The sequence below is a fragment of the uncultured Haliea sp. genome (assembly GCF_963973825.1).
GTDB lineage: Bacteria > Pseudomonadota > Gammaproteobacteria > Pseudomonadales > Halieaceae > Haliea.
Genome location: NZ_CAXBAE010000003.1, coordinates 1 through 56,935 on the forward strand (window position 1 = coordinate 1; position 56,935 = coordinate 56,935).

General features: G+C 63.5%; 52 protein-coding genes and 1 pseudogene (1 of these 53 cut by a window edge). 21 read left to right on the forward strand and 32 right to left on the reverse strand.

Going from position 1 to position 56,935, the window contains the following annotated elements:
• Nucleotides 1–78: 78 nt before the first annotated feature.
• From AACZ17_RS04725 to AACZ17_RS04740, 4 genes are read right to left on the reverse strand one after another with little or no spacing between them, the layout of a single operon-like run.
• Nucleotides 79–861, reverse strand: a complete 783-nt coding sequence (locus AACZ17_RS04725) for an acetoacetate decarboxylase family protein (RefSeq protein WP_290740278.1) — start codon at nucleotides 859–861, stop codon at nucleotides 79–81.
• 43 nt (nucleotides 862–904) lie between these two features.
• Nucleotides 905–1,786 (reverse strand): SDR family NAD(P)-dependent oxidoreductase, encoded by an 882-nt coding sequence (locus tag AACZ17_RS04730; protein ID WP_290740281.1) that lies wholly within the window; start codon nucleotides 1,784–1,786, stop codon nucleotides 905–907.
• Nucleotide 1,787: 1 nt separating this feature from the next.
• Nucleotides 1,788–2,753: a Rieske 2Fe-2S domain-containing protein gene (locus AACZ17_RS04735; protein ID WP_290740284.1), complete on the reverse strand. Its 966-nt coding sequence runs from the start codon at nucleotides 2,751–2,753 to the stop codon at nucleotides 1,788–1,790.
• On the reverse strand, nucleotides 2,750–3,982 hold the full coding sequence (locus tag AACZ17_RS04740; protein ID WP_290740287.1) for an amidohydrolase family protein: 1,233 nt from the start codon (nucleotides 3,980–3,982) through the stop codon (nucleotides 2,750–2,752). Before AACZ17_RS04740 ends, AACZ17_RS04735 begins: the two co-directional genes overlap by 4 nt.
• A 232-nt stretch (nucleotides 3,983–4,214) precedes the next feature.
• On the opposite strand from AACZ17_RS04740, the gene AACZ17_RS04745 reads away from it, so the two are divergent.
• On the forward strand, nucleotides 4,215–7,076 hold the full coding sequence (locus AACZ17_RS04745; RefSeq protein WP_290740289.1) for a S8 family serine peptidase: 2,862 nt from the start codon (nucleotides 4,215–4,217) through the stop codon (nucleotides 7,074–7,076).
• Between the two features lie 93 nt (nucleotides 7,077–7,169).
• Nucleotides 7,170–8,588 (forward strand): oxygen-independent coproporphyrinogen III oxidase, encoded by a 1,419-nt coding sequence (gene hemN, locus AACZ17_RS04750; RefSeq protein WP_290740292.1) that lies wholly within the window; start codon nucleotides 7,170–7,172, stop codon nucleotides 8,586–8,588.
• 25 nt (nucleotides 8,589–8,613) lie between these two features.
• On the opposite strand, the gene AACZ17_RS04755 is transcribed toward hemN, so the two are convergent.
• Nucleotides 8,614–9,057 (reverse strand): hypothetical protein, encoded by a 444-nt coding sequence (locus tag AACZ17_RS04755; protein ID WP_290740295.1) that lies wholly within the window; start codon nucleotides 9,055–9,057, stop codon nucleotides 8,614–8,616.
• 63 nt (nucleotides 9,058–9,120) lie between these two features.
• Between AACZ17_RS04755 and AACZ17_RS04760 the strand changes: the two genes are divergently transcribed.
• Nucleotides 9,121–10,284, forward strand: coding sequence for a PQQ-dependent sugar dehydrogenase (locus AACZ17_RS04760; protein ID WP_290740298.1), 1,164 nt, complete (start codon nucleotides 9,121–9,123; stop codon nucleotides 10,282–10,284).
• Nucleotides 10,285–10,338: 54 nt separating this feature from the next.
• On the opposite strand, the gene AACZ17_RS04765 is transcribed toward AACZ17_RS04760, so the two are convergent.
• Nucleotides 10,339–10,947, reverse strand: coding sequence for a hypothetical protein (locus tag AACZ17_RS04765; protein ID WP_290740301.1), 609 nt, complete (start codon nucleotides 10,945–10,947; stop codon nucleotides 10,339–10,341).
• 140 nt (nucleotides 10,948–11,087) lie between these two features.
• Nucleotides 11,088–11,717 (reverse strand): c-type cytochrome, encoded by a 630-nt coding sequence (locus AACZ17_RS04770; protein WP_290740303.1) that lies wholly within the window; start codon nucleotides 11,715–11,717, stop codon nucleotides 11,088–11,090.
• 205 nt (nucleotides 11,718–11,922) lie between these two features.
• Here AACZ17_RS04770 and AACZ17_RS04775 point away from each other — a divergent pair, with 205 nt between their 5' ends.
• From AACZ17_RS04775 to AACZ17_RS04785, 3 genes and pseudogenes are all read left to right on the forward strand, one after another.
• On the forward strand, nucleotides 11,923–12,318 hold the full coding sequence (locus AACZ17_RS04775; RefSeq protein WP_290740306.1) for a zf-TFIIB domain-containing protein: 396 nt from the start codon (nucleotides 11,923–11,925) through the stop codon (nucleotides 12,316–12,318).
• Nucleotides 12,319–12,343: 25 nt separating this feature from the next.
• A pseudogene (locus AACZ17_RS04780) lies at nucleotides 12,344–13,780 on the forward strand (MFS transporter).
• 73 nt (nucleotides 13,781–13,853) lie between these two features.
• Entirely contained in the window at nucleotides 13,854–14,924 is a 1,071-nt protein-coding gene (locus tag AACZ17_RS04785) for a 3-deoxy-7-phosphoheptulonate synthase (RefSeq protein WP_290740308.1), read from the forward strand.
• Nucleotides 14,925–14,931: 7 nt separating this feature from the next.
• On the opposite strand, the gene AACZ17_RS04790 is transcribed toward AACZ17_RS04785, so the two are convergent.
• A complete protein-coding gene (locus AACZ17_RS04790; RefSeq protein ID WP_290740311.1) occupies nucleotides 14,932–15,972 on the reverse strand; it encodes a DUF481 domain-containing protein in 1,041 nt (346 codons plus the stop codon).
• Between the two features lie 111 nt (nucleotides 15,973–16,083).
• On the opposite strand from AACZ17_RS04790, the gene gor reads away from it, so the two are divergent.
• Genes gor through AACZ17_RS04815 form a run of 5 tightly spaced genes read left to right on the forward strand, consistent with a single transcriptional unit; the run spans nucleotide 16,084 to nucleotide 22,989 of the window.
• Complete coding sequence (gene gor, locus AACZ17_RS04795) at nucleotides 16,084–17,442, forward strand: glutathione-disulfide reductase (RefSeq protein ID WP_290740314.1); 1,359 nt, start codon at nucleotides 16,084–16,086, stop codon at nucleotides 17,440–17,442.
• An 18-nt stretch (nucleotides 17,443–17,460) separates the two neighbouring features.
• Nucleotides 17,461–18,399: an ATP-binding cassette domain-containing protein gene (locus AACZ17_RS04800; RefSeq protein WP_290740317.1), complete on the forward strand. Its 939-nt coding sequence runs from the start codon at nucleotides 17,461–17,463 to the stop codon at nucleotides 18,397–18,399.
• Nucleotides 18,396–21,230 carry a Gldg family protein gene (locus tag AACZ17_RS04805; protein ID WP_290740320.1) on the forward strand — a complete coding sequence of 945 codons (2,835 nt, stop codon included), beginning with the start codon at nucleotides 18,396–18,398 and terminating at the stop codon, nucleotides 21,228–21,230. The genes AACZ17_RS04800 and AACZ17_RS04805 overlap by 4 nt, the downstream gene beginning before the upstream one ends.
• Nucleotides 21,227–22,111 carry a DUF4340 domain-containing protein gene (locus AACZ17_RS04810; RefSeq protein WP_290740323.1) on the forward strand — a complete coding sequence of 295 codons (885 nt, stop codon included), beginning with the start codon at nucleotides 21,227–21,229 and terminating at the stop codon, nucleotides 22,109–22,111. Before AACZ17_RS04805 ends, AACZ17_RS04810 begins: the two co-directional genes overlap by 4 nt.
• Entirely contained in the window at nucleotides 22,108–22,989 is an 882-nt protein-coding gene (locus tag AACZ17_RS04815; protein WP_290740326.1) for an AraC family transcriptional regulator, read from the forward strand. Before AACZ17_RS04810 ends, AACZ17_RS04815 begins: the two co-directional genes overlap by 4 nt.
• A gap of 1 nt (nucleotide 22,990) precedes the next feature.
• Here the strand turns inward: AACZ17_RS04815 and AACZ17_RS04820 are convergent, their stop codons facing one another.
• On the reverse strand, nucleotides 22,991–23,953 hold the full coding sequence (locus tag AACZ17_RS04820) for a D-glycerate dehydrogenase (protein WP_290740329.1): 963 nt from the start codon (nucleotides 23,951–23,953) through the stop codon (nucleotides 22,991–22,993).
• Nucleotides 23,954–24,172: 219 nt separating this feature from the next.
• Between AACZ17_RS04820 and AACZ17_RS04825 the strand changes: the two genes are divergently transcribed.
• Nucleotides 24,173–24,865: a cupin domain-containing protein gene (locus tag AACZ17_RS04825; RefSeq protein WP_290740332.1), complete on the forward strand. Its 693-nt coding sequence runs from the start codon at nucleotides 24,173–24,175 to the stop codon at nucleotides 24,863–24,865.
• A gap of 64 nt (nucleotides 24,866–24,929) precedes the next feature.
• Here the strand turns inward: AACZ17_RS04825 and AACZ17_RS04830 are convergent, their stop codons facing one another.
• From AACZ17_RS04830 to AACZ17_RS04840, 3 genes are read right to left on the reverse strand one after another with little or no spacing between them, the layout of a single operon-like run.
• The gene (locus tag AACZ17_RS04830) at nucleotides 24,930–25,694 is read right to left on the reverse strand and encodes an SDR family oxidoreductase (RefSeq protein ID WP_290740336.1); all 765 of its coding nucleotides are present in this window, start codon (nucleotides 25,692–25,694) and stop codon (nucleotides 24,930–24,932) included.
• Nucleotides 25,675–26,889, reverse strand: coding sequence for an MFS transporter (locus AACZ17_RS04835; RefSeq protein ID WP_290740339.1), 1,215 nt, complete (start codon nucleotides 26,887–26,889; stop codon nucleotides 25,675–25,677). The genes AACZ17_RS04830 and AACZ17_RS04835 overlap by 20 nt, the downstream gene beginning before the upstream one ends.
• Nucleotides 26,890–26,932: 43 nt before the next feature.
• The gene (locus AACZ17_RS04840; protein WP_290740341.1) at nucleotides 26,933–27,496 is read right to left on the reverse strand and encodes a UbiX family flavin prenyltransferase; all 564 of its coding nucleotides are present in this window, start codon (nucleotides 27,494–27,496) and stop codon (nucleotides 26,933–26,935) included.
• A gap of 127 nt (nucleotides 27,497–27,623) precedes the next feature.
• On the opposite strand from AACZ17_RS04840, the gene AACZ17_RS04845 reads away from it, so the two are divergent.
• Nucleotides 27,624–28,130: a GNAT family N-acetyltransferase gene (locus AACZ17_RS04845; protein WP_290740344.1), complete on the forward strand. Its 507-nt coding sequence runs from the start codon at nucleotides 27,624–27,626 to the stop codon at nucleotides 28,128–28,130.
• Here the strand turns inward: AACZ17_RS04845 and AACZ17_RS04850 are convergent.
• From AACZ17_RS04850 to AACZ17_RS04885, 8 genes are all read right to left on the reverse strand, one after another.
• On the reverse strand, nucleotides 28,127–30,250 hold the full coding sequence (locus AACZ17_RS04850; protein ID WP_290740347.1) for a TonB-dependent receptor: 2,124 nt from the start codon (nucleotides 30,248–30,250) through the stop codon (nucleotides 28,127–28,129). The genes AACZ17_RS04845 and AACZ17_RS04850 overlap by 4 nt on opposite strands.
• Nucleotides 30,251–30,285: 35 nt before the next feature.
• A complete protein-coding gene (locus tag AACZ17_RS04855) occupies nucleotides 30,286–30,585 on the reverse strand; it encodes a hypothetical protein (protein WP_290740350.1) in 300 nt (99 codons plus the stop codon).
• 63 nt (nucleotides 30,586–30,648) lie between these two features.
• A complete protein-coding gene (locus AACZ17_RS04860) occupies nucleotides 30,649–31,470 on the reverse strand; it encodes a YbaY family lipoprotein (protein WP_290740352.1) in 822 nt (273 codons plus the stop codon).
• On the reverse strand, nucleotides 31,467–31,850 hold the full coding sequence (locus tag AACZ17_RS04865; RefSeq protein WP_290740354.1) for a nuclear transport factor 2 family protein: 384 nt from the start codon (nucleotides 31,848–31,850) through the stop codon (nucleotides 31,467–31,469). Before AACZ17_RS04865 ends, AACZ17_RS04860 begins: the two co-directional genes overlap by 4 nt.
• A gap of 69 nt (nucleotides 31,851–31,919) precedes the next feature.
• Nucleotides 31,920–32,786 (reverse strand): alpha/beta hydrolase, encoded by an 867-nt coding sequence (locus tag AACZ17_RS04870; protein ID WP_290740356.1) that lies wholly within the window; start codon nucleotides 32,784–32,786, stop codon nucleotides 31,920–31,922.
• Between the two features lie 4 nt (nucleotides 32,787–32,790).
• The gene (locus AACZ17_RS04875; RefSeq protein WP_290740358.1) at nucleotides 32,791–34,344 is read right to left on the reverse strand and encodes an AMP-binding protein; all 1,554 of its coding nucleotides are present in this window, start codon (nucleotides 34,342–34,344) and stop codon (nucleotides 32,791–32,793) included.
• Between the two features lie 61 nt (nucleotides 34,345–34,405).
• Complete coding sequence (locus tag AACZ17_RS04880; protein WP_290740361.1) at nucleotides 34,406–36,655, reverse strand: TonB-dependent receptor; 2,250 nt, start codon at nucleotides 36,653–36,655, stop codon at nucleotides 34,406–34,408.
• Between the two features lie 121 nt (nucleotides 36,656–36,776).
• Nucleotides 36,777–38,225: a sodium:solute symporter family protein gene (locus AACZ17_RS04885; protein ID WP_290740364.1), complete on the reverse strand. Its 1,449-nt coding sequence runs from the start codon at nucleotides 38,223–38,225 to the stop codon at nucleotides 36,777–36,779.
• Between the two features lie 125 nt (nucleotides 38,226–38,350).
• Between AACZ17_RS04885 and AACZ17_RS04890 the strand changes: the two genes are divergently transcribed.
• Together AACZ17_RS04890 and AACZ17_RS04895 are read left to right on the forward strand one after the other, a co-directional pair.
• The gene (locus tag AACZ17_RS04890; RefSeq protein WP_290740367.1) at nucleotides 38,351–39,007 is read left to right on the forward strand and encodes a TetR/AcrR family transcriptional regulator; all 657 of its coding nucleotides are present in this window, start codon (nucleotides 38,351–38,353) and stop codon (nucleotides 39,005–39,007) included.
• Between the two features lie 55 nt (nucleotides 39,008–39,062).
• Entirely contained in the window at nucleotides 39,063–40,124 is a 1,062-nt protein-coding gene (locus AACZ17_RS04895; RefSeq protein WP_290740369.1) for a mechanosensitive ion channel domain-containing protein, read from the forward strand.
• A gap of 9 nt (nucleotides 40,125–40,133) precedes the next feature.
• On the opposite strand, the gene AACZ17_RS04900 is transcribed toward AACZ17_RS04895, so the two are convergent.
• The gene (locus tag AACZ17_RS04900) at nucleotides 40,134–40,472 is read right to left on the reverse strand and encodes a hypothetical protein (RefSeq protein WP_290740372.1); all 339 of its coding nucleotides are present in this window, start codon (nucleotides 40,470–40,472) and stop codon (nucleotides 40,134–40,136) included.
• A gap of 176 nt (nucleotides 40,473–40,648) precedes the next feature.
• Between AACZ17_RS04900 and AACZ17_RS04905 the strand changes: the two genes are divergently transcribed.
• The 5 genes from AACZ17_RS04905 to AACZ17_RS04925 all read left to right on the forward strand — a co-directional run bounded on the left by AACZ17_RS04905 (nucleotide 40,649) and on the right by AACZ17_RS04925 (nucleotide 46,002).
• A complete protein-coding gene (locus AACZ17_RS04905; RefSeq protein WP_290740375.1) occupies nucleotides 40,649–42,109 on the forward strand; it encodes a coniferyl aldehyde dehydrogenase in 1,461 nt (486 codons plus the stop codon).
• Between the two features lie 13 nt (nucleotides 42,110–42,122).
• Nucleotides 42,123–43,169: a glycerophosphodiester phosphodiesterase gene (gene glpQ / locus AACZ17_RS04910; RefSeq protein WP_290740378.1), complete on the forward strand. Its 1,047-nt coding sequence runs from the start codon at nucleotides 42,123–42,125 to the stop codon at nucleotides 43,167–43,169.
• Nucleotides 43,166–44,614, forward strand: a complete 1,449-nt coding sequence (pyk, locus tag AACZ17_RS04915; protein WP_290740381.1) for a pyruvate kinase — start codon at nucleotides 43,166–43,168, stop codon at nucleotides 44,612–44,614. Before glpQ ends, pyk begins: the two co-directional genes overlap by 4 nt.
• On the forward strand, nucleotides 44,611–45,585 hold the full coding sequence (locus AACZ17_RS04920) for a glucokinase (protein WP_290740384.1): 975 nt from the start codon (nucleotides 44,611–44,613) through the stop codon (nucleotides 45,583–45,585). The genes pyk and AACZ17_RS04920 overlap by 4 nt, the downstream gene beginning before the upstream one ends.
• 210 nt (nucleotides 45,586–45,795) lie before the next feature.
• On the forward strand, nucleotides 45,796–46,002 hold the full coding sequence (locus AACZ17_RS04925; protein ID WP_290740386.1) for a cold-shock protein: 207 nt from the start codon (nucleotides 45,796–45,798) through the stop codon (nucleotides 46,000–46,002).
• 68 nt (nucleotides 46,003–46,070) lie between these two features.
• Here the strand turns inward: AACZ17_RS04925 and AACZ17_RS04930 are convergent, their stop codons facing one another.
• From AACZ17_RS04930 to lgt, 10 genes are all read right to left on the reverse strand, one after another.
• Complete coding sequence (locus tag AACZ17_RS04930) at nucleotides 46,071–47,408, reverse strand: tetratricopeptide repeat protein (RefSeq protein ID WP_290740389.1); 1,338 nt, start codon at nucleotides 47,406–47,408, stop codon at nucleotides 46,071–46,073.
• A 5-nt stretch (nucleotides 47,409–47,413) separates the two neighbouring features.
• Nucleotides 47,414–48,019, reverse strand: coding sequence for an energy transducer TonB (locus tag AACZ17_RS04935; RefSeq protein WP_290740391.1), 606 nt, complete (start codon nucleotides 48,017–48,019; stop codon nucleotides 47,414–47,416).
• Between the two features lie 5 nt (nucleotides 48,020–48,024).
• A complete protein-coding gene (locus AACZ17_RS04940; RefSeq protein WP_290740393.1) occupies nucleotides 48,025–48,441 on the reverse strand; it encodes a biopolymer transporter ExbD in 417 nt (138 codons plus the stop codon).
• 5 nt (nucleotides 48,442–48,446) lie between these two features.
• Nucleotides 48,447–48,851, reverse strand: coding sequence for a biopolymer transporter ExbD (locus tag AACZ17_RS04945; protein WP_290740396.1), 405 nt, complete (start codon nucleotides 48,849–48,851; stop codon nucleotides 48,447–48,449).
• A gap of 25 nt (nucleotides 48,852–48,876) precedes the next feature.
• Nucleotides 48,877–49,398: a MotA/TolQ/ExbB proton channel family protein gene (locus AACZ17_RS04950; RefSeq protein ID WP_290740398.1), complete on the reverse strand. Its 522-nt coding sequence runs from the start codon at nucleotides 49,396–49,398 to the stop codon at nucleotides 48,877–48,879.
• A 14-nt stretch (nucleotides 49,399–49,412) separates the two neighbouring features.
• On the reverse strand, nucleotides 49,413–50,804 hold the full coding sequence (locus AACZ17_RS04955) for a MotA/TolQ/ExbB proton channel family protein (RefSeq protein ID WP_290740401.1): 1,392 nt from the start codon (nucleotides 50,802–50,804) through the stop codon (nucleotides 49,413–49,415).
• A complete protein-coding gene (locus AACZ17_RS04960) occupies nucleotides 50,804–51,589 on the reverse strand; it encodes a DUF3450 domain-containing protein (protein ID WP_290740404.1) in 786 nt (261 codons plus the stop codon). Before AACZ17_RS04960 ends, AACZ17_RS04955 begins: the two co-directional genes overlap by 1 nt.
• A gap of 249 nt (nucleotides 51,590–51,838) precedes the next feature.
• Nucleotides 51,839–52,345, reverse strand: a complete 507-nt coding sequence (locus tag AACZ17_RS04965; RefSeq protein ID WP_290741469.1) for a dihydrofolate reductase — start codon at nucleotides 52,343–52,345, stop codon at nucleotides 51,839–51,841.
• Between the two features lie 23 nt (nucleotides 52,346–52,368).
• Complete coding sequence (locus tag AACZ17_RS04970) at nucleotides 52,369–53,202, reverse strand: thymidylate synthase (RefSeq protein WP_290740407.1); 834 nt, start codon at nucleotides 53,200–53,202, stop codon at nucleotides 52,369–52,371.
• Nucleotides 53,199–54,011, reverse strand: a complete 813-nt coding sequence (gene lgt / locus AACZ17_RS04975) for a prolipoprotein diacylglyceryl transferase (protein ID WP_290740410.1) — start codon at nucleotides 54,009–54,011, stop codon at nucleotides 53,199–53,201. Before lgt ends, AACZ17_RS04970 begins: the two co-directional genes overlap by 4 nt.
• Nucleotides 54,012–54,165: 154 nt before the next feature.
• On the opposite strand from lgt, the gene AACZ17_RS04980 reads away from it, so the two are divergent.
• Nucleotides 54,166–54,972 carry an NRDE family protein gene (locus AACZ17_RS04980; protein WP_290740413.1) on the forward strand — a complete coding sequence of 269 codons (807 nt, stop codon included), beginning with the start codon at nucleotides 54,166–54,168 and terminating at the stop codon, nucleotides 54,970–54,972.
• Here the strand turns inward: AACZ17_RS04980 and ptsP are convergent.
• Nucleotides 54,950–56,935, reverse strand: the 3' portion of a protein-coding gene (ptsP, locus tag AACZ17_RS04985; RefSeq protein WP_290741471.1) for a phosphoenolpyruvate--protein phosphotransferase. It continues 285 nt past the right edge of the window; only the last 1,986 of its 2,271 coding nucleotides appear in the window; the start codon falls outside the window, past its right edge; the stop codon is at nucleotides 54,950–54,952. The two genes, AACZ17_RS04980 and ptsP, sit on opposite strands and share 23 nt — an antisense overlap.

The following is a 56,935-nucleotide window of genomic DNA, read 5'->3' on the forward strand; positions in this document are numbered from 1 at the left end:
TTACTTCTTCCTGAAGATCAAAGCCGCCTTCCCCGGAAATGCGCGATGAACCATTTTTTTTGCCTGTGACGGGGCCGCTCAGGTGCGCAGCGGCCCGCCCTGGGTGCCCTTCCAGCGGGAACCGGAAATGGTATCCGTGAAGGGTTTGAAGGCCTCCGGGTCGAGCTTGCCTGCCAGCTTGATCTCCCGCCCGAGGAACGTTGGCCACCACAGGTGGGCCGAAATCTGCTCACGCAGTGGCAAGCGGCTCGCCAGCGGATCCCAGGGACTGTCGTGCAGCACCAGCTCACCGTCCACACGCTCCTTCCAGGCACAGCCGTAGCGGCTCAGCACATGAACCACATGCGGCGGGAAGTCATAGCCGTGGGCCGCATCCGGCATCACACCGACCGCCAGGGAAAACTTCACCCACCACTCGTGCATGTCGAATTCTGCCTGCGGCTCGTTCTCACCACTCGCCGTGCCGCGAAACTCGACAAATGTGTAGCCCTGGTGCGTGCAGCGTGCACGCACCGCGGACCCCAGCCGATAGTAGTCAGTCTCGCAGGGATACTTGGGCTGACCATTGTGGTCGCGGCTGATAAAAATCGCCGATTCCTGATCAATCCCGTAGCCCAGGGCATACTCCCCCGCGATACCGTTGTAGTCGGCATTCACGGTTTGCAGGATGCCGTACTCGGGCTCATCCGGCACTGGCACGTTATAGATTGTCAGGTTGACGTAGGGATCAGCCCCGGGCGTGATACCCGGGGGCAGCACGGCGGCGATGGCCTCCGGGTCCGTGCGGTAAACAATCTTGAGCATCGGCCAATTGGCGATATCGCCCGTATTGCCCTGTGGGGCAGCTGTTGCTGTGGACATCGTTTATCTTCCTTATTGTGGTTATTACAGTCCTGAAGTGTGTTCAGCCGCCCACCATGGCGGGCACCGGCGTTGTGCGGTTCAGGATCATCTCGGCCCGGGCCCGGATCTTCTCATCGGTTTCCGGTGTTGTTGCCAGCAGCCAGAAGGCATCCTGCTCCAGGCCCGCCACCGCCATTGCCGCCACCTCGTCGGGGTGTGTGGTCTGCAGCTCAATGCCGTATTCCGCCGCCATGCGCTTCATATCCTCCACCGAACTGATCCCGGAGGCGTTGCCCTCAACCTCTTTCTTCAACGCTTCCGGGCGCACCCGCCCTGAGTTGAACAAGCCCGTCTCAACCACGTGCGGGCCCGGGAACAGCGCGCTGACCTTGACCGGGCTCTGCGCCGCCTGCACCTGATAGTGCAGATTTTCGGTGATGGCGTGCACGGCGGCCTTGCTGGCGGTGTAGATGGGTGCATCCGGGAACACCAGCAGTGCGCCGTTACCGGAGCCCGTGACAACAAAGTGCGCCGGCTCGTTGGCGGCGATCAGTCGCGGCATGAAGACACGAATGGAGTTGATGACGCCCCAGATATTGACGTTGAAACACCACTGCCAGTCTTTTTCCGAGTAGTCCCACATGGCACCGGATTCGCCGGCGCCAATACCGGCGTTGGCGAATACCAGTTGCACGCCACCGAAGTGCTCGCTGGCGACATTCGCAAGGCTCTCCAGGCTGGCGGCGCTGGTGACATCGCAATGCGCGACCCGCGCTTCGATACCTTCGGCGGCGAGGGCCTGGTCGATATCCTGCATGGCCGCCTCGTCCACGTCGCCGACCACAATGCGCGCACCGCGACGGCCAAGGGCGAAGGCCAGTGACCGGCCTACACCGCTTGCGCCGCCGGTGATAACGGCGACCTTACCTGTAAAATCCTGCATATCAGCTTATGTCCTCAGCGTTGATGTAGAACTGGCGCACCCATTTGCGGTACAGCACCAGGGTTTTGTCCTCTCGACAGAAGACCGGTTTGTGCTTGTGTACTTTGTTCGCCCAGATCGGGTAGTCGTCCTGGATGCCCGCGATGATGCCTTTCATCACATCGTCACCGGCCAGGTCCTCGATCTCCCGGCGCACGGTGAGCGTCCAGCGCAGCAGGGTGGTGTGGCGATCGATCGGCTGGGCGCTGTTATACACCACCATTTCCGCGTTCGGGCCATAGCTGGTGCGCACGACGGCGAGGCCGGGGTTCAGCACCATGGCGTGCAACTGGCTGGGAAACTGCGACTGGCTGGAGTCCGAGCGCAGGTGCAGGGTGCGTCCATCCTCGTCCACGGTCACCTCCGACGGTGGCACATCGGGCTGTTTGTGCACGTAGCGGAAGTGCACCGGGTCGCAGGAGTTCTCCGCGATATCCTGAATGTGGGCGGGCACTTCGAATTCCGCGTAGCGCGGCGCCGTCCAGTGTTCGTCACCCAGCTCTGCCAGCTTGGGCAGGGGCCATTTTGGCGCCAGATTCTGCGGGTGGAACCAGATGTACACCTCGCCATTGCCCTCCTCGGTGTGCCAGGTGCGGATCCGTGCCCGCTCGGGTATCTCGTCACAGTAGGGGATCTCGACACAGGTGCCCTGCGTGTCGAACCGCCAGCCGTGGAAGGGACAGCGCAGGGATTCGCCGACAACCCGCCCCTCGACACCCAGGTGCGCACCGAGGTGCGGGCAAAAGGCATCCTGCAGCACGGCCTGGCCGGAGCGTGTGCGATAGAGGGCGAACTCACGGTCAAAGGCGTGCACACGCTTTACCTCGCCGACCTGCAACTCGTGGCTGCGGGCCACGGAGTACCAGCCCATCGGGAACTCCGGTGTGGTATTGGTCTTGGACTCGCAGGCTTCGACAATTCTGGTCATGCGGCTTCTCCTGTGGCATGGAAGATAGCGCTGCTGGGGCCGATCTTGTCGGCGACGGCCTGCAAGCGGTTGCGGTCCAGGCCGTACCAGGCGATCGCATTTTCGCCGAGAATCTTGCGTCCATCGGCCTCGGGAATGCCGGCGAAGGTCTCCAGGTAATACTGCTGGGTGTTGGGCCAGGTACCCTCGGGGTGCGGGTAGTCGCTGCCCCACATCATCTTGTCCACGCCCAGCACGCCGCGCAGCTCGATGTCCCTGCGCGGCACACAGGAGGCACCCACCGCGATGTTGCGCTGGAAGTACTCACCCGGCGACATCGACAGGTGGCTGCGGAAATCGCCCAGTTTGGCCGAGAACTGCACATCAAAGTAATTGTGGTCCAGCAGGCGCAGCCACGGCGGCAGCATGAACACGGTGCCGCCCTCTGTCATCACCGCCTTGAGGCGCGGGAAGCGCTCGAACACGCCGCCCCAGATCATGAAGGTCAGGGGACGGTAGAGCCACCACATCACCTCGGAGACATAGATACCCATGGCGCCGGGGAGCTGGTCGCTGAGATCTTCTGCCGGCCACTGCTTGCCGAAGTATTCGGGCTGCGGCGCGGGCCCTGAGTGGAAGTGGATGATCACACCCAGGTCCTGGCAGACCTCCCAGAATGGGTCGTACTTGACGTGGTGATAGGGGTCATTGTCGCCCCAGAGTGTTGGAATCATCACCGACTTGAGGCCGTTGTCGACGCACCAGCGCACGGCCTCAACCGCCTGCTGTACATCCCACAACAGGGGAATCGAGGCCACGCCGATGTGGCGCGCAGGATCGTTGGCGCAGAACTCCGCCAGCCAGCGGTTGTGGGCCATGGCACCGGCCCACTGCAGTTCCGGCACGGCGTCACGGGGCGACAGTCCCAGCCCCGCGCCGAAGGGCGGGGTGTTCATCTCGGTGATGCCATCGGGGAAAATCACTTCAGCGGCAATACCGTCGCTGGCGAGCATCTTGATGCGCTCATCGTAGCTCCAGGCACCCGTCAGCTGCTGCTGGATCGGCGCGCGCCAGGCATCGTTGATTTCCTTGATCAGGAAGCTCTGCTCGGCCTTCTGTGTCATCTCCATCTGCACCGGTACCGCCACATCCATGATGTCGTGGTACTTGGATTCCACATAGGGCTTGTAATCGGTGATATGGAGGCCTGCGTGGCAGTCGGACGACACCACAATCAATTTATCGGACATGACCTTCTCTCTCTGCGGTTGGCACTAAATTATCGGTTAGGGTCTGGCGCTGCACAAAAATTGCACACGTGTGTACAAATTAGAGCAATGTTTTTGTAAAAGCAACAAATCCACCGCTTTTCATGGGCAGGATCAGGACAGCGCAGGGGCGCCTGCAGCCCACGTTGCAGGGGCGGATTCCTGCGCCGCGTTTGCCGCTATACTGCGACGGAGCCCTGCCGGAAACCAGGATATGTCACAGCAACACTACAGCACGGGACACCGTATCGGACAGCGATGCGTCGGACTGCTATGCCTGGCGGCGTTGCTGGCAGCCTGCGGTGGCGGCGGGGGTGGCGGCGCCGCACAACCCGCAGTCAATCAGCCTCCGGTTGCCCAGGCAACAGCCCCCGCTACGGTGGCGGGAGGCAGCCAGGTCACCCTGGACGGCAGCGGCTCCAGGGACGTTGATGGCAGCATCAGCCGCTACGAATGGCGCCAGACCCAGGGGCCCGCCGTCACGCTGGCGGGCAGCGACACCGCAAGCGCCCGCTTCACAGCGCCGCAGAGCAGCGCCGACCTTGTCCTCGCCTTCTCACTGACAGTGACCGACAACGAAGGCGCCAGCGGCACTGCGTCCACCACCGTGGCGGTGACCGGCAATGCGCTCACCCGCTGGGAGCTGAGCGGCAGCGTACTGGCCGCCAGCAGCCAGGCGGTGGACGGCGACACCAACGACACCGCGAGCCTCTACACGGCCAACGATACGCCGGCGAGCGCGCAGCCCCTCGCCAACCCGGTGACGCTGGGTGGCTATGTGAACCAGCCCGGCACCGGTGCCGAAGGGCGCTCGCAGGTCACGGGTGATATCGATGACTATTTCCGCCTGGAGCTGCTTGAGGGGCAGTCAGTCACCCTGCTGGTGGCGGACTTCGAGGACGCGGATGCCGACCTGTACCTGTACAGTGAAGACGGCGAGGTCGTGGACTTTTCCGTTGAAACCGGCGAAATCGAAACCGTCAGTGCACCGGAACGTGGCAGCTACCTGGTCAACGTATCGGCCTTTGTCGGCGCCACCAACTATATCCTCGCGGTGGGCAGCCCTGCCCTGCCCGGCGCCCGTGTCGACGCAGAGCTGGTCCATGGGGAGGTGATTGTCGAATTCGCCGAGGGCGACCTGCTCGCCCCCGGCTTCTTCCATGCCGACCTCGCCTACCAGATGGGTATGCAGGAGCGCGCCGGTGGCCCGGGGCGTGCCCGCCTGCTGGAAATCCTCGCCGGCCAGGCGGAACGCCAGCGACTGGGCACGGGGGCACAGCGCGCGGATGATTTCCGCTCCGCGCCGCTGCGCGAGCGGTGGGAAACCCTGATCAGCGTCAAGCAGCTGCGCCAGCAGGCCGACGTGCGCCATGCGGAACCCAACTACCGACTGCGTCCTGCACTGGAACCCAACGACAACGCCTACGGCCTGCAATGGCACTACCCGCTGATCGGGCTGCCGGCAGCCTGGGACGTGACCGTCGGTGATCCCGGCGTGATCGTGGCGGTCGTCGATACCGGCGTTCTTTCCGGCCACCCCGACCTCGCCGGCCAGCTGGTACCGGGCTATGACTTTGTGCGCGACCCGGCGGCCGACGGCAACGGTATCGACCCCAATCCCGAAGACCCGGGCAACCGCGCCAACCCCGGCAACAGCCGGTTCCACGGCACCCATGTCGCCGGCACCATCGCGGCACGGGGCAACAACCGTATCGGTGTTGCAGGCGTCGCCTGGGGCGCCCGCGTCATGCCCCTGCGGGCGCTGGACGACGACGGCGGCACGTCCTACGACGTGGCTCAGTCGGTGCGTTTTGCCGCGGGTCTGGCCAATGATTCCGGCACCTTTCCCGCAACGCCCGCAGCCATCATCAACCTGAGCCTGAGCGGCGAGGGCTTCAGCGAGATCAACCAGTCTCTGTATCGAGAGCTGCGTGAGCGCGGCACCATCGTCGTCGCCTCGGCGGGCAATGAGGCCACCAGCACGCCCGCCTACCCGGCCGCCTACGATGGCGTGATTGCCGTGTCGGCGGTGGACGCCCAGCGTGAACTGGCCAGCTACAGCAACCGCGGGGCGTCCATTGATATTGCGGCACCCGGCGGTGATGGCAGCACGGATTTCAACGGCGACGGGTATCCGGATGGGGTGCTGAGCACCAGCGGATCCGCGGAGGCCGGACGCGTGGAGTTCGCCTACACCTTCCTCAATGGCACGTCGATGGCTGCACCGCACGTCGCGGGGGTCATCGCGCTGATGAAAAGCATCAACCCCGAACTCAACGGGCCACAGGTGGAATCGCTGTTACAGAGCGGCAGCCTCACGGATGACCTGGGCGCAACGGGACGGGACGACCGCTACGGCCACGGGCTGGTCAATGCCCGCAAGGCTGTGGCGGCGGCACTGGACAGCATTGGCGAGGTATTTGCACCGCCGGCCGCCCTGCGCGCGTCCAGCCAGTCGCTGAACTTCGGCGGCACGCGGGAGCAGCTGGAGATCACCCTCAGCAACGGCGGTGGCGGTGCGCTGCAAGTCCTGGATATCAGCAGCGATGCGCCCTGGCTCAGCGTCTCGGCGCTGGCGGTGGACGCCAGTGGTCTCGGCCGCTACCGGCTTCAGGTTGACCGCGATGGCCTGACCGACGGTCTCTACGCCGCCAATGTCAGCGCGCGCTCCAGCGCCAACAGCCTGCAGATTCGGGCGCTGCTGTCGGTGGGGGATGCGGCGGTCGCCGACGTCGGTGTCGTGTACATCATTGTCTACGACCCGGCGCTGGATGCAGCGGTCGCACAGAGCGTGGCGCGAGCAGAAGCCGGGCGCTATGCGTTCCGGTTCCGCGATCTTGCCGCAGGCAACTACCAGCTGTTTGCCGGTACCGACGCCGACAACGACCTCTTCATCTGTGATGCTGGCGAGGCCTGCGGAGCCTGGCTGACAACCGACGAGCCCGGCCTGATCGTGCTCGACCGCAACCGTGACGCCATCGACTTTCCGGTGGAGCACTTCATCAGCCTGCCGAGTGGCCCCGACGCCAGCGCCGGCAACCCGGACCCACAGCGTGGACTGGGCAGGATGCGCTGAAGCCGTAGCGCAATGGCTTGATGCAGGTCAACGGCAACCGGGGTAGCGCGCATTACACTGCGCGCTGCTTCTGTCTGTAACAGGCTTCTCGCCATGACCGCACTCTCGCTGCCCACCCCGGGGCTGACCGGGTCTTCACTGTGGGACCCCGCCCTGATCGCGCGCTACAATCTTGCTGGGCCGCGCTACACGTCGTACCCCACCGCCGCACAGTTTCAGGACGATGCCGGCGACACGCTGTGGCACGAGGCGATAGACGCCAGCAATGCGGCAGGTGCGCCGCTGTCACTGTATTTCCACATCCCGTTCTGCAACACCGTCTGCTACTACTGCGCCTGCAACAAGATCATCACTGCAAACCGGCAGCGGGCCACGGACTACCTGCAGTTGCTGTACCGGGAAATCGCCCTGCAGGCCGATGCTGTCCGGCCCGGACGTATTGTGCGCCAGCTGCACTGGGGTGGAGGCACACCGACCTACATTTCAGATGACGAGATGCAGGCGTTGATGGCGCAAACCAGGCGACATTTCCAGCTTGCAGATGACGATAGCGGTGAGTTCTCGATTGAGGTACATCCGGGTGGCATGGAGCCAGCGCGCATCGCACACCTGCGCGGGCTGGGTTTCAACCGGGTGAGTATGGGCGTGCAGGATTTCGACCCCGATGTACAACAGGCGGTAAACCGATTCAACAGCGTGGAAGAAGTGTCTGCACTGGTGGCGGCGATTCGCAGAGAACGCTTCAAGTCACTGAGCATGGACCTGATCTACGGCCTGCCGCGCCAGAGCGAGGGCTCCTTCGCACGCACGCTGGACCAGGTGATCGCGCTACGACCGGACCGTCTCTCCCTGTTCAACTACGCGCACATGCCGCAGATGTTCAAGACCCAGCGCCAGATCGACGAACGGCAGCTGCCCGAGCCCGCCGTAAAAATGGCCATCCTGCACCAGAGCATTGAGCAATTGCTGGCGGCAGGCTATGAATACATCGGCATGGACCACTTTGCCCTCCCAGGGGACGAGCTGGCACTGGCCCAGATGCAGGGTACCCTGCACCGCAATTTTCAGGGCTACTCAACGCACAAGGACTGCGACCTGCTGGCCTTCGGCGTCTCGGCCATCAATGCCCTCGGCAACAGCCACTTCCAGAACCACAAGGATGAGGCATCCTACGCGCGGGCTATCGAAGCCGGACAACTGCCGCTGGCGAAACGCATCAGCCTCAGCAACGATGACCTGCTGCGCAAGGCAGTCATCAACGAGTTGATCTGCAACTTCGGCCTGGACTATGCCGCGATCGAGACACAGTTCGGTATCGATTTTCAGGATTATTTTGCGCCCGAAATGGCGCGCCTGCCAGCGCTGGCGCGCGACGGCCTGATTGCGCTGGATGCCGGGGGCATTCGTGTCATGCCTGCGGGTCGCCTGCTGGTGCGGCGCCTCTGTATGGAGTTCGACGCCTACATCGATCACAGCAAGCTGTCAGGAAACCGGTTCTCGCGCATCATCTAGCACGCCTGACGCGCTCCGCACAGAGTCAGGCGTCGGCGGGGCGCGCCTTGCTGATAACGGCGAACAGCCAGCCGCCGAGCGCGCCAGCAAGGCATTGCAGCAGCAGTCCATCCCACTCCCGCGCCGCTGCAACCACCCAGATACCCAACACCTGGCGCATGATCACGTGCAGTGCCAGCATCCCGCTGAAGCCGGCCAGCGTAAACCAGAACACACGCGACCCCGGCACCCGGTGCGCCCGCACAAGGCCTGCCGCCACCGGCATGGCCAGCACAAAGGCCAGCAGAATCAGCAGCAAGTAGGCGGTCATACCCAGCAGGTCGTGCAGGCTTGCCTCCAGTCGCACCGCCATGGGCACTGGCACACCCAGGTCACCGAGATTGGCCAGCACCGTCTGGGTGGCGAGCAGGCTTGCGACGGCATAGGCGAGCAAAACCGCAGGGAAAAAAGCTTTCAGGACGCGAATCATGGGCGACTACCGGTAGTGCAGGGAGTGTTTATAATGAACCGGCGCACCGCAAAGGAAAAGCCCATGCCTGTTTTCGCCGTCACACTTCGCTTTATCGCCGCTGCAGGCCTCAGCTTCGGCCTGCACGCCGGGTCGGCCCATGCCGGGTCGGCCCCTGCCGGGTCGGCCCATGCCGCGTCAGCCGACGCCGCGGCAGCGAGCGGCTATCACCTCGAAACCCTGACTGAGGGCCTGCAACATCCCTGGTCAGTTGCCCAGCTCCCGGATGGCAGCTTTCTTGTCACTGAACGCGGCGGTGCCTTGCTGCACATTCAGGCTGACGGCACTGGCCGCACCGCACTGGAGGGCGCACCCGCGACCTTCGTTGCCGGCCAGGGCGGCTACTTCGATGTGCTGCTGCACCCGCAGTTTGCACGCAATCAGCTGGTCTACCTGAGCTACGCCAAGGGCGATAAATCCGCCAACGGTACCGCGATCTTCCGCGCACGCCTCAGCGGCAACAGGCTGATGGACGGAGAGGATATTCTCTGGGTCGCTGACCGGAAGAACACCGCGCAGCACTACGGTGGGCGCATGCTGTTCCTGCCTGACGGCACGCTGCTGCTGGCGACCGGAGACGGTTTTGACTTCCGCGAGAAAGCGCAGGACGGCGCTAACGAGCTTGGCAAGGTGTTGCGCATCCACGACGACGGCAGCGTCCCCGATGACAACCCGTTCCGGGCACGGGGCAGCGAACGGGTCTGGACGCTGGGCCACCGCAACCCGCAAGGGCTCGCACTGGATCGCGCGAGCGGCACGATTTACCTGCACGAACACGGGCCCAGGGGTGGGGATGAGGTGAACGTACTGCGCGCCGCCAGCAACTACGGCTGGCCTGCGGCGACCCAGGGTGTCGACTACAGCGGCGCCTACGTTTCTCCCTACAGTGAGCTGCCGGGCATGGCGCCACCCCTGCATGTCTGGGTACCGAGCATCGCACCCTCGGGCCTGGCGTGGTATGGCGGGGAGCCGTTTCCCGCCTGGCAGGGCAAGCTGTTGGTTGGCGCACTGGTCGACAAGGAGGTGCGCCTGCTCACACTGCGCGATGGTGCGGTGATCGATGAAACACCTTTGTTCGCAGAGCTCGGCGTGCGCATCAGGGACGTGCGGGAAGGGGCTGACGGTTTCGTTTACCTGCTTACCGACGAGGAAAACGGCGCCCTGATCAGGGTCACGCCAACGCGCTGACCCCCGCCACGCCAGCCCTCTCCGGGCGCAACGGAACGGGGGCCAGAAGGCCGTTTAGCTGGTGCTGGCTTTCTTCGGTGCGCGTTTCGCAGCAGCCTTTTTCGGCGCCGCTTTGCGGGCGGGTGCTTTTTTCGCCGCCGCCTTTTTCTTCGCCGGCGCCTTTTTCACCGTCGCTTTTTTCGCTGCGGCCTTGCGTTTGGCTGGCGCCTTCGCCTTTCCGGCGGACGCTTTCTTTTTCGCCGCCGGCTTGCTGGCAGCCTTACGCCGCGCCGCCGCTTTTTCTACCATGGACGCCGCTTTATCGGCAGCCTGTGCCCGCCGGGACTCCAGCGCGAGATCGGCCTGGATGGGCACCAGCTTTTCGAAGGAGGCATAGGCAGCCTTGGCCATTTTCGCCACCGACTCTGCCAGCTCCTGCACCTGCTTCACCAGTTCCTCAACACGCTTCTGGCTTGCCGAGCTGGATTTACCGCGCAACGCGCTGCGCGCCTTTTTCAGCCGGGTATTGGCCGCAGTATGTTTTTTGCGCGCTGCCGTCAAATCGGCCTTGACCTTGGCGTGCGCCTTCTCCGTTTCGGAAAGCAGTTTTTTCTGCAGCTGCTCAACCTTTTTATTCGCCTGCTCAGCCATTTTCACGGCCTGCGACATTTCTTTTTCCAGCATGGGCATTTCACTCTAATGAATAAACGGGTACCGCTTCTTCAGTGTAGGCGTAATTGCTCCGCGCGCAATGCCTATTTATTGATCTGTCTCACGCCACCGTGAATCGTCGCACCGGGCCGAGAGGCTGTCACAGCGCAGGTTCACTCCGCCTGACTGCGGATATAGGCAATAACGTCCTGCAGCGCCTGCTCGTCGTCCAGCATCGCCGCCATGTTGCGCATCTGCCGGCCGGTACGGTCCTCCCGGTGTCGACCCCGCTGGCCCTCGCGAAACGCATGCAGCTGGTCGAGCAGATACCAGTCGTCGGCGCCCGCCAGCCGAGGTGCATTCAGCGCCACATTGCCTCCCGCATTCGCGCCGTGGCAAGCCCCACACAAACGCATGAATGTCCTGCCGCCCGCTGCCTCATCCCCTGTGGCCAGTGTGGACGCCGAGGGGCCGCTCTCCAATTCACTGATGTAGATGGCCAGGTCAGGCAGACGCTCCGCCGGCGGCAGCAGACCCGTGGACGCCGCCATCTGCTGCGCGGCCAGCGTGGCGTCTGCTCCACCGCGCAGGCCGCGCTGGAATTTGTCCAGCTGGGCGAGGATATAGACGGGGCGCAGGTGATTCAGACGCGGTGCCCGCAGGGCGACATTGCCTTCTGCCGATGCCCCATGGCATGCCGCACAGGGGGCGTACAATTCAGCAGCGTCAGGCACTTCGGCCTGGGAAGCGAACGCAAGGGTCGCAAGCATTAAACCGAGCAGCGACAGGACAGGAGCGGGCATACGGGTATCCTGTAAAATCGGGAAAACGCGGCAAATTTACCAGCTTTCATGTCTCGCGAATATCGGGCGCGCAGCATCTGCGTCGCGACAAAAGAGGGACCAACCGAGAGGGGACAAACAAATGATGCTGCGCTAGACTCAGCGGCACATCTTTTCCGCCAGTGCCGCCCGGATGCGGTACGCACCGCCTTGAACAGGAACCGCCATGGAGTACAACCCTGACCAACACAGCCTGAAGTGCCCCAAATGCGGCCACGGCATGAACGAGGTGAGCTACGGGAACATCACCATTGATCGCTGCAGCAACTGTCAAGGGCTCTGGTTCGATAGCGGAGAAGCCGACCAGTTGAAAGCTCGCTGGATGGGGGAAGCACTGGATGTCGGCCAGCCTGCCGAAGGGCGCAAATGGGATGCGGTGGAAGACATCGCCTGCCCCCGCTGCCAGCGTGACATGGAAAAGACCTGTGACGCGAAACAGCCGCACATCTGGTACGAGACCTGCAGTGAACACGGCCTGTTCATGGATGCCGGCGAGTTCACCGACTACAAATACGAAACACTGGTCGACCGATTCCGCAGCCTGATCAAGGGGGCGCGCTAGACAGGGCAGGCAGGACGCAAGCCAGGTGACGACCTCACTCGGTACCCGCGTACTCTACGGTGCGGGCGGCGCTGTCGGCGCCGCGAAGGAAGCGGCGTACACGATGTTTATCCTGCTGTTCTACACGCAGGTACTGGGCCTGAGCGGAACCGTCACCGGTTTGATTATTGCGGTGAGCCTGATCTGGGACGGCATCTCCGATCCACTTGTGGGTTCCCTCTCCGACCGGCTGCGCAGCCGGCACGGACGTCGTCACCCCTTCATGGCGCTGAGCATCATTCCGCTGGGGCTGGGTTTTGTCGGCCTGTTCACCCCGCCGCAAGCGGTGGTGGACAACAGCACCTGGCTTGCAGGCTGGCTGCTGTTCTGGTCGCTGTGGGTGAGGACCTTTGTCACGACCTTCGCCATACCCCATCTCGCGCTGTCGGCGGAAATCACCAGCGACTACCACGAGCGCAGCCAGGTGCTCGGCGCGCGCATGGGCTTCATGTTCCTCAGCGCCGTGCTGCTGCCCGCCGTGGCCCTGACCGTCATCTTCCCCGAGCAGGATGGCGTGGATGGACGCTTTGACCCCGCGCGCTATCCGCTGTATGGCATGCTGTCCTGCGCGGTGGTGTGGATCATGGCGACACTCAGCACCCTGGGTACCCGGCGCCACATACAGCCGGAGGTGGCCCAGCCAGGCGGCAACAGTCGCACGACGCTGCGGACCCTGTTCAGTGATCTGCGGCGCACCCTGGGCAACCGCAATTTCCGCCTGCTGATCGGCTACGACATCGCGGCCACCTCGGCCTACGGTGTCATCAGCACATTGAATATTCTGGTGTGGACTTTCTTCTGGGCATTCTCCGCTGCCGAGATCTCCATCATCCTGTCCCTGCCGACGCTGCTCGGCGTGGCCCTCGCCATGTTGACACTGGGGCCCCTGGGCCGGCGTTTTTCCAAGCAGCGCCTGGTACAGCTGTCGCTTACCTGCCTGATTCTCAATTGCCTGTGGCTCTATCCGCTGCAACTGTTCGGCTGGTTGCCGACCGACAGCGGCAAGTTGGTCTTCATCCTCAACTTTGTCTTCATGCTTATCTTCATGTAACTGTTCATGGTGCGCATCGTCAGCAGCACCTCCATCGTGGCCGACCTGACCGACGAGCACGAGCTGGATCACGGCATGCGGCAGGAGGCCGGATTTTTCTCCGTGATCAACTTCGTCAGCAAGCTGGCAACCGTCGCCGGGCCACTCTACGGCGGTCTGGCACTGGATATCATCGGCCTGGAGACCGGTATGCGCCCCGGTGATGTCCCCGTTGCCACACAGCATGGGCTGGTCTATGCGTTCGGGCTCGGCGTCATTCCACCGCTGCTGGTCGCGCTGTGGATTATCTCGCGCGTCAGCAGCAGCCAGGCCCATGTCGAGGCGGTGCAGGCGCAGATTGCCGCGCGTCGCCAACACAGTACCGAAGGCTGACAGCGTCGCGTTACCTTGTCGGCCCGACAGCCGTAGGCGACAATGGCCGGCCACAGTCCTGAACGGCAAGCCAATGACCGACCACAACCCGCCAGACCTCACGGATGACCTGCGCATTCACGGCGCACAGCCGTTAATCACGCCCTGGGTACTGGCCGAGGAGTTGCCGCTACCCGCCACGCAGCGTCGCGCCATTGCCGGCGCGCGACGGGCGATCGAGTCCGTGCTCGCTGGCGAGGACCGCCGCCTGCTGGCGATTGTGGGGCCCTGCTCTGTGCATGACCCGGCAGCGCTGCTGGATTTCGCCAGTCAATTGCAAAGCGCCTGCGCATCACTCGATGATGCGATCCTGCCGGTGCTGCGTGTGTATTTCGAGAAACCGCGCACGGTTGTCGGGTGGAAGGGACTGATCAACGACCCGGACCTGGACGGCAGCTTCCGCATCAACAAGGGGCTGCGCCAGGCCCGCCGCGTGCTGCTGGACGTGGCCACACTGGGCCTCCCCGCCGCCAGCGAATTCCTCGACACCACCTTTGGCCAGTACTACGCCGATCTGGTGAGCTTCGGCGCCATCGGCGCGCGCACCGTGGAGAGCCAGATTCACCGCGAACTGGCCTCGGGCCTGTCCATGCCCGTGGGCTTCAAGAACGGGACCAACGGCAACATCGATGTCGCCATCGATGCCATTCGCTCTGCGCGCCACAGCCACTGGTTTCCGTCGCTGACCAAGGAGGGCACGCCGGCGATCCTGCACTCCACCGGCAACCCGCACGGCTACCTGATCCTGCGTGGCGGCAGTGCCACCGGCGCCAACTACCACGCTGCCGCGGTGCAGGCCGCGGCTACGGCGCTGGCACGGCATGACCTGCCGGCGTCCCTGATTGTGGATTGCAGCCACGGCAACAGCGACAAAGACCCGGAGCGCCAGGCCGTGGTGGTATCGTCGCTCTGCGATCAGATGGAGCAGGGGCAGCGTGCGATCCGCGGCGTGATGCTGGAGAGCCACCTGCGGGGTGGCAACCAGCCAATCGCCGAACGCGAGACCCTCAACTACGGCCAGAGCATCACCGACGCCTGCCTGTCACTGGCGGAGACGGTGCCGCTGCTGGAGCAACTGGCGGCGGCCGTGCGCCGCAGCCAGTGAAGCCGGTCTACCAGCTGTAACCCACGCGGAAGCGGTAGGTCTGGTCAAGTTTGTCCACCTCGGGCGGCAGCCCGGAATCGTACTCGAGCAGTATTTCCGCGGCGCCTTCGATGTTGAACAACAGCGGGAATGCGAGGCCCATGGTGAGGTTGAGGATCACATCCTCGGCCTGATCAAGGTTCCAGATACCCGTATGCTTCAGATACAGCTGCGACTCGTCGCTGATGTAATTGCTGGTGGCATCGACGGACCAGTTCATACCCATGTAGTCCTGGTCCTCTGCAACAATGTAATCCTCGTTGACGTACACACCACCCACTTCCGCGGACAGTGTCAACAGCGGCCGCTCATGGAACTGGCGGCCGATGTAGGGACCCACGTAATAGCGCAGATCGAGATCGGCGAACTTGTCGTGTTCCGCCGACGCGTTCACACCCCAGTACAGTGGCCCCTCAATGAAGCGGTCATATTTGCCCAGCGCCGTCCAGTTCTCGGCATTCTTGACGTCATTGGCTTCGTCATTCTCGCCGTCGAGGCGCACCGTATAGCGGTCCTGCAGGCTGCGCCAGACGCTTTCCACGCTGTAATCCAGCTCATCGGTATCGGAGTTGCCGCGCTGCAGCTCGAGAGCCATGCTCACCTGGCCTTTCCAACGATATCCGTAACCGAGCTCCCAGGGTTGCGGGTTACTGACGGCGAGTTCCGTCAGCGGGTAGGTGGCCACGGGCGCCTCCGCAGATGCCAGCAGCAGGGTCTCGTCCTCGATGCGCAGCGCCGGTTCTTCAACCACCGTGCCGTCGGCCAGCTTGAGCACAATCGGTTCACTACTGGTCAGGCTCTCGACCTGGTCCTGTTGTACTTTCAGTGTTCCGGCGAACTCGGTGTCCACCGTCACCACGCCATCGCGCACGCCGGTGACGGTGCCCAGTATGCGTGAGCCGTTCTTGAGTATGATCTCGTCCGCCGCGAGGGCGCTGCCTGCGAGCAGTCCGGACGCCAGCGCCACCGCTGCCGGTGCCACTCGCAAAGAGTGAATAATCCGCTTCATGTTCCCCAGTTCCTTGAATTCATTGAGCGCCGCCTATAATACAGGATTTGCCTCGCCTTATGCGCATGCTCGGGGGCTGGTAGACTGGCTCCTTCAACCTGGGAGATCACTGTGAGCGAGAAAGACTACGACCTGTTTGTCATCGGTGCCGGCTCCGGCGGCGTGCGCGCCGCGCGTATGGCGGCGAGTTTCGGTGCCCGCGTGGCAATCGCCGAGGACCGCTACATGGGCGGCACCTGCGTCAACGTGGGATGTGTGCCAAAAAAACTCTACGTCTACGCATCGGAGTTCGGCAAGGCGTTCGAGGACGCCCGGGGTTTCGGCTGGGACAGCAGCAAACCGGGCTTTGACTGGACAACCTTGCGTGACAACAAGAAAACAGAAATTTCCCGACTGAACGCGATCTATCGCAAGATGCTCAAAGGGGCCAGCGCCGACGTCATCGACGGCCGGGCGCGCATCGTCAACGCCACGACTGTCGCCGTCGGGGATCGGGAATACAGCGCCGGAAAGATCCTCATCGCCACCGGAGGCTGGCCGCATATTCCGCAGTTTCCCGGCAGCGAACTGGCGATCACCTCCAACGACGTGTTTGACCTGGACAGCTTTCCCGAGCGCCTGGTGATCGTCGGTGGCGGCTACATTGCCGTGGAGTTCGCCGGCATCTTCAACGGCCTGGGGTCGCACGTCACACAGCTGTATCGCGGCCCGCTGTTCCTGCGCGGCTTCGATGCCGATATCCGCGCGCACGCGGCGCGGGAGATTGCCAAAACCGGCGTGGATCTGCGCTTCGAGGTTAACGTCGAATCCATCTCACGCGGCGCTGACGGCCTGGAGCTGGAGCTCACGGATGGTTCGCGGCTCAGCGCCGATGCGGTGCTGTACGCGACCGGACGCAAGCCACACCTTGACGGCCTGGGCCTGGAGCAGACCGGCATCAAGCTCACCGAGTTCGGCACCATCGCCGTGGACGAGGATTTCGAGACCGATGAGCCCGGCATCTTTGCCCTGGGAGACGTGATCGGTGGCATGGAACTCACGCCGGTCGCGCTGGCGGAAGGCATGGCCTTCGCGCGACGCCAGTTCGGTGAGGCGGGCCAGCAGGTCGACTATGACTTCATACCCACCGCCGTTTTCTGCCAGCCGAATATCGGCACGGTAGGGTTCACGGAGGAGCAGGCGCGCGCGAAATTCGGCCATATCCGTCTGTTCAAGGCGACCTTCCGCCCGATGAAGCACACCATCAGCGGTCGCGACGAACAAACCTTCATGAAACTCGTCGTCGACAAGGCCACCGACCGCGTGGTGGGCCTGCACATGATGGGCCCCGATGCCGGAGAAATTGTTCAGGGTATGGCCATCGCCCTGCGCGCAGGTGCCACCAAGGCATTGTTCGACACCACCATCGGCATCCACCCCACCGCTGCCGAAGAGTTCGTCACCATGCGCGAACCGTGGCACGAAGACTGAGCGGCCGGCGACTCACGCATGATCTCTGTCGATTCGCTGTCCAGACGCTACGGCAATACACTGGCCGTGGACAACGTTTCCTTCGAGATTGGCGCCAATGAGGTGGTTGGTCTGCTGGGGCACAACGGTGCCGGCAAGACCACGATCATGCGCATGCTCAGCGGCTATCTGGAGCCCTCCACCGGTAGCGTGACGGTGGCCGGCGTCGATATGGCAGAGGGTGCCCGCCAGGTGCAGACGACCCTGGGTTACCTGCCGGAGCACCTGCCGATCTACCCCGAAATGCTGGTCGCAGACTACCTCGACTACGTGGCAACGCTGAAAGGCATCCCGCGGCGTGAGCGCCCTCTCGCGCTGCAGGAGGCCATTGCCGCAACGGCTCTCGGGGAGCGCGCACTGGACCCGATCCACCAGCTTTCCCGCGGGCTGCGCCAGCGCGTGGGGGTGGCGCAGGCAATCCTCGGCCAGCCGCAACTGCTGATTCTGGATGAACCCACCAATGGCCTGGACCCCGGGCAGACCAGCCAGATGCGCGACCTGCTGCGGCGGCTGGCGCGGCGCGCCACGGTAATTCTCTCCACGCACATCATGCAGGAGGTTGAGGCGGTCTGCGACCGGGTGCTGGTGATGGCCGCTGGCCGTCTGGTGCTGGACGCACCGCTGGCCGATCTGCGCAAGAGCCGCACCCTGGTGCTGCGCGCGGGCACCGAGGAGCCCGATCTCGAGCGCTGGCTGCGTCGGCTCCCGCAGATTGCGGCCGTGCATCCGCGCGCCGACATCGCCGGTGGCGAAAGCTGGGTGCTGACACTGCGTGAAAACGCCGATGCCGATACCGCGGCAAACAATATTGCCCAGTGCGTGGTGCGCGCCGGCGCCAGCCTCTTCCAGTTGCAGCCCCAGCTGCGCGACCTCGACAGCATCTTCCGGGATGCCACGTCAGGAAAGGCAGGCACGTGACCACCAACAGCGTCATTCGTCGCGTAGCGCAGAAGGAAGTGCGGCTGTTCTTCGGCTCGCCTGTCGCCTGGCTTTTCCTCGCCGGTTTTGCAGCGCTGACCCTGTTCCTGTTTTTCTGGGTGGAATCCTGGTTCGCGCGCAACATTGCCGATGTGCGGCCGCTGTTCGAATGGATGCCGCTGCTGCTGATACCGCTCAGCGCGGCCCTGACCATGCGCATGTGGAGTGAAGAACGCCGCACCGGCACCCTTGAGCATGTGCTGGTGCAGCCAGTCGGTATCTGGCGCTTTGTGCTGGGGAAGTTCCTCGCCTGCACCGGCCTGCTGCTGCTGGCGCTGCTGGCGACATTGCCCCTGCCGATCAGCGCCGCACTCATGGCCGATCTCGACTGGGGCCCGGTTGCCGCGGGGTACCTGGCGTCGCTGCTGCTCGGCGCGGTATACATCAGCATCGGCCTGTTCGTGTCCGCGCGTACGGACAACCCCATTGTGAGTCTCATCGGCAGCGCGTTTCTGGGTAGCCTGCTGTATCTGGCGAGCAGCCATACGCTGACAGCCCTGGTCACCGACAGCAGCGCCGAATGGCTGCGCTTGCTGGGCAGCGGCGCGCGCTTCGACAACATCACGCGGGGCGTGCTCGACATCCGCGACCTGGGGTGGTGCCTGAGCCTGATTATCGGCTTTCTGGCCCTGAACGTGTTCAGCCTGGAGCGCGAACGCTGGGCCAGGGACACCCACAGCCGCAAGCAGCGGCGGGCAACAACGGCGATTTTCCTGCTGCTGGCCAACCTGCTGCTGGCCAATCTCTGGCTGCAGCCGCTGTCCGGCATGAGGCTGGATGTCACCGAAGGCAAACTCTACTCACTCTCGCCCACCACACAGCAGATACTCGGCCAGTTGCAGGAGCCCCTGTTAATCCGTGGCTATTTCAGCAATCGCACCCATCCCCTGCTGGCGCCCCTGGTGCCGCAGCTGCGCGACCTGATTGAGGAGTATGCCAGCGCCAGCGGCGGCAGCATCAGGGTTGAGTTCATCGATCCGGCGGAACACCCCGAGCTGGAGCGGGAGGCACGGGACCGCTTCCGCATGAACGCCACCCCACTGCAGATCGCTGACCGTTACCAGTCAACGCTGGTCAACGCCTGGTTCCACATCCTGGTGCGCTATGGCGATGAGTTCACGACGCTCGGTTTCACCGACCTGATCGACGTGCGCAGCGCCGGCAACACGGAGGCGGAGGTGCGCCTGCGCAATCCAGAGTTCGACCTGACGCGGGCAATACGGGATGTACTGCAGCAGTACCAGCTGGGGGATGAGCTGTTCAGCACCATTGAGCAGCCGGTGGAGCTGGTGGCGTACGTTTCCCCACACGCCCTGCTGCCAGAGCGGCTGCGCCAGTACCGCGACGCCATCCAGGCGCAACTGGATGCGCAGGTTGCCAACTCCGGTGGCAAGTTCAGTTACCGCTTTGCAGAGCCCGAAGCCAATGACGGCGCGCTGGCGCAACACCTGGCCGACACCTGGGGCTTTCAGCCGATGATTGCCGGTCTGGGAGAGGAGCAGCGCTTCTGGTTCTACCTCACTCTGGAGGACGAGCGCCAGGTGGTACAGCTGCCCACTGACGCCTTCGATCCTGAGGACTTCCCCACCGTGCTCGAGGCAGGCCTGCGCCGCTTCGCCAGTGGCCTGACCAAAACCGTGGCGTTGGCCGTGCCGGAGATGAACGAGCAGATGGCACGCTTCCACCTCGGCGCCCCCACGTTTGCCAATCTTGAGCAGGCCATCACCCGGGACTACAGCATTCGCAGCGAACAGCTCAGCGATGGCAGTGTCGATCCCGATGCCGACATCCTCGCTGTCGTCGCCCCGCACGCGCTGGATACCGCCAGTCTGTTTGCCATCGACCAGTTCCTGATGCGGGGTGGCACGGTGGTGCTGGCAACCGCACCGTTCAGTGTGGAGCTCAGCAACGGCGAGATGCGACTGCTGGACTATCCCAGCGGCCTCGACACATGGCTGGCAGCACACGGACTGCGCATTGCGCCGGAACTGGTGCTCGATGAACAGAACGCACCGTTCCCGGCGCCGGTTCTGCGCCGCGTGGGTGACTACGAGTTCCGCGATGTACAGATGATCGACTACCCCTACTTCCTCGACATCAGGCCACCGGCACTGAACCCGCAACACCCCATCACCGCCACCCTGCCCCAGCTGACGCTGGGCTGGGCGGCGCCCATCGATGTGCAGCCCGTTCAGGGCCTGCGCAGCACCCTGCTGTTGCGCAGTTCAGAGCAGGCGTGGACGTCGGCAAATCGCGATATCCTGCCACAGCAGGAAGGTCAGGCCGGCCCCCGCTTTGCGGTCGAAGGGGAAACCGGCAGCCGGGTGCTGGGCGTTGTGCTGGAGGGGCGCTTCCAATCTGCCTTCGCTTCCCGGGGGGCGCCAGCCATCGACGCAGAGAACGGGCGCGAACCACGTGGCCTGCTCCGGCAATCCGCGGAATCCGCCCGGTTGGTGCTGTTCAGTTCCAACGACTTCATGGACGACCAGATGCTCAACGCCATGGTCGCGGCGGCAGGCACACAGTACCTGAGTCCCCTGGAGCTGTTCATGAACACCCTGGAGTGGTCGCTGCAGGATCAGTCACTGCTCTCCATACGCAATCGGGCGCATTTCAACCGCACCCTGCCACCGATGAGCCGCGAGGCCCAGCAGTGGATCGAGTACCTGAATTATGGCCTTGCGGTTGTCTGGCTGCTGATACTGGCTGGCGTGCACCGCTTGCGCACCTCGCTGCGCCGGCGCGCCTACCGACGGAGGCTGGGACTGTGATTCGCGTGCTGCTGCTGATACTGGTGATCCAGTGCGCCATCACCGCCGCCGTCTACTGGCCGCAGGAGCACCTTGCGGCAGAGAACCCGGGCGAAGCGCTGCTCAGCGTTGCAGCGGAAACCGTCACGCGGATCAGCATCGCCGATGCACAGGGCGCGGAGGTTGAGCTGCTGCGCACCCGCGCGGGGTGGACCCTGCCTGAACTGGCGGGTCTCAGCGCCGATTCGGCGCAGGTCGATCGCCTGCTGAAGGCGATGACGGAGGTCCGGCACGGCTTTCCGGTTGCCTCCAGTGTGCCGGCACGGCAGCGTTTTGAGGTGGCGGACTACCTCTATCAGCGGCGTATCCGTCTCTCCACGGCAGAGGGCGAGGAGAGCACGGTGTTCCTGGGTACGGCCCCGGCCTTCCAGCAGGTTCATGCGCGCCGCGCAGATCGCGATCCCATCTACAGCCTGGCCTTCAGCGCGTTCGATGCACCTGCAAATGCCGGCGGCTGGCTTGACCGGACACTGTTGCGCGTGGCGGATCCGCAGCGAGTGCGGGGTGAGGGGTACCAACTGACACGGGAGGGCGACCGCTGGCAGTCGGCCACAGGGGCATCCCCCGAGCCGCGGGAGCTGGAGGCGCTGCTGCTGGGGCTGGCCAACCTGCAGGTAGACGGCGTGGCCGATGAAGATCAGCGACGCCAGCTCGGCACCCAACGGCCGGCCTTCAGCCTTGCAACCGCGGATGCCGAGGGCGAACGGCAGCTGGCGTTCTATACGCTGGAGGGTAAACAGTTCCTGCGCGATGCCCGCTACGACCTGTTTTTCACCCTCAGCGCCTACGACTTCGACCGGCTGCGCACACTGGATGTGGAACGCCTGAACGGTGGCCCATGAGCACCACCTCGAAGTGGCCGCTGCCGGCGGAGGGTGTGCGCTTTCTGACGCCCGCCTTCATGCTGGAGAAACTACACCGGCACCCCCTGACACGGGACTGCTATCCCACAGCCATGGGCTACTACCCACAGGCCCGCGGCCACCGGATGCGCCGGCTGCGTCACGATGACAATCTGCTTCTCTACTGCGTCGATGGCAGCGGCAGTCTGCGCCTTGGTGAGCAGCGTCATGCGATCAGTGCAGGCGACCTGATACTCCTGCCCCAGGGCGTCCCCCACAGTTACAGCGCAAGTCGCGACACGCCCTGGAGCATTTACTGGATACATTTCCAGGGTATCAGCAGCGGGCTGTTCATGGAGTACCTCGGCTACCGCGAGGGGCGACCCATCGTACAGGCCGGCATCGCACCCAGCCTGATTGCGGCTTTCCACAACCTGTTGGCGGTGAACCGCACCGGCTACAGCAGTTCGGCGTTCGTGAATGCCGCCAACCAGTGCCGCCACCTGTTTACCCAGATTGTGCTGGAGGCCACACAACAGCGTGCCAGCCACCCGGCCGGCCTGGACCTCGAAGCCATTCAGTCGACGATGCAGGACAATATTCACACCAGCCTGGAGCTGGAAGAGCTGGCCAATATTGCGCATCTGTCGAAATACCACTTTGCCAGCCGCTACAAGGCCCTGACCGGCTATTCACCGATCAAGCACTTCCTGCACATGAAGATCGAATACGCCTGCCAGCTGCTGGACAGCACGGAAATGCGCGTCAAGGCGATTGCAGCCGCAGTCGGCTATGAGGACGCGCTGTATTTTTCCCGCCTGTTCAAGCAGACCGTGGGACTGTCGCCGCGCGCTTACCGGAGTTCTGTGCGCAAGTAACTCAGCGCGCGTAGACCTCGGGGTTGGCACAGTGTGGCATCGGCTCACCCCGCAGCGCCGCGATGGCGTTGGCAGCGGCGATATCCGCCATGCGCGCCCGGGTGCGTGCGGTGGCGCTGCCGATGTGTGGCGTCAGCACGACGTTGGGCAGGGACAGCAGCGGGTTGTCAACGGGCACCGGCTCTTCCGCGAAGACATCGATACCCGCCGCATAGAGGCGGCCGCTGGACAACGCCGCCGCCAGCGCCTGTTCATCGACGATGCCGCCGCGGGCGGTGTTTATCAGCACCGCGCCGGGCTTCATCGCGGCGATACGCGAGGTGTCGAGCAAGCCCTGTGTTTCGGGTGCCAGCGCCAGATGCACCGAGAGAAAGTCGCTCTCGGCCAGCACGCTTTCCAGGCTCTGCAGCCGCACGCCGGGAACCTCCTTCTGTGTGCGGTTCCAGGCAATCACACGCATGCCAAAGGCCTGTGCGCGGCGCGCTACCGCCTGGCCAATCTCACCGAGGCCCACCAGACCGAGGGTGGCGCCGCCCACGTCCTTGCCGGTAAAGAAATCCGGTGACCAGCGGTTTTCCCGGCGCCATTCTCCCTGCCGCACAAAGCGGTCGGCCTCCGATACGCGCCGAGCCGCGGCCAGCAACAGGGCAAATGCCGTGTCGGCCGTCGTCTCCACCAGCACGCCGGGTGTGTGACCCAGGGGTATACCCCGGGCGGTCAGGGCCTGCACGTCAATGTGATCGACACCGACTGACATGGAGGACACAAAACGCAGTCCCGGCAGCGACTCAATGAGCTCGCGATCAATGCGGTCAGTGAGCAGACAGACAACGCCGTCGCAATCGGACAACTCCTCGCGCAAACCCGACGCCGGCAGCAGGCCGGGGCCCAGCCAGACATTGACATCGCACAGTCCGGACAGCTGGTGGATCACCTCGCCGGGGAGCTCGTGGGTTACAAACACTTTCTTTTCCATAGGTTGAGCATACCGCAAAGACTGTGACAGAAAACAGCGCGGCGGCGTCCTGTCGGGGAACACCAGCCTGTCCGGACGGCCTGTCCCGACACAAACAGGGTTTGTGTCCGCCGGCAATCCGATTATCATACGCCAAGGAACCACGTCCTCCCGATGCAGTCGAACAGCCTGCCGGCGCACATCCCCCTACTGCTTACAGGTAACAAGATGCCCGATAACCGCGTTGCCCTGAATGGCGACCTCTCCCTGCGTACCGTGGTAGACCCGGGCACCCTGGAGTGGACGCCCAGCCCCGGAGGACACGTGCTGCGCAAACGCCTGCACCGGCTAGGCCAGGCGGAGTCCGGACAGGTAACCTCACTGGTTCGCTACGAGGCCGGGGCGAGTTTTCCCGCGCACGATCATCCACAGGGTGAAGAAATCCTCGTGCTGGAAGGCGTGTTTTCGGATGAACACGGCGACTGGCCCGCAGGCAGCTACCTGCTCAACCCCGAGGGCTTCAGGCATGCGCCGTTTTCACGTGACGGCTGCCTGCTCTTCGTGAAGCTGCGCCAGTTCCCGGGCGCGGACCGCGAACATGTCGCCATCGCCACGCAGAACACCCCATGGCAGCCATCGATCCGCAAGAACACCAGTTGGAAGAAGCTCTACGCCCAGGAACCCTACACCGATTTCATGCGCCTGGAGAGCTGGGACGAGCCGTCCGCCATCGGCCAGATCAACTTTCCCCAGGGTGCTGAAATCCTGGTACTGCGCGGCAGCTTCGCGGACGATTACGGGCACTACGGCACCCACTCCTGGCTGCGCATTCCCGCAGGCGGTGCGATCAACCCCAGCAGCAACGACTACTGCGAGCTGTACATCAAAGAGGGCGGCTTTACTTACCTGCGCAGCGCGTAACGCCGCCTGGCAGCCTGTCGGACCCAGGCTCATCTGCTGCGGATGCCCTGAGTCCGACAGGCTGCTAGATCGTCAGGCCACCGTCCACCACAATGCATTCGCCGTTGGTGTAGCTGGCGGCATCAGACACCAGGTAGAGCACGGCTCCGGCCATCTCTTCCGGCTCCGCGTGGCGTTGCAGGGGAATCTTCTCAATGGCCGCCTGGTAGATGTCCTCATTGCTGAACAGCGCACCGGCGAACTTCGTCTTGGTCAGGCCCGGCAGCAACGCATTGCAGCGAATACCCAGAGGCCCGCACTCCTTGGCGAACACCTGCGTCATGTTGACCACAGCGGCCTTGGTGATCGAGTAGATGCCCTGCAGGGGGCCAGGCTGCAATGCATTGACCGAGGCCGTGTTGACGATGGCCCCCTTGCCCTGCTCGCGCATCAGCTTCCCGGCCTCGATGGACATGAAGAAGTAACCGCGAATGTTCACGTCGACGGTCTTCTGGAAGGCACCCAGGTCGGTGTCCAGCACATGTCCGAAGTAGGGGTTGGTGGCGCCGTTGTTGATACAGATATCGAGGCGCCCGTGCGCGTTGCGGATGTGGGCGAAGAGGGCCTGGATGTCACCCATGTCGCCCACATTGCAGGCGTGGGCCTCGGCGCTGCCACCGGCCTCACGTATGGCGTCGGCTACCGGCTGGCAGCCCTCCAGCTTGCGGCTCGACACGATAACATGCGCGCCCTGCTCTGCCAGCAGGCGGGCAATAGCCTCGCCAATACCGCGGCTGGCGCCACTTACCAGCGCGATGCGCCCATTCAGGTCAAACAGTCGGGTAGTCATGAGAAGGTGTGTCCTCCGTTGATGATGCGTGTGGAACAAGGGGGGCTGGATGCGGGCTCAGCGCCCAGGCCAGATACAGGCTGACCAGCACGATGCAGCCCAACCAGGCCCCGGTGTAGCCAAAGGCCGCGAGGTTGCCGCCGGCCAGCAGTGGGCCGACCACGCGGCCCCAGGACGCAGCGGAAGCGGTGGTACCCAGCATTTGTCCGCGCAGGTCCGCCGGTGTGCGATGGCTGGTAATCGTGTTCAGCAGCGGCATGCACAATGTCGAGCCTGACATGGCAATGTACACGGCAGCCAGCATGAGGGGCATACCGCCAGCCAGCACCGCCAGACAGAGGCCGGCCATGAAGGCGGCAACCGACAGACGCAGGAGCTGCCACTCGCCCAACAGACGCACCAGCGTGCCCAGCAACCCCCCCTGCAGCAGCACCATGATGGCACCCTGCACGCCGAACACCAGCCCGACCTCCCGCGCGCCCCAGCCCAGCATATCGCCCAGCCACAGCGGAACCAGATACGTCACCGAGCTGATCGCCGCGGCGTGCAGCACATATTGCAGCACCAGCAGGCGATTGCCTGTTGCGCGCAGCATCGCCCGGGTCGACTGCCGCGACCCGTCGCGATGTGCCTGCCGGTGGGCGGCGCGGCGCTGGGCCGTCACCGACTCCGGCAGAAACAGACCCGCAGCAAGGATCGCAAGCATCGACATACAGCCCGCCACCAGGCAGGGCAGGGTAAAACTGCCACTGTTCCCCGCCAGCAGACCACCCAGCAAGGGCCCCAGAACGAGGCCCAGGCCAAACGCCGCGCCGATCATCCCCATCCCCTTGGCCCGTTTTTCCGGCGCGGTGATGTCACTCATCATCGCCGAGGCAACGCCAAGATTGCCCGCCATGATGCCGGCGAAGGCGCGTGCGGCAAATATCATCCACAGCTCGCTGGCGAGGGCGAGCATGACATAGGAGGCTGCCGCGCCCGCAAGACAGATCATGATGACCGGCTTGCGGCCACGACGATCCGACAGGCGCCCCCAGAAGGGGCCGGATATACCGGCGAACACGGCATAGGTGACGATAATCAGGGCAATATCGATCTTCGTCGCGCCCAGCTGCGGCGACAGGAAGGGCAAAATCGGGATAACGATGCCGAATCCGATCAGGTCGAGCAGCACCACGCCGAACAGAATGGGCATCAGGCCGCCACGGCCGGTTGCGGGCGCGATGTGTGCAAGGCGTTCACTCGCCCTGCCAGCGCCTGACCTGCCCCGAATCGATATCGAACAAGTCCAGCAGTCGACCCACTGTCTGGGTGACCATGGCATCAAGGGACTCCGGTTGCGCATAAAACGCCGGCACCGGCGGTGCGATTACCGCACCCATTTCCGACAGCTGGGTCAGTGTGCGCAGGTGCCCGGTGTGCAGAGGCGTTTCACGCACAACCAGTACCAGCCTGCGGCGCTCCTTGAGCACCACGTCCGCCGCCCGGGTCAGCAGTGTTGAGGTCACGCCGGTGGCGATCTCTGCCATGGTGCGCACCGAACACGGCGCTATGAGCATACCGCCCGTGCGAAAGGAGCCGCTGGCAATGGAGGCGCCGACGTTGCGAATGGGGTGGACCTCTGTGGCCAGTGCCTTGATCTCATCCAGGGACATGTCCAGCTCGTGGTGCAGCGTGAGCTCTGCAGACTTGGTGATCACCAGGTGCGTCTCGACACCACAGTCGCGCAGCATGGCCAGTGCACGTACCCCATAAACGATGCCCGAGGCGCCGCTGATGCCGACGATGATCCGCTGTGCCATGCTCTGCCCTGCCGCGCCGAAAGACCTCGCACTTTACCAGCACGGCGCTGTGATTTCACTGTCGCAGGGCGCCCCTGGGGCAGCTGTAGTACCCTTGTCGACTCTATTGCCGAGGGATTCCCGCGCCATGCTGCATACGCCGCGACTGCTGATCGACCCGCTCACTGAAGACGATGCGCCCTTCATGCTGGCCTTGCTGAACGACCCCGATTTCATCCTGCACATCGCCGACCGCGGCGTGCGCAGCGTGGACCAGGCGCGCCAGTACCTGCGTGACGGACCGCTGCGGAGCTATCGGGAGAACGGCTTCGGCCTCTGGGCGGTACGACCAGCGGCGGGGGGTGAGCCCCTGGGCATCTGCGGACTGGTGAAGCGTGCGACCCTGGCCAATGCGGATATCGGTTATGCCTTCCTGCCCGCAGCCCGCGGTCGCGGGTTGGCACTGGAATCGGCGCGTGCGGTGCTGGACCATGCCAAAGACGGGCTCGGACTGCGCAGGCTGCTGGCAATCGTCACCCCCGGGAACCAGCCCTCACGCCAGTTGCTGGAAAGTCTCGGCTTCGCGTATGAGTCGATGATCCAGCTCACACCCGAGGCCGAGAACCTGTGCCTGTACGCCTGGGAAACGCCCTAGAAGCGGTAGCGCACTCCCGCCTCGACGGAGCGCCCCGCCTCCGGCGACACATCGCGCAGGAAGGAGGTGCTCAGGCGGATCTCCTCATCCCCCAGATTGCGTGCCGCAAGGAACAGGGTGAGTTCCGAATCGCCCAGGGACAGGCGATAGTCGGCTCCCAGGTCCCAGCGCGTGTAACCGGCGGTCGGCTCCTCGTTCGGGCCCGGGCGATTCTGGCTTCCGGCGTCCTGCACCCGGGTCCAGAGTTCCAGCACCTCCGTGGACCAACTCAGGCGACCGCCGATGCGGTGTGGCGGCAGACGCGGCACGTCGTCACCGTTGTCCAGCTCGCCGCGTATCACATCACCGAACAGACCCAGTCGCACATCGCCGCCGACAACGGTACCGAGCCCAAACTCCGCGTTCACCTCTATACCGTAGAATTTGGCGTCGCTCTGCACATAGGCCAGCACAGGGAGTTCGTCCACTTCCGCGCCGGTATTCATCAGCGTGATGTAGTCGCTGAAGTCATTGTGGAACACGGTAACCTCGAGGTCCTTGTTGCCGTTGTGCCAGTGCAGCGAGAGATCCACGTTGTTCGAAACCTCCGTGTCGAGATCCGGATCGCCCAGCTCAATCGCCGCCGTCGCCGCGTGCGCTACCCAGTTTTCCGGACCAGTGCCATCGACATTGGAGAACAGCTCTTCAATCGACGGCGCGCGCTCTGACCGCGCCAGGAAGAGGCGCAGCTGCCAATCCGGTGTGACGTTGAAAATCGCCGAGCCGGATGCGCTGATGGCGGTGAAGTCGCGCTTGCCTGCGGTTTGCGCTGCGGGGTCACGCTCATCCCGGTCCACGCGCAGACCCGCTTCGAACAGCCAGTGCTCAGTGCGGTAGTCCTCGATCAGAAACAGGCCGAGGTCCGTGCTGTCGGTGACCGGGATAAATGCTTCCTCACCCAGAGCGCTGAACTCACCACTGCGCGCCTGCAGGCCAATTGCGCCGCGCAGCCCCGCCACCTCGGCATGCACCATCTCCACCCGGGTCTCCCAGGTTTCATTGCTGTACAAGGTGCCTACCTCACCGCCACCTTCAATTTCCGCGTGCTCATAGTCGGTGTAGGTCAGTGTGCTGCGCAGGGACTCAAAGCCGGGCAGCGGCTCGCTGAGCTCGAACACCAGGTCATAGCGGGTCTGCTCGACATCGAGTTTGATGCCGCCCTCTTCCTCCTCGTGCCCCTCATGATCGTGATCATCGTGCTCCATATCGTCATCGTGATCATGTTCATCGTCTTCATGGTCGTGATGTTCGTGCGCGCCAGCCGGGATACCGTATTGGTTTTCCAGCCTGGCTACGGCAAGGCCGACCAGGCCGCGGTCAAAATGGTAACTCGCACCCAGGGTCACATTGCGCGTGCGGCCCCCGGTGTTGTCAACGTAGCCGCTGGTCGTCTCCTCCTCCCCGTGCTCCTCGTCGTGATCGTCGTGATCGTCGTGGTCGTCGTGATCGTCATCCACGCCCCTGGCAGCCAGGCCCGGGATACGCAGGTTGTTCCAGTCGCGATAGAGTGCGTCCAGGTGGAACGCAAAATCACCCGTACCTCCGTCGAGGCGCAGTACCGAGGTATCCATGTCGGATGCGCCATCGTGGCGCAGCTCAACGCCACCCTCGACCCCCTCGACACGCGATCTCGGCACGCGGTTGTCAATCACGTTCACAACGCCGCCGATGGCGCCGGCGCCGTACAGCAGGGTTGCGGGGCCACGCAACACCTCAATGCTGTCCGCCAGCATGGGTTCAACGGATACCGCGTGGTCAGCGCTCACGGCGGAGGCATCGGCGCTACTGGTGCCGTTCTGCAGCACCGTAACCCGGGGGCCCTGCTGGCCGCGAATGACCGGCTGACCGACGCCGGGGCCAAAGGAGGCGTTAGCCAGGCCGGGGATGTCGCCCAGGGTGTCGCCAATGGTCGCGCGCGCGCTGCGGCTGAGGTCTTCGCCCGTCAGCACCGTCACCGGCAGGGCGGTCTCCGCTTCCTGTTTGCTCAAGGGGGCTGATACCAGCACATGTTCAATCGGCAGCGACTGCGCCGCCGCATTTGCACTGGCCACAGCCAGGGCAAGAGGCATGAAACGTTTCATGAACTACTCCTGAAAATAGAAAAAGGGATTTTCTGTCAGGAGTACTGCGGGGGCCCTCGGGCCTGGAGCGGAAGGTAGCGGGGAGCGATGTGCACGGGGCGCAGCGCGGCGATAACGCAGCCCGCCAGCACCAGGAACAGCGGCAGTGACGGAGCCGCCGACAGGGCGGCTGGCGCCGAGGACTTGCAGAGCAGGCACTCCGCCTGTACGTCTGCACTGCCGTGGGCGTGGCTGGCCTCCAGTACCTGCACACCGCTCAGACACAGCAGCGCCAGCAACGCGATCAGGCGCGCGGTGCGTCGGGCTCGTGCTGTCAGTGCGAACTGGAACGCCATGAGACTGTTACAAATCCAGGGTGGCGCGAGTATAAACGCAGTGATCGGTCCAGGCCATCGTTATTACCCGGCGTCGGCGCTGTCATCAAGCGGCTGGAACACTGCCACCGTTGCGGCACCCACCTTCAGCTGCAGGCGACTGTCCATCAGGCTGAAGCCGTCAACGCTGCGCAGCGTCGACAGGTAGCGCTCCTCCAGATCTGCGCCCTCCATGCAGGCCATGCGGGTGACCGCCAGCTGCCCCAGCGCCAGCACGCCGGAGGCCAGCGTATACGGCCCGGTATAGCGGTTGCAGCCCGAAAAGCCGGCCACACGGGACTCCGCCTCATCAATCACCAGCGTCAGGGGTTTGCCCCCGGCACCTGTATCGGCGGGCTCACCGTGCAGCGAAAGCAGCTGCCACTGCCCCGCAGGCAGAACGCTCGCTGCAGCGGTCGGTGCCGGAGCGCTGCGGGGCACCCGCACCAACACGATTTCCGGCGCACCCTCGGCAAAAGCATCGACGAAGGTGTCCGAGGTGAACATCAGGCGCCCCTCATGGCGTACGGTGGCACGCAGGCCATAGCGGTGCCGCGGATCCAGTGCCGTCGGGTCGTAGCTGATACGGAAGGGCCAGGGCGGCGCGGTTGCGGTCGCCTGTGTCACCACAGCCAGCACAGTGGCCGGCGCATCGGCGCGCGACACATCCTCCAGCTGAATCTCCAGCTGGGCGTCCGGCGGCAGCATCATGCGCTCGCGGTACAGCACGGACCCTTCAATGACGCCCGCAGCCTGCTCCATCGCCCCGTCTCCTGTCTGCTGCCCGCAGCCGGCAAGCGCCCCGGCGAACAGGCATGTGACCGCCAGCACAGCACCTCGTGCAACCGCCCTCGCAGTGTTCTTCATGCCGATAAGGTCTCCAGCATTGCCGCCATTTTTGCATGCAGCAGGTTTACGCCCTTGAGCGGCCGCACCATCACCTTGAACTCGATGATCAGGCCCTCCGGATTTACCGTGATGATATCGACCCCGTTGATGGTGATGCCGTCAATGTCACACACAAACTCCAGCACCGCATGCGGCGCTGCCACCACTTCCTTGACGTAGCGAAAGCTGTCGTTGAATACGGACATGGCACCGGTGAGGTACAGCTGTGTGAGGTCGCGCCCCGCCTGCGGACGATGCACCACGGGCGACCAGAACACGCAGTCCTCAGCCAGGATTTCCGCGAGCCCGGAGGGATCTCCGCTGCGCACAATGTCATGCCAACGTGCCAGTACCTGCATACCTGAACCTTGCCCTGTGTCCATCCTGCCAACCATGCCACCAAGCTGGCGTTCTGTCCACGTCTGGGGTCAGGCGGGCATAGCGAGGAAGGCGTCGATGGCGGCGCGTGCGTCGGGTTCATCCAGTGTTGGCGCGTGACCCCGGTTGGCGATCTCGGCGACGACCAGGTCGGGTTTGCGCGCGCGCATGGCGGCAAGCCCGGCCGCGGACAGAATATCTGAATGCGCTCCCCGCAATACCAGCACCGGCAGGGCGGACAGGGCGCCGAACACCGGCCAGAGATCAGGGGGCACGGCGTTTTCGTCGGCGGCGGTCAACGGCGTCGAGATCGCGGGATCATAGGCGAGCTCAAGGCCCCCACCCTGGGCCCGGGGGCGATAGAGTCCCCGGGCGAAGTGCAGCCAGTCCTCCGGCGAAAAGTCGGGGAACGCAGCACCATTGATGGCGCGGGTCTGCGCCACGGCGGCCGCCCAGTCCGCAACAGGCTCGGCCTTGCCGACATAGGCCTTGATGCGCGCCAGGCCCGCGGGGTCGACTTCCGGACCGATATCATTGAGTACGATCGCGCTGACCCGTGCAGGCTGCATCGCCGCCATCAGCATTGCCATCAGCCCACCCATGGAAGTGCCCACCAGAACAGCGCAGGGTATCGCCTGGCTGTCCAGCAAACGGAACATGTCCTGCACGTAGGTCAGGGGCTGGTAGCGAGTCGGATCAGGGTCGTAGTCGGATCGGCCGCGGCCACGCTGGTCGGCAACCAGCACACGGTAGCGTTGCGCCAGGTGTGGAGCGAGGCCGGCAAAGTCCGCGGCGTTGCGGGTCAGGCCGTGCATGCAGAGTGCCACGGGCGCATCGCCGTCAGGGCCGGCGTAGTCGCGCGCGTACAGTGTCAAACCATCGTCGCTACGATACCAGAGGTCGTCAAATCCACTCACAGGCTCACTCCGCAAACTGCAGCCGCAATTCCCGCTTCAGTATCTTGCCATTGGGGTTGCGCGGCAAGGCGTCTATATATTTCAGGTCAGCGAGGCGCTGCTGCTTGCCCAGCCGCGCGTTGGCCCAGGCCAGCAGTTCGTCTTCGGCCACTGCCGACCCCTGCGCGGGGACCACCAGCGCCAGCGGGGACTCACCCCAGCGCGCGCTCGGCACGCCGATAACCGCGACATCACTGACAGCGGGGTGTTGTACCAGCACCGCCTCGATATCCTGGGGGTAGATATTCTGTCCACCGGAGAGAATCATGTCCTTCTTCCGGTCCACGATGTACAGGAAGCCCTCTGCGTCCACGTAGCCGATATCTCCGGAGCGCAGCCATTGACGCCCGTGTGCATCGATGTACTGCGCCTCGGCGTTGGCATCCTCCCGGCGCCAGTACCCGGGCATGCTGATGCGACCGCGGGAGACAATCTCGCCGGACACACCGTGCGGCAGCTCCCGGTTCTGCTCGTCGACGATCCGCAGATCTGTTCCGATCAGCGGCCGCCCCACCGACGCCCATCGACCTTCGGCGTCCTCCGGGTCGAGGGTGGTAATGATGCCCTCGGTAAGCCCGTACAGCTCGATAATGCCGCAGGGAAAATGGGCAAAGATATCGCGCTTCAGCCCTTCACGCAGCGGCGAACCGCAACTCATCATGGCCTGCAGACTGCTCACATCGCCACCGTGCGCCTGCAGGTATTCCACCACCCGCTGGAACTGGATGGGCACCATGGCGGTGTGCGTGATGCGCTCACTGGCCGCCGTGGCGACGAAGGCGGCAGGGTCAAAACGCTCATGCAACACCAGGGTGCCGCCGGCCAGAACCGTGCAAAGCATGGCCACCCAGGAGATATTCGAATACAGGCCGATGGTTAGCAGGGTCCGCGCGGCACCGTGATAGCGCAAGGCAATGGCCAGGTCGTAGGCCCAGTCCCGCCGGGTGCGCTGGGTATGCAGAATGCCCTTGGGCAGCCCGGTCGTACCGGAGCTGTAGATGATGTTCAGAGGCGCATCGGGGTCCAGCGCGCGCACGGCATCCGGCAAGGTATCGGGCTGCCCGGCACAGAGCACGTCCAGGGCCTCCCAGGCCCCATCACCCGGACCACTGGTGACGGTGACACAGAGCGCATCCGGCAACTGCTGCAGCAACGGTGTCAGCCGCGGTTGCTGGTCCGCCGAAACCACCAGCGCGCGGATACCCGCGTCCACCAGCATGGCGACCAGCGCCTCGTCGCTAACCGAGAGGTTTATCGGCACGGATACGGCACCGGCCGCCAGGCTGCCGAACAGCACCTGCACCATCGGCAATCCATTGGACATCACCACGCCCACGCGGTCACCGGGCGCGATACCGCGGCTTGCCAACGCGTGTGCAAAGCGATGATTGGACGCCGTGAAAGCGCGCCAGTCGAGCGTGGTGTCACCGCAGATGACTGCCGGTCTGGGCGCACGCCACTGGCCGTGCAGCGCAAGAATTTCCGGCAACAAGGGCACCGGGGCCTCAAATCCAGTCACAGTGTCTATCCCTGTCATGCTGGCAAACGCCCCGGCGCACGGCCGGGGCAGCGCGCTGGCTCTAGAAACGGTATTCCACTGTTGCCGTCAGCGTGCGCGGGGGGGCATAGAACACGGTGGTGTTGTTTTCCAGGCCCAGGGTCGAAGGACAGCCACCTTCGCCGAAACAGTACCCGGCTGTCTTGATATCCTCGTCACCGAGGTTCTTGCCATGCAAGCCTACCAGCCACTGTTCGTCACCGCTCATCCAGACCAGGCTGGCGTTGATCACGTCGTAGGCTTCCTGGTCGATCACAGGGACCGGCGCCTCGAACTGCGTGACATCACCCTTGTAGGACCAGTTCAGCTTGGCGGTCAGGTCGCCCGCTGCGAAATCCGTAGTGTAGGTAACGCCGAGATACAACATCTCCTCCGGTGTGTTCTGCACCGCGCGCTGATCGGCAACGTTCACGCCGTTCAGCAGCCACTCCTTGATTTCTGCGTCGAGCAGGCTCATCGCCAGTTGTACGCTGAAGTGTTCGCTCAGCAATACGTTGCCTTCCACTTCGATGCCGGAGATTTCCGCCTGGCCGGCGTTGGTGACCGTACCGACAAAGCCGTCATTGACGCCGTCACCGTCGCTGTCCACGCCCACCGAGCCGGGAATCTGCATGTCCTGGTAGTCGCTGTAGAACACGGCGATATTGGTGAGGGCACGACCATCCAGCCAGGTGGTTTTCAGGCCCAGTTCCCAGGAGTCCAGCGTTTCGGGGTCAAAGCCGCGCTCGACCTCAGGGGTGGCGAAGTTGGCGCCGCGGGGATCGAAGCTGCCAGCCTTCCAGCCCTGGCTGTAGCTGCCATAGACCGTGGTGTCATCATTGATGGTGTAGCTCAGGTTTACCCGTGGCGAGAAGTCGGTGTAGGTTTTCTCGGCCTCGTAGTCACTGGTCGTCGCCAGCAACAGGGCGGTGTCATTACCGAAGAACGGCGAGCCGAAGCCGAGGTAGGTGCCGCGGAAAATATCCGCGGTGCGCTTGTCTTCGGTGTAGCGGCCGCCCAGCGACAGCGCCAGCGCGTCGGTCAGGCGGTAGGTTACATCCGCAAACACGGACCAGGCCTCGGTGTCCACGGTGCCGCCGGTGTAGGCGGTCACCGGGCCGATCTGGCCCAGTACCACGTCGAAGTCGTTGGAGGCTGTGGCGTCGAGGTAGTAGAAGCCGGCCACCGCATTCCAGCGATCGGCGTTGTACAGCAGCTGGAACTCCTGGCTGAACTGCTCGTTGTCGTAGATAACCGGGGCGTCAAAGTCGATGACCTCCAGGCCGTCGAAGTCGATCACGGACTCCGTGTAGTCCTCGCGCCAGGCGCTGATTGATCGCAGCGTCGTGGTGTCGCTCAGGTTCCAGTCCACCGACAGCATGGCGCCTTCGCCATCGATTTCGTTGTTGCCATTGATACCGGCAGTGGCGACGGAATCCTGCGCGCCGGCAGTGGTATCGTAGCGGTCAGACAGCACCGGCACACCACTAACCGCGGAGGGGAAAGGACGGTAGCCCGCCACTGGATTGGTCTTGTCGTTCAGCTTGTCATAGGCCAGGCGCACCAGCCAGTTTTCGCTGGGCAACCACTCGGCACTGGCGCGCCAGGCGAACAGGTCCTTGTCGTAGTGTTCGTCGCCAGTGGTCAGGTTCTCCCCGTAGCCGTCCCGGGTGAGGGAGGCAACCGTCGCGCCCACGCGGAAAGTATCGGTAACCGGGGTTGAGGCGGTACCCACGAGGTCGAGCTGGCCATAGCTGCCATAGGATGCCTTCAGGCGCACATCCGTTTCGTCGCTGAGGCGGCGGGTGACATACTTGATCGCCCCGCCAACCGCATTGCGGCCATACAGCGTGCCCTGGGGCCCGCGCAGTACTTCCACCCGCTCCACATCGTAGATATCCAGCAGCGCGCCCTGCGGACGCGCGATGTAGACATCATCGAGGTACAGTGCCACACCCTGTTCAAAGCCGGCGAGGGGGTCCTGCTGGCCGACGCCGCGAATGAAGGCCGTCAGTGTGGTGCTGGTCGCCCGCGAAGGTTCCAGCGTGACGCTGGGAATGATCTGCGCCAGTTCGCTGATATCGGAGGCGCCGCGCAAACGCAGGGCATCGCCGGACAGGGCGGTAACCGCGATCGGGACATCCTGCAGATTTTCCGCGCGGCGACGGGCGGTGACAACCACCTCCTCCAGAGCCAGGGCAGGACCGTCCTGCGCCTGAACAGTAGACAGGGGCAGTGCGGAGGCCAGGGAAACGGCGAGCGCGACAGCGGAGCGCGGAGCAAATGCTTTCATGAGGTTCACCTTGTTCGTTATTTTATCGTTTGTCCTGAACCGCCTGTGCCAGCGGCTCAACACTTGTTGAATTACGCGTGAAACATATTCAACGTTTGTTGAAATGTCAAGCGCGATCATCTCATTCCGTCGCGGCGCCTGCATGCCGGGGGCGCTCCCGGGTGCACCAGAGCCCCAGCAGCCCGTAGGTCAGGGAGAGCAGGATCGCGTAGCTTGCGGACACCGCCGGGTTGACCACCGCACCTGACAGGTTCAGCAGCAAATGCCCGCCGAGGCCAATCAGCGCGGCGCCCACCACCACCCACAGCGGTATGTGACGACGCACCAGCACGCCGAACAGCACCGGCACCAGGGACGCGGCCGCCAGCCCGTAAACGCCTTTCTGCGCAAACAGCCCAATCAGGGGCGGCGGATTCCAGGCCAGCACAACGGCAAGCAGGCCCACGGCCACCAACACGTAGCGCGACAGGGCGAGCGCGTTGTAACGCTCTCCGTACAGTGGCTGCACGATGTCGTTGACGACCATCGCCGAAAGCGACACCAGTATGCCGTCCAGTGTGCTCATACCCGCCGCGAGCAGCGTGAGGAAAATGAACACCAGGACATACTCACCCCACAACGATGCACCGAACTCGAACAGCAGGTATTCACGCACCACCGTGTCCTGCTCGGGAATATCGAGTCCCGCCAGGCGCGCATAGAAACCGATCATCAACATCAGGGTAAAGATGCTGCCGACGACCACGGTGGTGGCAATGAACTTGCCGATGTCGCGCTCGCTGCGCAGATACAGCACTTTGGTCAGGATGTGGGGTTGCAGCATGAGGGCAAAGGTCACCACAAAGCCGCTGACAAACACCGAAAAGAAGTCCGAGTAAAGGTCACTGCCCGCATTGAACGCATCGGCATAGCCGCTTCCCACGGCGCGCAGCGCTGCCAGCGGTGCGTCGCCAAAGTACTTCCAGCCCTGCACCACGAGGATCACGGTGATGGCCAGCATCATGACGCCCTGCAGCGTATTGGTATAGGCGTGTGCATAGGTTCCGCCCATCAACACGTAGGCGAAAACAAACAACAGCACGAGAACCAGCGCGGTTTTCTGATCCACCGGGAACAGGCCGGTGAGCAGCAGGCTGCACCCCACCAGAATGAGCACCACAAAGGTGATCGACAGGAGATTGATGAAAGCGAAAAACAGGCTGAAACCGCGATGGTTATAGCGGTAGAAGATCCACTGGGGGATGGTCAGGGCGTTGTGACTTTCGCCGAGGCGCAAAAAGCCCCGGGTCAGCACCAGAAACGCGCTCAGAATTCCCAGCGAACCGGCAAGGCCGTAATGCAGGTAGGCACTCAGGCCGTGGCTGTACACAAACCCGGGGTTGATCACGAAAGTGGCTGTGGACGCGATGGATGCGGCGAGCGTGATCCCGATCAGGTAGGGGTTCATGTCCTTGTTGCCGATGGAAAACCCGCGAATATCCCGGGTTCGGCGCATACCTACCCAGGACAGCCAGAACACCAGAATCACATAGGCGAGGGACATGGCGTACTTGAACAGTTCGGGTGTCATGGGCGCGGTCTCGCTGCTTCGTATTATTGGAGTGCGCCCGATTCTGACGAAAGCCCGACCGCATTTCAACAAGCGTTGAAAAATATTCTATGCTATTGTCCCCGCGATTCAGGGCGGATTCCTGCATGACGAAATCCCGGCAAGCACCAAAACGAGAGCGCATTCTGGATGTCGCCGAAGAACTGTTCGCCCTGCGCGGCTACGACGGCGTTACCCTGCGCCAGATTGCCAAGGACGCCGGCGTTGATGTCGCCCTCGCCAGCTACCACTTTGGCAAGAAGCTGGACCTGTTCAACGCGGTTTTCGAGCGCCGCGCCGCACATTTGAACAGTGCCCGGCTGGATGCGCTGAAAGCCTGCCAGGCCTCGGCCGGCGCCGCGGGACCCAGCGTCGAACAGATTATCGAAGCTTTCCTGCGCCCCCTGGAACTGGCCCAGGAAACCGGTGACCCGGGCTGGCAGAACTACCTCGCACTGATTGCCTACATCAACAACTCTCCCTACTGGGGCCCACGCATGATGTCCAAGCTGTTCGACAGCCTGGTAAGTGCCTTCATTGCGGCGCTGCGCGATGCGCTGCCCGGCGCTCGCGACGAAGACATCTACTGGTGCTACCACAACCTGTCCGGCGCACTCACCCTGACGCTGGCGCAGACCGGGCGCATCGACAAGCTCTCCGGCGGCAAGTGCCGGTCAGCAGACTTCCAGGCTGCCTACGATCATATGATTCCCTTTGTCGCCGCAGGCTTTCGCGAAGTCTGCGGGCGCTCGACTGCCCGGTGACAGGGGCCGCAGGATGGCAGGGAATACAGCACCGTAGACGCAGCGAGGCCGGACCATGATGCAATGGCTTGAAACCGCGATAGCCCTGTTCCCGGCGGGGGTGGTCGTCGTCCTGACCGCGGCGTTGATAGCGGCCGGCTACTGGCTGGCGAAGCGCCAGGACCAGGGCACCGAGACCCTGCTGTTCCAGCTCGGCGTGTGGCTGACAGGCTCCGCCGGCATCATTGCCTGTGTGGTCGTACTGCCGATCAGCGATGAGACCCAGGGACAGGTTCTCGGCTTGCTGGGTGTGCTGCTCACCGCGGTGATCGCGCTCTCCTCCACCACGTTCGTAGCCAACGCCATGGCGGGGATCATGTTGCAGACCACGCAACCCTTCCGCCCGGGCGACTACCTGCGGGTGGGGGAGCAGTTTGGTCGGGTCACCCGGCGCTCGCTGATCAACACCCAGTTACAGACCGAAATGCGCGACATCACGACACTGCCGAACATGTTGCTGGTGGCGAACCCGATCACCGTCATGCACCGCGACGGCACCATCATCTCCGCGGAGGTGTCATTGGGCTACGACATACCCTACACCGACGTTCAGGACCTGTTGTTACAGGCTGCGGAAAGCGCCGGCCTCAGCGACCCTTTCGTCCTGCTGCTTGAACTGCTGGATCACGCCGTGCTGTACCGGGTTTGCGGCTTCCTGACCGAAAGCAAGACGCCACTCACGGCGCGGTCCAATCTGCGCAAGAACATGCTGGAGCAGTTGCACGGACACGGCATCGAGATCGTCTCGCCGAGTTTCGTCAACCAGCGCCGGCAGGACCCGGCCAGCAAGGTCATTCCCGCCACGCCGGTGATGCATGCCGGCACTCCCCGCAGTGCTGAGGCCGCTCCCGAGGAGCGCATATTCGACAAGGCGGAGGAGGCCGCCTCACTGCAGGAGTTGAAGGATGAACGCGGCGCTACGCGGGAGGCGCTGGCCACCGCCATAGACCGGCGCGATGCCGCGGCAGACGAGCAGAAACCTGCGCTGGAGGAGGAAATTCGTCAACTGGAACTGCGTGATGCCTGGCTGCAGGAGCGCATTGGGCAGGAGGAGAAAGCGAAGGACAAGACGTCGTAGCAGCGCGGGTCAGAGATCCACCTCGCGCTGAAAGTCACGCTCTATCCGTTGTTGCTGCTCAAAGCGGGATACACCGTTGAGACGTACGCTGTCGCGCATGCGCTGCTGGAACCGCTGCCGACGGTAATCCGCCACCAGCCGCGGAAAGCGCTCCGGCTCCAGCTCCCCGGCAATCAACGCCTCAATGAACGCAATATCAATACCCACGCGATAGGCAATACGGCTGGGGCGGATCTTGTGGGCATGGAATTCCGCGACAATGTGCAGCTGCTGCTCCCTGCTGTAATGGCACAGCCGCGAGTAGCCGTAGGGGGGCGATGGAGTCCGCGTGTCAGTATCTCTATTCATGGGCGTGTTGTAACAGGCGTCCCGCACTTTGCCAAGCCCGGACAGCCGCAAGTGGCGCTACTGTCCGGCTTGCGTCAGGCTGTGGTGGCCACAATAAACCCGCCGCTGCGGTTATCATTGTCCCCCGGGCCTTCTATACTTAAGGCCTGTGCCAGGCCCATTAAAGGATAAGAACCATGAATGCACCACAGAATATTGGATCCATAGAGGACATCGAACAGCGCATGCAGCAGGTTCTTGATGCGCAGCGCCAGGACTACCTGCGCGAGGGAGAGGTCACTGCCGAGACCCGCATCGACCGCATCGACCGCGGTATTGACGTGCTGCTCAAGTACCAGGACAAGGTGGTCGACGCGCTGAACACCGATTTCAGCTGCCGCGCCCGCGAGGTCAGCCTGCTGACCGACGTTGCCGCCTCGGTCACGCCCCTCAAGCATGCGCGCAAACACCTGCGCAAGTGGATGAAGCCAAAGCGGCGGCCCACCATGTTCCCGCTCAACCTGCTCGGCGGGCGCTCCCGCATCGAATACCAGCCACTGGGTGTGGTCGGTGTCATTTCGCCCTGGAACTTCCCGGTTAACCTGACCTTTGGACCGCTGGCCGGCATACTCGCCGCAGGCAATCGCGCCTTGGTCAAGCCCTCGGAGTTCACTCCCGCCACCAGCGAAGTGATGGCCGAAATGATCGCCGAAGCCTGGGATGAAAAGGAAGTTGCCGTGTTCACCGGGGGGCCGGAAGTCGGCCAGGCCTTTTCCGGGCTGGCCTTCGACCATCTGTTGTTTACCGGCGCCACATCGGTCGCGCGGCACATCATGGCCGCGGCCGCACGTAATCTGGTGCCGGTGACGCTGGAACTGGGTGGCAAGTCTCCGGTAATCATCTCCCGCAGCGCCGATATTGAGAAAAGCCTCGAACGCATCATGCTCGGCAAAACCCTGAATGCGGGACAGATCTGCCTGGCACCGGATTACCTGATGGTGCCCGAGGAGAAACTGGACGAGGTGATTGCCGCCGCCCAGAAGGCCGTAGGCGCCATGTATCCCACCATTCTCGATAATCCCGAGTACACCGCGGTCGTCAATGCGCGCCACTACGAGCGACTGACGGGGTACCTCCGTGAAGCCGAGGAGCGCGGGGTAAAAACGATTCCGATCAACCCGGCCGGCGAGAACTTTGCATCAGGTGAAGGCAGCCGCAAGATTCCACCCACACTGATTCCGCAGCCAGCGGAAGACCTGAAAGTCATGCAGGAGGAGCTGTTCGGCCCCCTGCTGCCGATTCGCACCTACAAGGACTTCAACGAAACCATCGATTACGTCAACGCGCATCCCAGGCCCCTGGCCGCCTATTATTTCGGGCAGGACAAGAGCGAGGAACGCGCGGTGCTGACGCGTACCACCTCCGGCGGTGCCTGCATCAACGATGTCATCATGCACATCATGCAGGAGGAACTCCCTTTCGGTGGCGTGGGCCCGAGCGGCATGGGTGCCTACCACGGCGAGGAGGGGTTCCGCACCTTCAGCCACGCCAAGTCGATCTATCGCCAGGCGGGCGTCAATGTGGGCAAGCTCGGCGGCATGCTGCCGCCCTATGGTAAAGCCACGGAGAAAACCATCAGCATGCAGGTCAAGAAGTAGCCGGCAGGGCGGGATGAGACGCCGACACAGGCTTCGTCATCTCGCCCTGATCAGCGCTATCCTGCTACCATGGGCGGCTATGACAGCCGCCGCTTCCCTTCCCATCGTGATCGCCCACCGCGGCGCCAGCGGCTATCTGCCGGAACATACCCTCCCGGCCAAGGCCATGGCCCACGCCATGGATGCCGATTTCATCGAACAGGATGTCGTGCTGACCCGCGACGGCGTTCCCGTGGTGCTGCACGACATCCACCTGGACGCTACCACCGACGTCGCGACGCGCTTTCCCGACCGGGCGCGGGCTGACGGGCGCTACTACGCGATTGATTTCAGCCTGGAGGAGATTCGCAGCCTGCGCGCGCAGGAACGGCTGGGCAGCGACGGGCAAGCGGTCTATCCGGGTCGCTTCCCGGCGCACACAGGGAATTTCCGGGTGCCGACCCTGGCCGAGGAAATCGACCTTATCAGCGGCCTCGACCACAGTCGCCAGCGCCGCACCGGGCTCTACATTGAGCTGAAGGGCCCCCGCTTTCATCGCAACGAGGGCCAGGATATCGCCCTGCGGGTACTCGAGGTGCTGCGGGAGAAGGGCTACGACCAACGCACCGGGCAGGTGTTTCTGCAGTGCTTTGACGATGCCACGTTGCGCTACCTGCGCCACGACTTGCAAACGCCCCTGCCCCTGATCCAGCTTATTGCTGACCCGGGCTGGGGTGAGGACAGCGCAGTCGACTATGCCTTTCTGCAAACTGCCGCCGGGCTCGACGAGGTCGCCCGCTATGCAGACGGCATCGGTCCGTGGCTGGAGCAGATCTACCTGGGCCGCGATGCCAGCGGCGAGGCGGTGCTCAGCGATCTGGTCGCGCTGGCCCATGCCCGCGGCCTGCAGGTTCACCCCTACACCTTCCGCTCCGATGCCCTGCCCGAGGGCATCGAGAGCTTTACCGCCCTGCTCGACCTGTTCCTCAATCAGGTGGGCGTGGACGGGCTGTTCACCGACTTCCCCGATCTCGCCCGGGAATTCTTGCAGGATCGCCGCCAATACAGGACCCAACAGTGACACCCAGAGTGAATCGCCGCACCAAGATCGTCGCCACTATCGGCCCCGCCAGCGAGTCGGAAGACATGATCGCCCGCCTGATCCATGCCGGCGTAAACGTTTTCCGCCTGAATTTCAGCCACGGCTCGGCAACGCAACACGCGCGGGTGGCAGAGCGCATTCGCAAGCAGGCCGCGCTGGCCGGGCGCTATGTCGGCATTCTCGCCGACCTGCAGGGCCCCAAGATTCGCATCAGCAGCTTCCGTGACGGCTCGGTCAAACTGGAAAACGGCGATCGCTTCCGGCTCGACCTCACCGTGGGTGAGGGCGAGGGCGATGCCAGCTGCGTGGGGCTCGACTACCGGGAACTGACCCGCAGCGTATTCCATGGCGACACCCTGTTGCTGGACGACGGCCGCCTGCGGCTGCGCGTAGATGAAGTGCTCGACAGCGCCGTGGAGTGCACCGTGCTGGTGGGTGGCACGCTGGGCTCGCGCAAGGGCATCAACCGCCTTGGCGGTGGCCTGGCTGCGCCGGCACTGACGCCCAAGGATATCGCGGATATCGACAGCCTCGCCGAGGTCCGTCCGGATTTCGTCGCCGTGTCGTTTGTTTCCAGCGCCCAGGATATTTTCCAGACCCGCGAATTACTGCTCGCCCACCAGCTCACCTCCGCCATTATCGCCAAGATAGAGCGCGCCGAAGTGGTGTACGACGATGCCACACTCAATGGCATCATCGATGCGTCCTTCGGCATCATGGTGGCCCGCGGCGATCTGGGCGTGGAGGTTGGCGATGCAGAGCTTATCGGCCTGCAGAAAACGCTGATCTCCCGGGCGCGCAAGATGGACCGGGTGGTGATCACAGCTACCCAGATGATGGAATCCATGATCAACAGCGCGATGCCCACACGCGCTGAGGTGTTCGACGTGGCCAATGCCGTTCTGGACGGCACGGACGCGGTGATGCTTTCGGCGGAGACCGCGGTGGGCAGCTACCCGGTCGAAGTGGTCACCGCCATGGCCGAAGCGGCACTGGGCGCCGAGCGCCACCCGGTGGCGCGCACCTCGCGCTACCGCCTGGACAAGCAGTTCGCCAGCGCCCAGGAAGCCATCGCCATGTCCGCAATCTATGCGGCAAATCACTACAGCGCGGTGCGCGGCATTGCCTGCCTCACAGAGTCGGGGACCACGCCGCTGCAGATGTCGCGCCTGTCATCCGGCCTGCCGATTTTTGCCCTCAGCCACCGCAGCGAAACCCTGCAGCGCCTCTGCCTCTGCCGCGGCGTTGTCCCGCTGTTCTTCGATGCCAGCGTCTTCGACCCGGAGACCATCGAGGCCAGTGCGATCGAGTTTCTCTGTGACGAAGGCCAGTTGCACAAGGATGACGCCGTGCTCCTGACCAAGGGCTCTGTGATGGGCAGACCGGGGTCGACCAATATCATGAAGATACTGTCGGTGCCGTGAGCGGGGAGACGGCGGGGTTGCGGCTGGTTGCCGATGTGGGGGGCACCAACACCCGGGTCGCCCTGTTCAACCCGGCCGACGGGAGCCTGCACGCCCTGCGCGACTACCGGAACGCGGACCACAGCGATTTCGCTACCGTACTGGATACCTGGTTTCAGGACGTTCGCCCGGCCTCACCGGACCAGGCCTGTATCGCGGTAGCGGCGCCGCCAAACGGCGATACCGCGCGGATGAGCAATATCAACTGGGTATTGCAGGGCCCGCAGCTGGCGCGGCAGTTCGGTATCGGCAGGCTGCGACTGATCAACGACTTCCAGGCCAACGCCTTCGCCCTGCCACAACTGCGGCGAGAGGACTGCTACACCCTGCAGCAGGGCGCTACAGCCACTCCCCGCCGCCTCGCCGTGCTGGGCCCGGGTACCGGTCTGGGCGGCGCTGTTCTGGACTTGCACACATCCGGGCCCCGCGTCACTCCCTGCGAGCCCGGGCAGATGGATATCGCCCCACGTGACGCACTGCAGACAGCCCTGTGGGCGGTGCTGATGCAGCAGCACCCGCGCATCTACGCTGAGTTGCTGCTGTCCGGTGCAGGGCTGCAGCGGCTGTACCATGCGCTGGGGGTGGTCGAGGGCAGAGCCACGCACAACCTTGAGGCCGCCGGCATTGCCGCCGCAGGACTGGCGGGGAGCGACCCCCTGTGTGTGGCGGCGCTGGAGCAGTTCTGCGCGCTGCTGGGGGCCACCTGTGCCAACTTCCTGCTGGCGAACGGCTGTTACGAAACCCTGTATCTGGCGGGTGGCATATTACCCCGCATGCTGGCCTTCCTGCGGGGGAGCCCCTTCCTCGCCCGCTTTCACGACGCCGGGCCCCTGCAGGCGACCCTGCAGCGCACCGCACTTTTCGTCATCACCCACCGCTATCCCGGGCTGCTGGGTGCGGGGTATGCACCGCTTGCCGAAGCGGGCGGCTAACCGCTGCAAACACGTAATATTGCCCAAAATATTTCGCCGGCGGCGGATACCAGCTTGAAAAGCCGGTGCTAAACTCTTGGAAGCTGAGAAATCAGTGGTATTTATGCGCGTGGTCGAAGTTCCCTTAAGTTCCTCGGTACGTTGAACATAAATAGTGACTAACCCCTGGAGCCCCGAACCGGGCTTTCCCATGTTATACAGGTAACACATATGTCTACAGAAACCGGCACCGTTAAGTGGTTCAACGAGACCAAGGGATTCGGCTTCATCGAGCGCGAAAACGGCCCCGACGTATTCGTACACTTCAGCGCAATCAAGGGCGATGGCTTCAAAACCCTCGCAGATGGCCAGAAGGTACAATTCACCGTCACCAACGGTCAGAAAGGCCCACAGGCAGAGAACGTTACACCGATCTAAGCCAGGGTTTTACAGACCAAAAAAAAGGAGCGCCTGGCGCTCCTTTTTTTATGGGGCGGATCGTCGCCCTAGCCTTCCTGCAGCTGACGCTGCCGATCCAGTTCGGAATCCATGTACTGGATCCACTGCGCGGCATACTTCGCTGAGCGCTCATCGCGTCCGGCGGCCTTGAACGCCTCACGCGCCTTTTCGTACTGCTTGTCGTTGAAGTAGGCCATCCCCAAAACCAGACGCGCCGTATCGGGCCGCTTGACGCCACCGCGGGCGAGGCCCTTGTTGATCGCATCAATGGCCTTCTTGAACTCGTCGCCATCCAGGTAGATGTTGCCGAGGCGGGCGTACAGCTCACCGTCCTCGGAACGCGCTGCCGCTTCCGCCATCGCCGGAATGGCCTTGTCGATTTCCTGGGCCTGGCGGTAGGCGTTACCGAGGATTTCGTAGTTGCGGGAGGTCGCCTCTATCGACTTGTTGCCCAGCCCCTTATCGATCACCTTGGCCGCCTTGTAGGGCACCTCGGCATTCAGGTACAGATAGGCCATGGTGACCTGCTCGGAGCCCTTGTCGAGCATGTTCTGGACGTAGGCTGCCTCCATGGCGGCGAGCTGCTCGCTGTCACGCTTCTGCTCGCCATACATATGGGACAGCTGCACCCAGTACTGCTTGTCGGGATAGTGTGTCAGCAGTTCTTCCAACACCCGCACGGCGTTGGTGACGTCGTTCTTGTCGAAGTACAGGAAACGCGCCAGGTTATACCACTGCTCCTTCGGTATCTTGCCCTTCTCCTTGTACATGCTGATGGCTTTCTCAACATTGTTCAGGGATTTCGGGTAGTCGTTGAGCTGGTAGTAGCCCTGGGCCAGCAGGACGTAGGCGTCCTCCGGCGGGTTGTCGGTCATCGCGAACCACGCAAGCAGGGCGTTCACGCCCTGCTGCCACTGTTCCTGCACGAAGTACAGCTGGGCGATGGTATACCGGGTGTTGATTTCCATCGCCAGCGGAATGTCAGGCTGGCGCACGACATTCTCATAGGCCTGCAGGGCCTTGTTGTAGTCTTCACGGGAATAGTGAATGAAGGCGTACAGGTTGTAGACGTTCGCCAACTCGTAGCTGTTCAGCTCATTCTTGCCGCCGGCGCCGAGCATCTCGTCCAGCACGCGGGCGGCAGCGCCGAGATCCTGTGCCTCAGCTGCGGCCTGGGCCTCGGAAAGCTTTTCATAAACCGCGTTGCGCAGCGCCGGGGTTCGGCGTGTCTCACGCTGGTCGCCGCCCCCTTCCTGGGCAACGGCTGCTGCCAGGGGAGCAAGGCCAAAATCAACCGCGGCCCGATCCAGCAGGACCGGGGTTGCGGCGAGGGGTAACGCCAGCATCGCAGAGCGCAGCCAGCGTGTGGGATCGTACAGTTTCATAACGCTCACTGTTCCAGCTCGTAGGTGAATTTGTTTTGGACGCCGGCGACCTCAATCGGTTCGCCATCGACCACCCGCGGCTTGTACTTGAACTTTTCCGCTGCCTTCACCGAGGCTGACTCGAACACCCCTGATGGCTGGCAATCCACCGGCCGGGGATCGCGAATGGAACCATTGCGGGTCACCGTGTACTCCACGATGCAGTAGCCGCTGATACCGCGGGTCTGGGCGCGACGCGGATAAACCGGTGCGACCTTCACGATCGGCAGGTATTCGCCATCACCACTGGACATGCCGCTGGAGCTGATGGATACGTCCACACTGGCGCGTGGTGCGGTGTTCACCACATTCATGTCCATGTCCATATCGATATCCGGCGTATCGAGTTCCGGTGGCGGCTCCTCGGGATCCTCCACCTTCTCCGGCTTCTTCTGCGCCACATTCACTTCGATTTCAGTTTCGGGAACGACAATATCCGCAATCTTGCGGTTCTCGATCTCTTCCTGCTGGTATTCCCGGCTGATCAGGCTCTGCATGACGAAAAACAGGCCGATCGCTACAGGGATCGCTACCAGTGCACCCACCAGTACCCTAACAAAGCTGCTGCCCATTTCGTTTACACCTCGTCGTCCGTTGAAATACAGGGCGGAGCCGTGAGCAGCGGACGAAGCTCGTCAACCAGCTGTTCAACCGCAAAGGCGGGCGTATCGCGATCCACCTGTACCACAATGTTCGCCTGAGGTGCCTCTTTCTTCGCACCCTCTGCCAGGCGTGCCGCGCGGTCCAGGGACACGCGGTTCTTGTCGTAGTAGATTTCCCCTCGGTCATCGACCGCGAAGATAATCGTACCTCGCTCACAGGCTTCCGTTGTTGTTGCCTGCGGCTTGAACAGCTCCACGCCCGGCTCCTTCACGAAGGAGGACGTCACGATGAAGAAGATGAGCATAATGAACACGACGTCCAACATGGGCGTCAGGTCGATATTGCCCTCGTCCGCCGCGGCCTTTCTGGCTGCGTTATCTCGAATGCTCATGGATCCTATTTCCCTTCGCTGGCCCAGTTGACCGCGCCAGCACCGGCTTCACGTGCAGCGTCCGCCACGTCCACGACCGCTCCGGCCTTGGCACCTTTTTCGACCTTGATTGTGACCGCTTGTTCCGGGTCATTGGCGAGCAGGCGCTGGATATTCGCCCGCACCGCCCGGGCGTCAACCCGCCGGTTTTCCATCCAGATCTGGTTGTCGCTGCGAATGTTCACCAGAATACTGGTGGCATCGCTGGGATCCGACTTCGCGCTGTCCGGCCGGCTAACTTCAATGCCGGCTTCCTTGATAAACGAAGCGACAACGATGAAGAAGATCAGCATGATGAACACGACGTCCAGCATGGGCGTCAGGTCGATTTCTGCCCCTTCCTCTTCCTGCTGTTTTGCAAGTCTGCGCATCTGATTGTTACCTGTCAGCGCCCGATCAGTGATCGGACGTCAAGTTATCCTGTAGGAATTCCTGCTCCCGCGTAGCCACGCGGTTCAGATAGGTGTTCGCGAACAGCCCCGAGAGTGCGGCCACCATGCCTGCCATGGTGGGGATGGTGGATCGCTCCACCCCGCCCGCCATGGACTTGGCATCGCCACCACCGGTCACGGCCATCACGTTGAACACCTCGATCATGCCGGTTACCGTGCCCAGCAGACCCAGCAGCGGGCACAGGGCGACCATGGTGGTGATCACCGGGAGGTTGGCGTTGATGGCCTCGCGACTCTGGGACAACAGCCGGGCGCGTATCTGCTTGGCGTTCCACGACTTGCGCTCGCTGCGACCCTCCCAGGCGTTGATGATACCGAGGGCCTCCTTGCGCCAGGCGAACGTGAAGTACCACAGCCGCTCGAAAATCAGCGTCCACATCACGAACACCAGGATGGCGATGAGCCAGAGCACATCCCCACCCTTGTCCATAAAGGCGAGAATGCCCTCAAAAATTCCTCCCGACATGGTCGAACCTCTGCTTATTTGCCGCTGGATTCAGAGTGCTCGGCAACAATCCCGGTCGCCTGCTCGTTCAACACGTGGATGATGCGCTGGGCGCGGCCATTCACGATGGTGTGCAGCAGTACGGTGGGGATAGCAACCAACAGACCCAGTACGGTGGTGACCAGCGCGGAAGAGATACCGCCTGCCATCGCCTTGGGGTCGCCCGCGCCGAAGATGGTGATCGCCTGGAAGGTGATGATCATACCCGTTACCGTACCGAGCAGACCCATCAGCGGTGCGACCGCGGCGATGATCTTCAGCAGGGTAAGGCCGGACTCCAGCTTCGGCGTTTCACGCATAACACCCTCGGACATCTTGAGCTCGAGCGTTTCCGCATCCATGCCCGGGTTGTCCTCGTGGATTTTCAGCACGCGACCCAGCGGGTTGTTGGTGTTGGCGGTTTTGTTCTTCAGCTGGCTGCTCACCTTGGCGCCGACCGCAGACAGCACGATCAGGCGGAAGATGGCGAGAATGAAGGCGAATACACCCACTGCGGTGATCGCGTAACCCACATAGCCACCCTGGTGCCAGCGCTCTTCCAGCGTCGGGCTGTCGATGATAGCCGCGAGGAACGAGCCGCCGGTGGGACCGGTGGGGTCGATACCGAACTGGTGGATTCCGCTGTCTGCGTTAGCCAGCTCTTTCGCCCAGGCGTTGTAGCGACCGGCCGGCTGACGCGGCAGCACGCTCAGGTTGCCGTTGTTGAAGGCCAGGTAGTTGCCATCGGTGTCGATCACGTTGAATGCACCAATCCGCACCACTTCGCGGTCTGCGCGCTCACCGGTCGCCGTAGCCACTTCGGTGTTGAAGCGCACCACGTTGCCGGTTTCAGTGATTTCGCGCAGCATCTCGTACCACACGCGCTCGATTTCCTCGATGCGCGGCAGCTTGTCGGAGCCGCTCATCTTGGCAATCAGTTCTTTCAGGAACACTTCACGATCCGGGTACTGCGAGGATACCAGCGACACCTCAATGTTGGAGGACAGGTCGCCCGCTGCCGCAGTCAGGTGACCGAAGAGCTCGGTCAGGGAGCCCAAACGCTCACGCAGCTGCTCCTGCTTGGCGGCGACCAGCAGTTCGTTTTCCTCGAACTTGGCTTCCAGCGTGCTGGACAGCTGCTCCTGACGCGTGCGCTCTGCTTTCGCGTCCTGCAGGGCCTTGGCCTGGTTGGCCTTGTCAGCGGCGAAGCGACGCTCGCGCTCGGCATTTTCACGGGCTTCCTGTGCCTGGCCCTGTTTGACCAGACCCAGCAGCTCCTGGAGGCTGGCGGCGTCGCGCGCAGGCGCATCCTGAGCCATGGCAACGCCGGATACGGCCAGCGCTCCGCCCAGCACCAGGGCGGAAAAAATCGTGTTAAGCGCTTTCATTATTGAGCCTCCGGTGCAGCAACGGGCATGTTAAGAAGTTCGATGGTCGCCTGACGCTTGGCAATGCGGACGCCTTTGCGGATGGCGTTGGCATAGTCGCCGGAGTCCAGCGGCTCCCAGCTCCGGGTTTCGTTGTTCCAGACACCGCTCTCGGTACCGTCGGTCGTCTGGTAAACCAGCGCGAGACGCCCAATGCGCAGGAAGTCTACGTCGCGGGTGGTGCCATTGATGTCGATGGCGGCGCTGTAGCTGTCGAAGCCGCGGCCATACTGCAGCTCGATGTTGTAGGCTTCCAGCACCTGGCGGAATTTCTCGGCAACCGTCAGGTCCGAGCGGTCCACGTTGCTGCGCAGGAAGGCGATGCGCTCACGGCGCTCCTCGAGGTTGAACGGAACGTCCAGCTCGATGAACTGCTCGAGCCCGTCGATCATGCGAATGACCAGCGGGGTCATCTGGCGCTGAATCACCGTGACTTCGTTGATCGACTCCTCGATGTCCGCAATGCGGGCCATCTGGTTGTCGATCTGGCGCTGCAGCCGTGCGTTGTAGACCTTGAGGCCGTCTACCTGCTTCATGACTGACTTGTAGTCGGACAGGAGGTCGCGCGTCTCATCGGCCAGGCGGTCGATTTTCTGCTGCGACTTGCGCGCCGCCTCGTTGCGGGCTTCCCCCACCTCCAGAACGGAGTCGAGGGTATTGGCTTGCACTGCCGCTACGCCACCCGCGAGGGCGCCGGTCGCAACAAGCGCAGCGATCAATACGTTCTTCAATCGATGCATAGTCATGGGAATTGTGCTTCCTATTTCCGACAAGAGTGATTCAGTGCTGAGATAGCATGGTTCGTTACTATTCAGGTTGCTGTTACGTTTATAGTGAATAATTAACTAACGGTAAACCGAGGCGGAGACTTTAAACCCAATACCCCGGTATTTTCAATCAATCAACAGCGCGCCCGCAGGCATTTTTCGCAAACGTGTAGATCGGTGACAGTCCTGGCGATGCAAAACGCCTAAAGTAACACTTGTTCGAGTCTACTAACTGTCAGTAGGTGCGCTACGGCGCTCAAAACAGACGAATGCGTAGGCGTATTGATTATCTTCCGACGCGGGAAGCTCTTCGCGCTGCATTTCCTGCCAGTCAGCCCGGTCGACGGGAGGAAACCAGGTATCACCCTCCACGTCCGCGTGGACTTCCGTAACATAAAGCCGCTGGGCCAGCGGCAGCGCCGCGGCATAAATCATCGCTCCGCCGATCACCACCAGCTCATCCACGCCCGCCGCGCGCGCCAGCTCACGCGCCAGATCGAGGGCGGCCGGAACCGAATCGGTCACTGTCACACCCTCGGCCTGCCAGCCGGGCGTGCCCGTGACGACAATATTCGGCCGGCCGGGCAAGGGCCGGCCAATGGATTCGAAGGTCTTGCGGCCCATGACCACCGGCTTCCCGAGCGTCGTGCGGCGGAAATGCCGGAGATCCTCGGGCAGGTGCCAGGGCAGGGCATTTTCGCGACCTATCACGCCGTTGGCGGCCACCGCCACCATCAGTGCCACCCGCACGGCCACCGCTAGACCGCCACCGGTGCCGGAATATGCGGGTGCGGGTCGTAGCCCACCAGGCGGAAATCCTCAAAGCAATAGTCGTAAATAGTCGCTGGCCGGCGCAGGATCTCCAGCTGCGGCAGTGCACGCGGCTCGCGCGCCAGCTGCTCGCGAACCTGCTGCAGGTGATTGCTGTACAGGTGCGAATCCCCGGTGGCGATAATGATCTCCCCGGGCACCAGGTCACACTGCTGCGCCAGCATCATGGTCAGCAGGGCGAGGCTGGCCATGTTGTAGGGCAATCCCAGGAAGGAATCGCTGGAGCGGATGTACAGCTGCGCCGACAGACGCCCCTCGGCGACATAGAACTGGTACAGCAGGTGGCAGGGCGGTAGCGCCATACGCCCGGCGCGGACGTTGTCCTGCGGACTCAGGGTTTCATCGGGCAGGAACTCCACGTTCCAGCCGTGAAACAGAATACGCCGGCTATCCGGGTTGTGGCGCAGGCACTGCAGCACGTAGTCGATCTGGTTGATGGTGCCGCCGTCCCGGGTTGGCCAGGCGGTCCACTGGGCACCGTAGATCGGGCCGAGATCGCCATTCTCCGTTGCCCACTCATCCCAGATGCTGACGCCGTTTTCCTTCAGCCACGCGATATTCGTCTCACCGCGCAGAAACCACAGCAGCTCGTTGACGATGCTCTTCAGGTGCAGCTTCTTGGTCGTCAGCAGCGGAAACCCGTCCGCCAGGTTGTGCCGGAACTGGCGGCCGAACACGGACAAGGTCCCGGTGCCGGTGCGGTCGCCCTTGGCGACCCCGTTGTCGAGAATATCCTGCAGCAGCGCGTGGTACTGCTTCATGCGACTTTCCTCCCACTGCCCGCAGGCGTCTGACGGTGATAGGCCCACCACAACAGGAACAGACCCAGCGCTATCATCGGCAGGCAGAGCAACTGGCCACGGGTCAGCCAGCCAAAAGCCTGGAAACCGATGTGCGCGTCCGGCTGGCGAAAAAACTCCGCCACGAAGCGCAGGCAGCCGTAACCGAGCGCAAACAGTCCGGAGGTTGCCCACGTGGGCCGGGGCCGGGCACTGAACAGCAGCAGGATAACAAACAGCAACACCCCCTCCAGGGCAAACTGATACAGCTGCGAGGGGTGCCGGGCCAGCTGCAGTGGGTCCGCCGGGAACACCATGGCCCAGGGCACGTCCGTCGGGCGACCCCAGAGCTCCTGGCCGATAAAATTGCCGAGGCGACCCAGGGCCAGGCCCATCGGGGTCAGCAGTGCGGCGAGGTCCAGCACCGCACCAAACGCGAGGCCGCGACTGCGGGCGAACCACGCGACGGCGATAATCACCCCGATCATGCCGCCGTGGAAGGACATACCGCCCTGCCAGACCCGCAGCAACCACAGTGGATCCTGCATCAGGCGCTCGCCGCCGTAGAACAGCGCGTAGCCAATCCGCCCACCCAGGACCACTCCCAGGGCGCTGAAGAAAATCAGGTCGTCCACCTGCGCCCGGGACAGGGGCACGTCCGGGCGCGCGCTGCGCCGGACGCCCAGCCACCACGCAAAGGCCAGTCCGGCGAGGTAGGCCAGCCCATACCAGTGCACCTGGATCGGTCCCAGAGAAACGGCAACGGGGTCGATATCAGGGTAAGGCAACATGGCGTGATTCCAGAGTAAAAGGACGCAGCGTGTGACGACGGGTCACCGCTGTCGCTCACCGGGGGAGCTAGCGGGCATTATCCGGCACACGCGCACGATTCACAATTCTGCCCGCGGGTGGCACGATGGACTGCCGGATTAGGGAAGACATGGCATGTGCCTGATTGCTTTTGGCTGGAAAGTTCTCACCGATACACCGCTGGTGCTCGCCGCCAATCGGGACGAATTCTACCGCCGCCCCACCGCCGCTGCCGGGTTCTGGCAGGAGCACCCGGCAATGCTGGCGGGGCGCGATCTGGAGGCAGGGGGCACCTGGATGGGCGTGACGCGAAGCGGGCGCTTTGCCGCGGTGACCAACTTCCGCGACCCCGCGCAAACCGCACGGGCCGCGCGCTCCCGCGGAGAACTCGCCGTCAATTTCCTCACGGGGGAAACCACGCCGGAGGACTATCTGCGCCCTCTGGCCGCGGCCGGGGACGACTATGCGGGGTTCAACCTGCTGGTCGGGACCGTGGAGGAGCTCTGGTATTACAGCAATCGCCTGGGCGACGAACCGGCCAGGCCCCTGCCTCCCGGCATTTACGGCTTGAGCAATGAACGCCTGGATACGCCCTGGCCCAAGCTGCTGCGCGCACGCTCGCGGCTGGCGGCGCTGATTGACGCCGGCACCCTGGACCACGACGCCCTGCAGGCCGCCGTCGCAGACCGCAGCCTCGCGCCCGAGCACGCCCTGCATCCGTCGGAGCACGGGGCGCGCATGGACCGCAGGCTGTCCGCGCAATTCATCGTCACCCCCGACTACGGTACCCGGGCCACCACAACGCTGTCGATGCAGCGTGCGGGCAATGGCGCCGAGACCACCATCGCCTGGCGGGAAACCCGGTTTGACCACAGCGGGCAACCGGCCGGGCGCACCGACTACCGCTTCCGCGCTGCGCTCAGCCCAGGGGGGCGTGGATAAACTGTTGCAGGCCGTGCGCAGCCATAAAGTCCTGCAGACGCAGCTGCACCGCCTCGGCGTGCTCCAGCAACATGATTTCTGCCAGCAGTTCGCGCGCCTCGCCGTGCGTCAGGCTGCGCAGGGACTTCTTGACCCGCGGCAAGGCCGTGGCATTCATGGACAGCACCTCATAGCCCATGGCCATCAGCAGCACCGCCGCCAGCGGGTCGCCGGCGAGCTCACCGCAGATGCTCACCGGCTTGCCCTCTGCGACACCGGCATCCGCAACCATACACAGTGCCTGCAGCACAGCCGGGTGGTAGGCGTGGTACAGGCCGGCGACGCGGGCGTTATTGCGGTCGACAGCGAGCAGGTACTGCGTCAGGTCGTTGCTGCCCACGGAGAGGAAATCCGCGCGTCGCGCCAGCGCCCGCGCCTGGTACACGGCGGAGGGCACCTCCACCATCACTCCGATGGGCGGCAGGGCCACCTCGGTACCTTCCTGCACGATCTCCCGGTGACCGCGATGGATCAGCGCCAGGGCTTCCTCGAATTCCGCGATATTGCTGATCATGGGCAACATGATGCGCAGGTTGCCGTAGCCGGCATTGGCCTTGAGCATGGCGCGCACCTGCGCCAGAAAAATCTCCGGGTGGTCCAGCGTGACCCGGATGCCACGCCACCCCAGAAAGGGGTTGTCCTCGGCGATCGGGAAGTACGGCAGCGCCTTGTCACCGCCGATGTCCAGGGTGCGCATGGTGACCGGACGCGGGGCAAAGGCGGCAAGCTGCTCCCGGTAGATCTGCCGCTGCTCTTCCTCACTGGGGAAACGGTCCCGCAGCAGGAACGGCACTTCGGTGCGGTACAGGCCGACGCCCTCCGCGCCCTGCTCCAGTGAACGCGTCACATCGGCCATCAGCCCGGTGTTCACCCACAGCGGCAGGCGGTGACCGTCCAGAGTCTCGCAGGGCAGGTCGCGCAGGGACTCGAGATCGCGGGAGACGGCGCGGTCCTGGTCCACCACCTCCTGAAACCGCGCCCGCACCTCCGGCAGCGGGTTCAGGTGTACGATGCCGTTGTAGCCATCGACCACCAGCTCCCGGTCCTGCAGGCGGGTGTAGGGCAGGTCGACAGCGCCCATCACCGTGGGCACACCCATGGCCCGGGCGAGAATGGCGACATGCGAATTGCCTGAGCCGCGCACCGAAATCAGCCCGGCCAGCTGCTCCCGCGGCACCTCGCCGAGGGAGGATGCGGTCAGCTCTTCACCCACCAGGATCGTCTGTGGCGGGTACACCACCTGCTCAGAGCGGGCGGCGTCCTGCAAGTAAGCAAGCACTCGCGTACCCAAATCCTTCACATCCACCGCGCGCTCGCGCAGGTAACTGTGCTCCATGCGCTCGAAATGGCGGATATGCCGAATCATCACTTCGCTCAGGGCGCCCTGCGCCCATTGCCCGGCCTTGATCAGGCTCGCCACCTCGCCGCCGATGGCCGAGTCGTCGAGGATGCCGAGGTAGACGTCAAACAGAGCGTGATCCTCGGCGCTCATCTCCCCGCGCAGGTTATCAGAGACGCCCTGGATATCGGCGCGCACACTGGCCAGTGCCGCCTTGAACGCGCGCAGCTCCTGGCGCCGGTCGCTGGCGGTCTTGCGCGGTACCGCATACAGGTCGGCCACCGGCGAAACCACCACTGCGGTGCCGATCGCCACACCCGGCGCACCGGGTATGCCGTTGATCCGCGCCGGGGCCGCAGCGCCCCCGAGCAATTCCTCCTGCACCGCACCGGTAACCCGGGCGTGGGCAATGACCGCCGCCAACTGCGCGGACATGGTCACCAGGAAGGCTTCCTCGCTTTCGTCAAAACGGCGCCGTTTGGCCTGCTGAATGATCAACACGCCCAGCACATCGCGCTGGTGAATGATGGGCACACCCAGGAAGGCGTGGAACGGCTCTTCGCCGAGACCTTCCAGCAGCTGGAA

Coding starts and splice junctions, on each gene's coding strand:
- AACZ17_RS04815 (WP_290740326.1), top strand. CDS start 22,108: ATGAGCACCACCTCGAAGTGGCCGCTGCCGGCGGAGGGTGTGCGCTTT.
- AACZ17_RS04765 (WP_290740301.1), bottom strand. CDS start 10,947: ATGCTGGAAAAAGAAATGTCGCAGGCCGTGAAAATGGCTGAGCAGGCG.
- AACZ17_RS04865 (WP_290740354.1), bottom strand. CDS start 31,850: ATGCAGGTACTGGCACGTTGGCATGACATTGTGCGCAGCGGAGATCCC.
- AACZ17_RS04970 (WP_290740407.1), bottom strand. CDS start 53,202: ATGAAGCAGTACCACGCGCTGCTGCAGGATATTCTCGACAACGGGGTC.
- AACZ17_RS04855 (WP_290740350.1), bottom strand. CDS start 30,585: ATGGCGTTCCAGTTCGCACTGACAGCACGAGCCCGACGCACCGCGCGC.
- AACZ17_RS04930 (WP_290740389.1), bottom strand. CDS start 47,408: ATGAAACTGTACGATCCCACACGCTGGCTGCGCTCTGCGATGCTGGCG.
- AACZ17_RS04980 (WP_290740413.1), top strand. CDS start 54,166: ATGTGCCTGATTGCTTTTGGCTGGAAAGTTCTCACCGATACACCGCTG.
- AACZ17_RS04940 (WP_290740393.1), bottom strand. CDS start 48,441: ATGAGCATTCGAGATAACGCAGCCAGAAAGGCCGCGGCGGACGAGGGC.
- AACZ17_RS04965 (WP_290741469.1), bottom strand. CDS start 52,345: ATGGTGGCGGTGGCCGCCAACGGCGTGATAGGTCGCGAAAATGCCCTG.
- AACZ17_RS04785 (WP_290740308.1), top strand. CDS start 13,854: ATGACCGACCACAACCCGCCAGACCTCACGGATGACCTGCGCATTCAC.
- AACZ17_RS04725 (WP_290740278.1), bottom strand. CDS start 861: ATGTCCACAGCAACAGCTGCCCCACAGGGCAATACGGGCGATATCGCC.
- glpQ (WP_290740378.1), top strand. CDS start 42,123: ATGAGACGCCGACACAGGCTTCGTCATCTCGCCCTGATCAGCGCTATC.
- AACZ17_RS04840 (WP_290740341.1), bottom strand. CDS start 27,496: ATGGCACAGCGGATCATCGTCGGCATCAGCGGCGCCTCGGGCATCGTT.
- AACZ17_RS04945 (WP_290740396.1), bottom strand. CDS start 48,851: ATGCGCAGACTTGCAAAACAGCAGGAAGAGGAAGGGGCAGAAATCGAC.
- AACZ17_RS04895 (WP_290740369.1), top strand. CDS start 39,063: ATGATGCAATGGCTTGAAACCGCGATAGCCCTGTTCCCGGCGGGGGTG.
- AACZ17_RS04790 (WP_290740311.1), bottom strand. CDS start 15,972: ATGAAGCGGATTATTCACTCTTTGCGAGTGGCACCGGCAGCGGTGGCG.
- lgt (WP_290740410.1), bottom strand. CDS start 54,011: ATGTTGCCTTACCCTGATATCGACCCCGTTGCCGTTTCTCTGGGACCG.
- AACZ17_RS04860 (WP_290740352.1), bottom strand. CDS start 31,470: ATGAAGAACACTGCGAGGGCGGTTGCACGAGGTGCTGTGCTGGCGGTC.
- AACZ17_RS04900 (WP_290740372.1), bottom strand. CDS start 40,472: ATGAATAGAGATACTGACACGCGGACTCCATCGCCCCCCTACGGCTAC.
- AACZ17_RS04960 (WP_290740404.1), bottom strand. CDS start 51,589: ATGACTATGCATCGATTGAAGAACGTATTGATCGCTGCGCTTGTTGCG.
- AACZ17_RS04885 (WP_290740364.1), bottom strand. CDS start 38,225: ATGACACCCGAACTGTTCAAGTACGCCATGTCCCTCGCCTATGTGATT.
- AACZ17_RS04800 (WP_290740317.1), top strand. CDS start 17,461: ATGATCTCTGTCGATTCGCTGTCCAGACGCTACGGCAATACACTGGCC.
- AACZ17_RS04735 (WP_290740284.1), bottom strand. CDS start 2,753: ATGACCAGAATTGTCGAAGCCTGCGAGTCCAAGACCAATACCACACCG.
- AACZ17_RS04730 (WP_290740281.1), bottom strand. CDS start 1,786: ATGCAGGATTTTACAGGTAAGGTCGCCGTTATCACCGGCGGCGCAAGC.
- AACZ17_RS04745 (WP_290740289.1), top strand. CDS start 4,215: ATGTCACAGCAACACTACAGCACGGGACACCGTATCGGACAGCGATGC.
- AACZ17_RS04740 (WP_290740287.1), bottom strand. CDS start 3,982: ATGTCCGATAAATTGATTGTGGTGTCGTCCGACTGCCACGCAGGCCTC.
- AACZ17_RS04935 (WP_290740391.1), bottom strand. CDS start 48,019: ATGGGCAGCAGCTTTGTTAGGGTACTGGTGGGTGCACTGGTAGCGATC.
- AACZ17_RS04950 (WP_290740398.1), bottom strand. CDS start 49,398: ATGTCGGGAGGAATTTTTGAGGGCATTCTCGCCTTTATGGACAAGGGT.
- AACZ17_RS04760 (WP_290740298.1), top strand. CDS start 9,121: ATGCCTGTTTTCGCCGTCACACTTCGCTTTATCGCCGCTGCAGGCCTC.
- AACZ17_RS04835 (WP_290740339.1), bottom strand. CDS start 26,889: ATGCCCATTCTGTTCGGCGTGGTGCTGCTCGACCTGATCGGATTCGGC.
- AACZ17_RS04925 (WP_290740386.1), top strand. CDS start 45,796: ATGTCTACAGAAACCGGCACCGTTAAGTGGTTCAACGAGACCAAGGGA.
- AACZ17_RS04890 (WP_290740367.1), top strand. CDS start 38,351: ATGACGAAATCCCGGCAAGCACCAAAACGAGAGCGCATTCTGGATGTC.
- AACZ17_RS04830 (WP_290740336.1), bottom strand. CDS start 25,694: ATGACTACCCGACTGTTTGACCTGAATGGGCGCATCGCGCTGGTAAGT.
- AACZ17_RS04825 (WP_290740332.1), top strand. CDS start 24,173: ATGCCCGATAACCGCGTTGCCCTGAATGGCGACCTCTCCCTGCGTACC.
- AACZ17_RS04755 (WP_290740295.1), bottom strand. CDS start 9,057: ATGATTCGCGTCCTGAAAGCTTTTTTCCCTGCGGTTTTGCTCGCCTAT.
- AACZ17_RS04845 (WP_290740344.1), top strand. CDS start 27,624: ATGCTGCATACGCCGCGACTGCTGATCGACCCGCTCACTGAAGACGAT.
- AACZ17_RS04775 (WP_290740306.1), top strand. CDS start 11,923: ATGGAGTACAACCCTGACCAACACAGCCTGAAGTGCCCCAAATGCGGC.
- AACZ17_RS04770 (WP_290740303.1), bottom strand. CDS start 11,717: ATGCCCGCTCCTGTCCTGTCGCTGCTCGGTTTAATGCTTGCGACCCTT.
- AACZ17_RS04850 (WP_290740347.1), bottom strand. CDS start 30,250: ATGAAACGTTTCATGCCTCTTGCCCTGGCTGTGGCCAGTGCAAATGCG.
- AACZ17_RS04880 (WP_290740361.1), bottom strand. CDS start 36,655: ATGAAAGCATTTGCTCCGCGCTCCGCTGTCGCGCTCGCCGTTTCCCTG.
- AACZ17_RS04955 (WP_290740401.1), bottom strand. CDS start 50,804: ATGAAAGCGCTTAACACGATTTTTTCCGCCCTGGTGCTGGGCGGAGCG.
- hemN (WP_290740292.1), top strand. CDS start 7,170: ATGACCGCACTCTCGCTGCCCACCCCGGGGCTGACCGGGTCTTCACTG.
- AACZ17_RS04905 (WP_290740375.1), top strand. CDS start 40,649: ATGAATGCACCACAGAATATTGGATCCATAGAGGACATCGAACAGCGC.